General features: G+C 71.6%; 44 protein-coding genes, 1 tRNA gene, 1 pseudogene and 1 riboswitch. Of the genes and pseudogenes, 11 read left to right on the top strand and 35 right to left on the bottom strand.

Annotated features, from left to right (window positions below):
* Window positions 1-73: transfer RNA gene (locus tag IEZ01_RS00400), tRNA-Pro, on the bottom strand.
* 569 nt (window positions 74-642) lie between these two features.
* Between IEZ01_RS00400 and IEZ01_RS00395 the strand changes: the two genes are divergently transcribed.
* Window positions 643-1,839, top strand: coding sequence for an acyl-CoA dehydrogenase family protein (locus IEZ01_RS00395; RefSeq protein ID WP_189199224.1), 1,197 nt, complete (start codon window positions 643-645; stop codon window positions 1,837-1,839).
* 80 nt (window positions 1,840-1,919) lie between these two features.
* Here the strand turns inward: IEZ01_RS00395 and IEZ01_RS00390 are convergent, their stop codons facing one another.
* Genes IEZ01_RS00390 through IEZ01_RS00370 form a run of 5 tightly spaced genes read right to left on the bottom strand, consistent with a single transcriptional unit; the run spans window position 1,920 to window position 5,678 of the window.
* On the bottom strand, window positions 1,920-2,492 hold the full coding sequence (locus IEZ01_RS00390; RefSeq protein ID WP_019890694.1) for a GAF domain-containing protein: 573 nt from the start codon (window positions 2,490-2,492) through the stop codon (window positions 1,920-1,922).
* Window positions 2,489-3,148, bottom strand: a complete 660-nt coding sequence (locus tag IEZ01_RS00385; protein ID WP_019890692.1) for a GTP-binding protein — start codon at window positions 3,146-3,148, stop codon at window positions 2,489-2,491. Before IEZ01_RS00385 ends, IEZ01_RS00390 begins: the two co-directional genes overlap by 4 nt.
* Window positions 3,126-3,497 (bottom strand): DUF742 domain-containing protein, encoded by a 372-nt coding sequence (locus IEZ01_RS00380; RefSeq protein ID WP_019890691.1) that lies wholly within the window; start codon window positions 3,495-3,497, stop codon window positions 3,126-3,128. The genes IEZ01_RS00385 and IEZ01_RS00380 overlap by 23 nt, the downstream gene beginning before the upstream one ends.
* Before the next feature lie 2 nt (window positions 3,498-3,499).
* Complete coding sequence (locus IEZ01_RS00375) at window positions 3,500-3,934, bottom strand: roadblock/LC7 domain-containing protein (protein WP_019890690.1); 435 nt, start codon at window positions 3,932-3,934, stop codon at window positions 3,500-3,502.
* Between the two features lie 7 nt (window positions 3,935-3,941).
* Entirely contained in the window at window positions 3,942-5,678 is a 1,737-nt protein-coding gene (locus IEZ01_RS00370) for a sensor histidine kinase (RefSeq protein WP_189199222.1), read from the bottom strand.
* A gap of 580 nt (window positions 5,679-6,258) precedes the next feature.
* On the opposite strand from IEZ01_RS00370, the gene IEZ01_RS00365 reads away from it, so the two are divergent.
* Window positions 6,259-6,696 carry an NfeD family protein gene (locus IEZ01_RS00365; protein ID WP_019890687.1) on the top strand — a complete coding sequence of 146 codons (438 nt, stop codon included), beginning with the start codon at window positions 6,259-6,261 and terminating at the stop codon, window positions 6,694-6,696.
* A 29-nt stretch (window positions 6,697-6,725) separates the two neighbouring features.
* Window positions 6,726-7,835: an SPFH domain-containing protein gene (locus IEZ01_RS00360; protein ID WP_019890686.1), complete on the top strand. Its 1,110-nt coding sequence runs from the start codon at window positions 6,726-6,728 to the stop codon at window positions 7,833-7,835.
* A gap of 313 nt (window positions 7,836-8,148) precedes the next feature.
* Here the strand turns inward: IEZ01_RS00360 and IEZ01_RS00355 are convergent, their stop codons facing one another.
* The 5 genes from IEZ01_RS00355 to IEZ01_RS34540 form a co-directional block, all read right to left on the bottom strand.
* Window positions 8,149-8,823, bottom strand: coding sequence for a winged helix-turn-helix transcriptional regulator (locus IEZ01_RS00355; RefSeq protein WP_189199220.1), 675 nt, complete (start codon window positions 8,821-8,823; stop codon window positions 8,149-8,151).
* Window positions 8,824-8,827: 4 nt separating this feature from the next.
* Window positions 8,828-9,544, bottom strand: a complete 717-nt coding sequence (locus IEZ01_RS00350; protein ID WP_189199218.1) for an alpha/beta fold hydrolase — start codon at window positions 9,542-9,544, stop codon at window positions 8,828-8,830.
* The gene (locus IEZ01_RS34545) at window positions 9,541-9,771 is read right to left on the bottom strand and encodes a hypothetical protein (protein ID WP_229832549.1); all 231 of its coding nucleotides are present in this window, start codon (window positions 9,769-9,771) and stop codon (window positions 9,541-9,543) included. The genes IEZ01_RS00350 and IEZ01_RS34545 overlap by 4 nt, the downstream gene beginning before the upstream one ends.
* Window positions 9,762-10,508 (bottom strand): LLM class flavin-dependent oxidoreductase, encoded by a 747-nt coding sequence (locus IEZ01_RS00345; RefSeq protein ID WP_229832547.1) that lies wholly within the window; start codon window positions 10,506-10,508, stop codon window positions 9,762-9,764. Before IEZ01_RS00345 ends, IEZ01_RS34545 begins: the two co-directional genes overlap by 10 nt.
* Before the next feature lie 84 nt (window positions 10,509-10,592).
* Complete coding sequence (locus IEZ01_RS34540; RefSeq protein WP_229832545.1) at window positions 10,593-11,228, bottom strand: MFS transporter; 636 nt, start codon at window positions 11,226-11,228, stop codon at window positions 10,593-10,595.
* Window positions 11,229-11,609: 381 nt separating this feature from the next.
* Here IEZ01_RS34540 and IEZ01_RS00335 point away from each other — a divergent pair.
* Window positions 11,610-12,005: pseudogene (locus IEZ01_RS00335) on the top strand (MmyB family transcriptional regulator); the annotation flags it as partial.
* Window positions 12,006-12,144: 139 nt separating this feature from the next.
* Here IEZ01_RS00335 and IEZ01_RS00330 read toward each other — a convergent pair.
* Window positions 12,145-13,374 carry an MBL fold metallo-hydrolase gene (locus IEZ01_RS00330; protein WP_373287544.1) on the bottom strand — a complete coding sequence of 410 codons (1,230 nt, stop codon included), beginning with the start codon at window positions 13,372-13,374 and terminating at the stop codon, window positions 12,145-12,147.
* Window positions 13,375-13,598: 224 nt separating this feature from the next.
* Between IEZ01_RS00330 and IEZ01_RS00325 the strand changes: the two genes are divergently transcribed.
* Window positions 13,599-14,186 carry a carboxymuconolactone decarboxylase family protein gene (locus tag IEZ01_RS00325; protein WP_308427117.1) on the top strand — a complete coding sequence of 196 codons (588 nt, stop codon included), beginning with the start codon at window positions 13,599-13,601 and terminating at the stop codon, window positions 14,184-14,186.
* A 162-nt stretch (window positions 14,187-14,348) separates the two neighbouring features.
* Here the strand turns inward: IEZ01_RS00325 and IEZ01_RS00320 are convergent, their stop codons facing one another.
* Both IEZ01_RS00320 and IEZ01_RS00315 read right to left on the bottom strand, forming a co-directional pair.
* The gene (locus tag IEZ01_RS00320; protein WP_019890675.1) at window positions 14,349-15,116 is read right to left on the bottom strand and encodes an SGNH/GDSL hydrolase family protein; all 768 of its coding nucleotides are present in this window, start codon (window positions 15,114-15,116) and stop codon (window positions 14,349-14,351) included.
* A gap of 221 nt (window positions 15,117-15,337) precedes the next feature.
* Entirely contained in the window at window positions 15,338-16,309 is a 972-nt protein-coding gene (locus IEZ01_RS00315) for a M23 family metallopeptidase (protein WP_189199214.1), read from the bottom strand.
* A 4-nt stretch (window positions 16,310-16,313) separates the two neighbouring features.
* Window positions 16,314-16,501: riboswitch (cyclic di-AMP (ydaO/yuaA leader) on the bottom strand.
* Window positions 16,502-16,897: 396 nt separating this feature from the next.
* Between IEZ01_RS00315 and IEZ01_RS00310 the strand changes: the two genes are divergently transcribed.
* Window positions 16,898-17,704, top strand: coding sequence for a tyrosine-protein phosphatase (locus tag IEZ01_RS00310; RefSeq protein WP_189199212.1), 807 nt, complete (start codon window positions 16,898-16,900; stop codon window positions 17,702-17,704).
* A gap of 22 nt (window positions 17,705-17,726) precedes the next feature.
* On the opposite strand, the gene IEZ01_RS34535 is transcribed toward IEZ01_RS00310, so the two are convergent.
* The 18 genes from IEZ01_RS34535 to IEZ01_RS00225 form a co-directional block, all read right to left on the bottom strand.
* Window positions 17,727-17,885, bottom strand: a complete 159-nt coding sequence (locus IEZ01_RS34535; protein WP_019890670.1) for a DUF6126 family protein — start codon at window positions 17,883-17,885, stop codon at window positions 17,727-17,729.
* Between the two features lie 28 nt (window positions 17,886-17,913).
* Window positions 17,914-18,546, bottom strand: coding sequence for a helix-turn-helix domain-containing protein (locus IEZ01_RS00305; protein WP_189199210.1), 633 nt, complete (start codon window positions 18,544-18,546; stop codon window positions 17,914-17,916).
* Between the two features lie 72 nt (window positions 18,547-18,618).
* Window positions 18,619-20,004 carry an aspartate aminotransferase family protein gene (locus IEZ01_RS00300; RefSeq protein WP_189199208.1) on the bottom strand — a complete coding sequence of 462 codons (1,386 nt, stop codon included), beginning with the start codon at window positions 20,002-20,004 and terminating at the stop codon, window positions 18,619-18,621.
* Window positions 20,001-21,890, bottom strand: coding sequence for a 1-deoxy-D-xylulose-5-phosphate synthase (dxs, locus tag IEZ01_RS00295; RefSeq protein ID WP_189199206.1), 1,890 nt, complete (start codon window positions 21,888-21,890; stop codon window positions 20,001-20,003). The genes IEZ01_RS00300 and dxs overlap by 4 nt, the downstream gene beginning before the upstream one ends.
* Before the next feature lie 17 nt (window positions 21,891-21,907).
* Window positions 21,908-22,930 carry an adenosyl-hopene transferase HpnH gene (gene hpnH, locus IEZ01_RS00290; RefSeq protein WP_019890665.1) on the bottom strand — a complete coding sequence of 341 codons (1,023 nt, stop codon included), beginning with the start codon at window positions 22,928-22,930 and terminating at the stop codon, window positions 21,908-21,910.
* Window positions 22,931-22,935: 5 nt separating this feature from the next.
* Window positions 22,936-23,586 carry a phosphorylase family protein gene (locus tag IEZ01_RS00285; protein ID WP_019890664.1) on the bottom strand — a complete coding sequence of 217 codons (651 nt, stop codon included), beginning with the start codon at window positions 23,584-23,586 and terminating at the stop codon, window positions 22,936-22,938.
* Window positions 23,586-25,604, bottom strand: a complete 2,019-nt coding sequence (gene shc, locus IEZ01_RS00280; protein ID WP_189199204.1) for a squalene--hopene cyclase — start codon at window positions 25,602-25,604, stop codon at window positions 23,586-23,588. The genes IEZ01_RS00285 and shc overlap by 1 nt, the downstream gene beginning before the upstream one ends.
* A 135-nt stretch (window positions 25,605-25,739) precedes the next feature.
* Window positions 25,740-26,840 (bottom strand): polyprenyl synthetase family protein, encoded by a 1,101-nt coding sequence (locus IEZ01_RS00275; protein WP_189199202.1) that lies wholly within the window; start codon window positions 26,838-26,840, stop codon window positions 25,740-25,742.
* A complete protein-coding gene (gene hpnE / locus IEZ01_RS00270) occupies window positions 26,837-28,222 on the bottom strand; it encodes a hydroxysqualene dehydroxylase HpnE (protein ID WP_019890661.1) in 1,386 nt (461 codons plus the stop codon). The genes IEZ01_RS00275 and hpnE overlap by 4 nt, the downstream gene beginning before the upstream one ends.
* Before the next feature lie 85 nt (window positions 28,223-28,307).
* Window positions 28,308-29,258, bottom strand: a complete 951-nt coding sequence (gene hpnD, locus IEZ01_RS00265; protein ID WP_019890660.1) for a presqualene diphosphate synthase HpnD — start codon at window positions 29,256-29,258, stop codon at window positions 28,308-28,310.
* Window positions 29,255-30,169, bottom strand: a complete 915-nt coding sequence (gene hpnC / locus IEZ01_RS00260; protein WP_189199200.1) for a squalene synthase HpnC — start codon at window positions 30,167-30,169, stop codon at window positions 29,255-29,257. The genes hpnD and hpnC overlap by 4 nt, the downstream gene beginning before the upstream one ends.
* 386 nt (window positions 30,170-30,555) lie before the next feature.
* The gene (locus tag IEZ01_RS00255; protein ID WP_019890658.1) at window positions 30,556-31,329 is read right to left on the bottom strand and encodes an ABC transporter ATP-binding protein; all 774 of its coding nucleotides are present in this window, start codon (window positions 31,327-31,329) and stop codon (window positions 30,556-30,558) included.
* Complete coding sequence (locus tag IEZ01_RS00250) at window positions 31,322-32,251, bottom strand: ABC transporter permease (protein WP_028798172.1); 930 nt, start codon at window positions 32,249-32,251, stop codon at window positions 31,322-31,324. The genes IEZ01_RS00255 and IEZ01_RS00250 overlap by 8 nt, the downstream gene beginning before the upstream one ends.
* Before the next feature lie 103 nt (window positions 32,252-32,354).
* Window positions 32,355-33,227: a glycosyltransferase family 2 protein gene (locus IEZ01_RS00245; protein ID WP_019890656.1), complete on the bottom strand. Its 873-nt coding sequence runs from the start codon at window positions 33,225-33,227 to the stop codon at window positions 32,355-32,357.
* Between the two features lie 8 nt (window positions 33,228-33,235).
* Window positions 33,236-34,015 (bottom strand): CDP-alcohol phosphatidyltransferase family protein, encoded by a 780-nt coding sequence (locus IEZ01_RS00240; RefSeq protein ID WP_052185836.1) that lies wholly within the window; start codon window positions 34,013-34,015, stop codon window positions 33,236-33,238.
* A complete protein-coding gene (locus IEZ01_RS00235) occupies window positions 33,993-35,054 on the bottom strand; it encodes an iron-containing alcohol dehydrogenase family protein (RefSeq protein WP_019890653.1) in 1,062 nt (353 codons plus the stop codon). The genes IEZ01_RS00240 and IEZ01_RS00235 overlap by 23 nt, the downstream gene beginning before the upstream one ends.
* Complete coding sequence (locus tag IEZ01_RS00230) at window positions 35,042-35,791, bottom strand: phosphocholine cytidylyltransferase family protein (protein ID WP_019890651.1); 750 nt, start codon at window positions 35,789-35,791, stop codon at window positions 35,042-35,044. Before IEZ01_RS00230 ends, IEZ01_RS00235 begins: the two co-directional genes overlap by 13 nt.
* Window positions 35,788-37,572 carry a DUF5941 domain-containing protein gene (locus IEZ01_RS00225; protein ID WP_028798171.1) on the bottom strand — a complete coding sequence of 595 codons (1,785 nt, stop codon included), beginning with the start codon at window positions 37,570-37,572 and terminating at the stop codon, window positions 35,788-35,790. The genes IEZ01_RS00230 and IEZ01_RS00225 overlap by 4 nt, the downstream gene beginning before the upstream one ends.
* 282 nt (window positions 37,573-37,854) lie before the next feature.
* Between IEZ01_RS00225 and galE the strand changes: the two genes are divergently transcribed.
* From galE to idi, 4 genes are all read left to right on the top strand, one after another.
* Window positions 37,855-38,847: a UDP-glucose 4-epimerase GalE gene (gene galE / locus IEZ01_RS00220; RefSeq protein WP_189199198.1), complete on the top strand. Its 993-nt coding sequence runs from the start codon at window positions 37,855-37,857 to the stop codon at window positions 38,845-38,847.
* Window positions 38,848-39,026: 179 nt separating this feature from the next.
* Entirely contained in the window at window positions 39,027-39,968 is a 942-nt protein-coding gene (locus IEZ01_RS00215; RefSeq protein WP_028798169.1) for a cation diffusion facilitator family transporter, read from the top strand.
* Between the two features lie 225 nt (window positions 39,969-40,193).
* Entirely contained in the window at window positions 40,194-41,483 is a 1,290-nt protein-coding gene (locus IEZ01_RS00210; RefSeq protein WP_189199196.1) for a bifunctional class I SAM-dependent methyltransferase/N-acetyltransferase, read from the top strand.
* A 132-nt stretch (window positions 41,484-41,615) separates the two neighbouring features.
* The gene (gene idi, locus IEZ01_RS00205) at window positions 41,616-42,230 is read left to right on the top strand and encodes an isopentenyl-diphosphate Delta-isomerase (RefSeq protein WP_028798168.1); all 615 of its coding nucleotides are present in this window, start codon (window positions 41,616-41,618) and stop codon (window positions 42,228-42,230) included.
* Here the strand turns inward: idi and IEZ01_RS00200 are convergent.
* Window positions 42,205-42,690, bottom strand: a complete 486-nt coding sequence (locus IEZ01_RS00200; RefSeq protein ID WP_019890643.1) for an ATP-binding protein — start codon at window positions 42,688-42,690, stop codon at window positions 42,205-42,207. The two genes, idi and IEZ01_RS00200, sit on opposite strands and share 26 nt — an antisense overlap.
* 130 nt (window positions 42,691-42,820) lie before the next feature.
* Window positions 42,821-43,438, bottom strand: a complete 618-nt coding sequence (locus tag IEZ01_RS00195; protein ID WP_019890642.1) for an HdeD family acid-resistance protein — start codon at window positions 43,436-43,438, stop codon at window positions 42,821-42,823.
* A gap of 72 nt (window positions 43,439-43,510) precedes the next feature.
* On the opposite strand from IEZ01_RS00195, the gene IEZ01_RS00190 reads away from it, so the two are divergent.
* Window positions 43,511-44,248, top strand: a complete 738-nt coding sequence (locus IEZ01_RS00190) for an enoyl-CoA hydratase/isomerase family protein (RefSeq protein ID WP_189199194.1) — start codon at window positions 43,511-43,513, stop codon at window positions 44,246-44,248.
* Here IEZ01_RS00190 and IEZ01_RS00185 read toward each other — a convergent pair.
* Window positions 44,236-44,886 (bottom strand): DJ-1/PfpI family protein, encoded by a 651-nt coding sequence (locus IEZ01_RS00185; RefSeq protein WP_019890639.1) that lies wholly within the window; start codon window positions 44,884-44,886, stop codon window positions 44,236-44,238. The two genes, IEZ01_RS00190 and IEZ01_RS00185, sit on opposite strands and share 13 nt — an antisense overlap.
* Window positions 44,887-44,943 lie beyond the last annotated feature (57 nt).

Raw genomic sequence — 44,943 nt, 5'->3', positions numbered from 1 at the left:
CGGGACGACAGGATTTGAACCTGCGACCCCTTGACCCCCAGTCAAGTGCGCTACCAAGCTGCGCCACGTCCCGGTGCCCGTCTGACCTGGGGTTTCCCCCGGCCGAACGCGCATGAGAACAATACCGCACTTCCCCCGGTGGTCACGAACCGCTTTCCGGCCGGGTGGGCCGCACGGTCTGCGCATGGACGGCCACCCGGCGTGAAGAACGCGCTTTCTAGGCTGTCGCGCCTCGACACGCACCCGCGCGCCGGGCAACGGACGCCCCAGAGGGGTCCAGTCCGGTCGAGAACAGCGCTGAATCGGTCCTGCCGCGACGCCCCGCGGGGGCACCTGTGAGCGCTGAGGCGGTCCTCGGCCGCTCCGTACCGCCGGGGCGGGCATCACATGCCCATGGCATGTGGCAGAAAGATGCGCACCGGGAATGCCCTACGAACAGGACCCGTCGGGCCGCTACCATGCGGAACATACCATTCACACAGAGTCAACAGTCCCGCTTTCGGACAAAGACGGTTGGGCGCTTGAGAGGCTTCGAAAAGATCAACATCATGAGGTAGTCGGCCTGTTCACGACGGGACCACTGCCGATGCACCACCTGCTCGAACAACGGCGCGAGCAGAGGTTTCGCAGGGGAGGGCTCGGATGGACGGCTACTTCGCCAGTCGGCTGCATCACCAACTCCGCGAGAACGTCAGGCACTTCGCGGAGACGGAGGTGCGACCGCAGATCTCCGCCATGGAGGCGGCCCGGGGCGTGCACCAGGAGCTGTCGCGGCTGATCGCCCGGCAGCGCTGGATCGGTGCGACGATCGGCCGGGACCACGGCGGGCTGGGTGTGGGGCACCTGGGCAAGACGATCATCATCGAGGAGCTGGCCCGGGTCAGCGGCGCCATGGGCGCCATGGTCCAGGCCTCGCAGCTCGGCGCCGCCAAGATCGTGCACTTCGGCAGCGACGAGCAGAAGAAGACCTGGCTGCCGCCGATCGCGGCCGGCGAGTGCCTGCCGACGATCGCGGTGACCGAGCACGAGTCCGGCGGTCATGTCCTCGGCATGAGCGCCTCCGCCGTGCGCGACGGGGACGACTATCTCCTCAACGGCCGCAAGGTCTACGTGGGCAACAGCCATATCGGCGATCTGCATGGCGTCGTGGTGCGCACGGGGCCCGGCTCCCGGGGGCTGACGGCCTTTCTCGTCGAGTCCGGCCGGCCGGGCCTGCGGGTGGGGCCGCAGCAGCCCACGATGGGCCTGCACGGCTTCGGCTTCGGCGAGCTGATCTTCGAGAACTGCCGGGTCCCGGCCTCGAACCGGCTCGGCGAGGAGGGCGACGGGCTGGCGGTGGCGTACTCCTCCAGCGTGCTCTACGGGCGGGCCAATCTCACCGCCGTCTCGCTCGGGATCCACCAGGCGATCGTCGAGGAGACCACCCGGTTCTCCGCCGAGCGGATCCGCTACGGCCAGCCGCTGCACGAACTGCCGTCGGTGAAGCTGAAGCTGGGTCAGCTCCAGTCGAGGCTGATGACCGCCCGGCTGGCCGCGTACCACGCGGTGCATCTGCTCGACCAGGGGCTGCCGTGCGACGCGGAGCTGATGAACGCCAAGCTGGTCAACGTGGAGTCGGCGCTCGACTCGGCCCGTAACGCGATGGAGATCCACGCCGCCGCGGGGCTCTTCACCGACCGCCCCATCGAGCGCTATCTGCGCGACGCCCACCACATCTTCGCGCCGGCCGGCACCTCGGACGTGCAGCTGCTGCGGCTCGCGGAGGTCGCCCTCGGTACGGCGAAGGGGCAGTGGTCGCAGCGGCTCTCCGACGTGGTGCGGATGGAACCCGCGTACTGACACGCCGCCCGCGTGGGCGGGCCCCGGGCAGGCCCTCACGCCCTGCCCGGGGGCCCGCGCCCGCCGCCGTGCTCCGTGCCTCAGATGCCGCCGTCCTCCCGGCGGTGGATCTGCTCGACCAGTTCCGCCGCGAGCGACTTGATCGTCTCCAGACCGGCCCTACCCCACGCCCGCGGTTCGGTGTCGACCACGCAGATCGTGCCGAGCGCGATGCCCGTACGGTCGATGAGCGGGGCGCCGAGATAGGAGCGGATGCCGATCTCGTCGACGACCGGGTTTCCGGCGAAGCGGGGATAGTCGCAGACGTCCTCCAGGACCAGGGCCTTGCGGCGCACCACCACATGCGGGCAGTAGCCGTGGTCACGGTCCATGAAACGGCCGACGTCGCTGCTCGACGCGGCCACCGCACCGAGGTCGGCGCCGGTGTGCGCACCGGAGGGGGTGTGCAGCCCGGCGAAGAACTGCCGTTTCTCGTCGATGAAGTTGACCATCGAGTACGGCGCGCCGGTGACGTCGGCGAGTTTACGGGCGAAGGCGTCGAAGGCCGCTTCGGGCCGCTCCCCCAGTCCCAGCTGCCGCAGGCGCCGTACCCGGACGGGAGCTTCGCGGTCGATGGGCGTCAGCAGCAGATGGCCGGTCGGGTCGTACGTCATGACGGAGCTCCATAGCTCGGCGCCGGGGCCGGGGTGGTGGTGAGCAGATGCTGGACGAGGGTGACCAGGGTCTGGATGCCGGAGCTGGCGGTCCGGGCGTCGCACAGGACGACCGGCACATCCGGTTTGAGATCGATCGCGGCCCGGACCTCGTCCGGTTCGTAGCGGTAGGAGCCGTCGAACTCGTTGACGGCCACGATGAAGCCGATGTCGCGGCGTTCGAAGAAGTCGACGGCGGAGAAGGAGTCCTGGAGCCGGCGCGTGTCGGCGAGGACGACCGCGCCGAGCGCGCCCTCGGAGAGCTCGTCCCACATGAACCAGAACCGCTCCTGGCCCGGGGTGCCGAAGAGATACAGCACATGCCGCTCGTCGAGGGTGATGCGGCCGAAGTCCATGGCGACCGTGGTGGTGGTCTTGGACTCGATCCCCTCCAGGCTGTCGTGGGCGACGCTGACCTGGGTGAGCAGCTCCTCGGTGGAGAGCGGCTCGATCTCGCTGACGGCCCCGACGAAGGTGGTCTTGCCGACCCCGAATCCTCCGGCGATCAGGATCTTCAGCGCGGTGGGGAAGGCGTCGTGCAGGGGGTCGTCGGGCTGCCCGGGGGCCGCGGCGGGGTGGGTGTTCTCTCGGCGCTCAGAGCCGTCGTCGTAGGCCATCGAGCACTGCCTCCAGCAAGGAACGGTCGGTGGGGTTGCCGTGAAGCCGGGGCGCCCGTGCGGTGAGTGCCCCGCAGTCCACGAGATCGGAGAGCAGCACCTTGGTGACGACCGCCGGCAGGCGTAAGTGGGCGGCGATCTCCGCGACCGAGGTCGGCCCCTCGCACAGCCCCAGAGCGAGGGCGTGCTCGGGGCCGAGGGGTGACTGGGGCTGCGAACCGGTCGCCATCACCAGGGAGAGAAGGTCCAACGCGGCCGTCGGCCGGGTCCGGCCGCCGCTCACCGTGTACGGGCGGATCAGCCGGCCGGCCGCGTCGTCGAGCCAAGGCCCGTCCTGGGGGGACGGCACGCTCAGTGCCCCCTCGCGCCGGGGGCCGCCGCGGCCTGTCTGGCCGGGGTGATCAGGTACGGGCGCACGCTCTTGACCAGCATCGCCATCTCGTAGCCGAGGACCGCGGCGTCCGCCTCGCGGCCGGCGAGGACGGCCAGGCAGGTGCCGGAGCCGGCGGTGGAGACGAACAGCAGGGTGGAGTCCAGTTCGACCACGACCTGGCGGACCTCTCCGCCGTCGCCGAAGCGGGCGCCGGCGCTGCGGCCCAGTGAGTACAGGCCGGAGGCCAGGGCCGCCATGTGGTCGGCGCTGTCGGGGTCGAGGCCGTGCACGGATTTCACCAGGCCGTCGGAGGAGAGAAGGACCGCGTTCCGGGTGTGCGGGACCCGCTGGACCAGGCCGCTGAGCAGCCAGTCGAGATCCGAGGAATGGCCGTTCGGCACATCGCTCGCCATGGTGCATCTACTCCTTGGGAGATTCGTCGTGTCGCTGTGGTGCGAAGGGGGTGTCGCTGCGCGGGGGCTGGGACTCGGCGAGTCCGATCCCGCGCTGGAAGGCGGCCATCAGGCCGGGGTCGTGCAGCGGCGGTTCCTCGGCTCGGCGGACGACGGGCTCCTCGCGCAGCTGCGGTACGAGGTGTTCCTGGGCGCGCCGCTTGGGCAGCCGGGGCCGTTCCGGTTCGCCGGGTCCGTGGTGGCCGCCGTGAGCCTGGGCGCCCGGCGGGGCCGCTGCCGGGGTGGGCCGCTCGCTCCGCTCGCCGCGGATGGGCAGCGGCGCGGGGGGTGTGGCGCCGGTGGCCGGTGGGGCGTGGTGCTCCGCCTGGACCGGGATGCCGGGCGCGGACGTGGTGTACGTCAGCGTCCGGGGGGCCGGTTCGGGCGCCGCGCCCGGCACGGCCCGGGGGGCCGGTGCGCCGGCGGGCAAGGACGCTTCGGCGGGCCGGGGGGCGTCGGCCGGGGCGAGGCCTTCCGCCTCGGGGCCGAGGAGTCCGTGCGGCAGGACCAGGACGGCCTGTACGCCGCCGTAGATGTTCGACTGGAGCCGGACGGCGATGCCGTGGCGCCGGGCGAGGGCGGAGACGACGAAGAGTCCGATCCGGCCGTCCTGCAGCAGGTGCGCCACATTGACCTGGTCGGGGTCGGTGAGCAGGGCGTTCATCTTGTTCTGCTCGGTGATCGGCATGCCTAGGCCCCGGTCCTCGACCTCGACGGCGAGCCCGGCGGCCACGTGCTGGGCGCGCAGCAGCACGGTGGTGTTCGGCGCGGAGAACAGCGTGGCGTTCTCGACGAGTTCGGCGAGGAGGTGGATGACGTCGGCGACGGCGTGGCCGCGCAGGGTGCCGTCGATCGGCGGCACGAGCTTGACCCGGGGGTACTGCTCGACCTCGGCGATGGAGGAGCGCAGCACCTCGGTCATGGTGACGGGGTTGGACCACTGACGCCGGGAGATGGCGCCGCCGAGGACGGCGAGGTTCTCGGCGTGCCGGCGGATGCGGGTCGCCAGGTGGTCGACGTGGAACAGGCCCTTGAGCAGCTCGGGGTCCTCGACCTCGTTCTCCAGCTCGTCGAGGAGCTGGATCTCGCGGTGCACGAGGGACTGGAGCCGGCGGGCCAGGTTGACGAAGACCTCCACCTTCTGTTCGTTGCCGACGCTGCTGGAGAGCTGGGAGGCCTGCACGACGGCCGCCACGGCGGCGTCGTGGGACCGGTTCAACTCCTGTTCCAGCAGCTCGAATTCGTCGGACCCGACGGCGGGGGGCGGCGTCTTGGCGCGGGCCGGGGGGCCCTCGCCGCGGCGCAGCAGCTCCACGATGGTGAGCAGGTCGTTCTGGCCGCGGGCCGCGGTGCGGCGCATGGCCTGGCAGCGGTCCTCCACGGACTTGGCGGCGCGGTCCGCCCCCCGTACGGCGGCGGCCACCCCGGCGGCGGCCACCGCGGCGGAGCCGACGAGCGCGGCCAGCAGGCCGGGCGTGGGGGCGGCTCCGGTGGAGCGGAGGGTGAAGAGCACCGCGGCCGCCCCCCCGAGGGCGACCACGACGGCCGGCAGCACGGAGGTGCGCAGCAGTTGGGGGCGTATGCGGGCTTCCGGAACGAGCGGCGCGGTCCTCCCCGTGGCGGAGTGGGAACGGGCGCCTGGCCGGCCGTGCCGCCCGCCCTCACGGCGGTCCGGCCGCGCGGCGGGTGCGCGAAGTTGAGACATCAGCGTCCTTGGTACGTGGGTCCCAGGAATCGGCGTACTGCGAGGTGTGCGAGGTGTTTTCGCTTCGGCGCACGGATGGACACGGCTGAGTGCCATGAGCCCACCGTTGATCACCGGACACACACGGTAGTCGTGTTGCGTTCATGTGCGGTGGGCAGTTGACAACTTTGCCCGCCAAGCGTCCCGCTCTGGTATGAGGCCTCGCACGGCCGCCCGAAAACGCTGCGTTGACCCCCGGTTCAGGCGGTGGGTGCGGCCTCCTGGCTGTCCCGCCCTTCGTCCCGGCCGCTGGCCACGGGCTCCTTCGGGGTGGCCGCCAGGGTGGCGGGGGTCTGCCCGCGGGTGGTCACGTGGCCGGCTTCGGCGGGCCGCGGCGCATGCGCGACATCCCGCCACCATGGCGCGTCCGGTACCTTCGCGGCGGCCGGAAGGTGACCCAGCGGCCACCTCGCCGATGGTGCCACCGATGACCGCGGTCCTCATTCGCCGTCGTGCTTCCGACCGGCGCGGGGTAGGCATGTTCCGTTGTTTGTTCAGTGGGGTATGTGATGAATAGGTCCCCCTGAGGGAGGCTGATTCGATGCCGTGGTTCGTATGGTTGCTCGCCGCCGCGGCACTTGGTGTCGCGGAGTTCTTCACCCTGACGCTGGTTCTCGGGTTGCTGGCGGGTGCCGCCTTGGTCGCCGCTGTGGTCGCCGGTGTGGGCGTCGGCCTTCTCGGCCAGCTCGTGGCGTTCGGAGTGGCAGCGGCAGCGGGTCTTCTCGTCGTGCGTCCTGTCGCGCTGCGGCAGATGAGACAGGCACCCCTCTCACGTGAGGGAAGCGATGCGCTGATCGGCAAGCGGGCGGAGGTCATGCAGGAGGTCACCGCGAGCCGCGGCCTGATCAAGATCTCTGGTGAGGAATGGTCCGCTCGCGCCCTCGACGAAAGCCAGGTGATCCCGGTGGGAGCGCTGGTGGATGTCATGGAGATCGACGGCGCTACGGCGGTTGTCTACCCCCGTGAACTCCTTCCGTGATCGGCTGAACACATCCTGACGGAGGAATTGTGGATCCGGTTGTCATCCCGATTCTCGTGGCGGCGATCGTCGTCGTCTTCCTCATCGCCTCCACGGTGCGGATCGTCCCGCAGGCGCGCCGATACAACATCGAGCGCTTTGGCCGCTACCGGCGGACGCTGCAGCCTGGCCTCAACTTCGTCCTGCCAGTGGCGGATCGGATCAACACCAAACTCGACGTGCGCGAGCAGGTGTATTCGTCCGCCCCCAAGCCGGTGATCACCGAGGACAACCTCGTGGTGAACATCGACACCGTGCTCTACTACCAGATCACCGACCCGCGGGCGGCGGCCTACGAGGTCGCTGACTACCTGCAGGCGATCGATCAGCTCACCGTGACCACGCTGCGGAACGTCATCGGCTCCATGGACCTGGAGCAGACGCTCACCTCTCGCGAGGAGATCAACGCGCGGCTCCGCGCCGTCCTCGACGACGCCACCGGCAAGTGGGGCATCCGGGTCAACCGCGTCGAGATCAAGGCCATCGATCCACCGCACACCATCAAAGAGGCGATGGAGAAGCAGATGCGGGCCGAGCGTGACAAGCGCGCGGCCATCCTGCACGCCGAAGGGGAGCGGCAGGCCAAGATCCTTACCGCGGAGGGTACGAAGCAGAAGGACATCCTGGAAGCTCAGGGCACGCAGCAGGCCATGATCTTGCGGGCGGACGGCGAAGCGAAGGCGGTGGAGCGCGTCTTCCAGGCCGTTCATCGCAACAACGCCGACCCGAAGGTCCTGGCCTACAAGTACCTCGAGACGCTCCCGCACCTGGCGAAGAGCGACAACAACACCTTCTGGGTGATCCCGGGCGAGCTGACCGAGGCAGTTCGCGCCGTCACCCACGCATTCGGCGATCAGTCGGCGATGGGTCTTCCCGCATCCGCGCAGCCGCAGGAAGCAGCGACCACGGGCGCCGAGGGCACGCCGGACGAAGACGCGGCTCCGGAGCTCGAGGCAGGCTCGCCGCTTCCGCTCGACGCTGCCACGGCTGCCGATGAGGTCGCGAGGCAGGCCGCCGCCGTAGTGAGCGACGCGAAGGCCGAAGCCGAAGCCGCGGGGGCGTCCCAGGTGCCGGGCCGGGGAACAAACTCCGGCGACTGAGCACCGAGGTCGTCAATGACGTCGGCCAACTCGCGCGCCGCTCGGCGACCACGGGGGGGGGTTCACCCGTTTCCGTGTGCTGCTCGGACCGCTGTCCGTGCTGCTCTTCCACCGCGCGGCCCGGGAGCCCGAGTTCCGGACGGCGCGGGGGCCCGGGAACCCTCGTGGAGTCACTGACCCTGTGGAGCTGGCTGCAGCGACGCCGCCCGCCTCCGGCTCCTCGATCGGAGCCGTGTCCGGAGGTCGCCGGACGATCTCGCGGGAGGGTGATCCAGCGGACGTCGTGAGTGGGCCGGATACCCTCGTACGAAGGTCAGTCCGCCGTGCGGGAACGCGGGGCCGGAAGTTGGAAAAGGCTCGGCAGTCTGCGCAGGGCCTCGCCGTCGCCGGTCGCCGTCGCGGCGCCGGCCTCGATCGCGTCGGAGAAGGTCAGCCTGCGGGCAGTCACGCCGACGAACGCCTCCTCCGTGATGGTGATTCTCGCGTCCGGGTACTGCGCCGGCCCGTGGACCGTCTCGACGGTGCCGTCGTCGACGCGGGCATGGAGAATCTCGTCGTCGACGTGGAACTCGTACACCGCGCGCAGTCCCGCAGCGGCATCGGGGTCGAAGCAGGCCCGCAGGCCGAGCACGGCCCAGCCGGCATGGAAGGTCTCGTCCTCGCGGCGCTCGCCCATGGCCCACCTCAGGCCCCACCGGGCCAGCGCCAGGACGGCGGGGCCGAGTTCCTGGCCCGCCTCGGTGAGCGCGTACGCGGGGGTGCGGGCCGGCGGCGGCAGGGTGACCTTGCGGGCGAGTCCCTCGCGTTCCAGGTGCTTCAGCCGGGCCGCGAGCAGGCCGGTGCCGAGCCCGCGCAGGCTGGCTTGGAGGTCGCCGTACCGCTTGGGCCCGGTGAGCAGTTCGCGGATGAGCAGCAGGGTCCAGCGCTCGCCGACGAGGTCGAGGGTGCGCGCGGTCGCGCAGTACTGGTTGTACGTTCGCTGCTCCACGCCCTCACTCTAGACTTCCCCCTTCCTGTTCTTGAAGCGCCGCCGGATGTCCGGGTACGTCCAGGAGCAGCCGGGCGAGCGGCACCGGGTCGGTCAGCATCACGTCATGCGGGCCGTCGAGCGCGAGCGTCCGGTAGCCGAGGGCGGCGCCGAAGCGGTCGAACGGGTAGGCCGCGGGCCGGCAGTGGACGGCCGTGCCGGGGATCCGGTCGACGGCGCCGCTCAGCCGCGTGGCCTCGGTGAACGTGCGCAGCGCCTGCGGGACGAGGCGCTCGGCAAGCCAGGCCGCGTCGACGGCGTCGACGACGCCGAAGGCGGCCGGGGACGGGGCCGGGATGTGCCGCCTGTCGCCGGACGTCCCTGCCGCCGCGCGCATGGCGGTGACGAAGGCGTCGGGCGCCAGTCCGAACATGCTCACCCCGTCGGGTCCGGCCCAGCCGTCCACGAGGACGAGGCGGTCGACGGCGCGGGGCCTCAGGTCCGCCGCCTCCCGGACGACGAGACCGGCGTAACTGTGGCCGACGAGGACGAGTTCCTCTCCTTCCGGGGCGGTGTCGAGGGCGGCGGCGACCGTCCCGGCGTCGTGGTGGAGCCCGCGGTCGCCGGACGCGCCGAGGTCCGGGGTGAGCGTGCGGGCCCCGGCGGCGTGCAGCAGGGGGACGACCCGGTCCCAGGCCCAGGGCCCGTGCCAGGCGCCGTGGACGAGTACGTACGTGGTCATCGGTGCTCCTCGCGCAGAAACGGCAGGACGTCGTCGGCGAACTCCTCCAGGTCCGCCTCGTGGTCGTCGGTGGCCAGGCGGATCACCAGGTGCCGGGCACCGGCCGCGACGTAGCCGGCGAGCCGGTCGACGGCCTGGCGGGGGGTGCCGGCGAACAAGGCCTGGACCGACGCGATCTTCTCCAGCGGCGCGTCGTAGTAGCACTCGACGCTCGCCCTCAGCCGCATACCCGCCCTCTCCGCGTCCCGGTCCACACAGAGCGTCGCGTACAGAGCGGGGGTGACGGGGCGGCGGGGCGTGCGCCCTCCTCGATGCTGCGGAGTTCGTCCGCGACCGTACGAAGGTCCTCCGCGTACGTCGCCGTCGTGGGCGGGTACGGCAGCCAGCCGTCGGCGAGGCGGGCCACGCGCCGCAACGCCGGGCCGCCGGTTCCGGCCAGCCAGACAGGCGGGCCGCCGGGGCGGGACGGCGGGGGAGCGATCCGTACGTCCGAGAAGGCGAAGTGCTCTCCTCGGTACGACACCTGCTCTCCCGACCAGAGCAGTCGCATGGCGTCGACGGACTCCTCCAGGCGGCTGATCCGGCGGCCGAACGGGACGCCGACGGCCGTGAACTGGGCCCGGGTGTCCGGGTTCGGGAAGCCGCCGCCCATACCGGCGATCAGCCGTCCGCCGGACAGCCGGTCGAGGGTGGCGAGCTGGTGCGCGAGGAGGATCGGGTGGCGCAACGCGGGCAGCAGTACCGCCGTTCCCAGCGCGACCCGTTCGGTGGCCTCGGCCACGGCCGCCAGGAGCAGCAGCGGATCCGCCCGTGGTCTGGTCACGGGGCTGTCCCCTGCCCAGACGGAGTCGAACCCGAGCCGCTCGGCCCGCCGGGCCTGGGCGACGAGCCGTCCCGGTTCGTGCTCTGCCCGAACCGTCTGGTCGCGCGTCGGCAGTAAGTACCCGATCTTCAGCCCTGACATCGCCCCTCCCCGGGGTCGTGGGTCTCCGGAGCTTCCCGGCCCGTCGACCTTAGCCTGTACTTCCTGATTTTGGAGTGCAGACTTTTAAATCAAGAAGTCGCGAAGGGTGATCTTGAATCCCTCGGCCCTGGGGCGGTCAGCGTCCGGGCGACGAGGCCCGCTCCGGCGCCGCCGCGACCAGGCCGGGCTCGTGGGCCCCGGCCGGCCGCACCGTGTCACGCCCGGCCACCAGCGAGACCTCTGCCCGGCCGCGGCCACGCACATCACCGCCAGCGGCGCCTCCCAGCCGGAACTGACCGTGTGCAGCAGGCCGAAGACCACGGGGCCGACGGCGGCGAGGAGGTAGCCGACCGACTGCGCCATCGCCGACAGCGCGCCTGATCCGGCCGCGTCCTCGGCACGCATGCCGAGGAACGCCAGCGCCAGCACCAGGCAGGTGCCTCCGCCCAGGCCGAGGACGACGCTCCACGGCAGCGCCAGCTCCGGGGCCACCAGGAGCCCGAGGTAGCCGAGCGGCAGGACGGCCGAGCACACCGTCGCCGGCGCCCGCTGGTCGCGGGTCCAGCGCAGCGCGCCCGGCACCGCCAGGCTGGTCAGCACCGCGACCGCCTGGAACAGGAACAGCAGCCATTCGGCCGTGGCCGCGCTGACGCCGTTGTCCTGGAAGACCTGGGGCAGCCACGTCACGACCACGTAGAAGCCGAGCGACTGCAGTCCCATGAACGCGGTGACCGCCCAGGCGGGGCCGGACCCCCAGGGCAGCCGGTGCTGTGCGCGCGCCGTCTGCGGGGCGGGCGGCGCGGCGCATCTGCGGCAGCCACAGCAGAAGGGCCACCAGCGCGATCACGACCCAGCAGCCCAGCGCGGTGTACCAGCCACCGGGTGCGACCTCACTGATCGGTACCGCCACCCCGGACGCCACCGCGGCGACGCCGCCCATGACCGTCGCGTACGCGCTGGTCAACAGACCCACCCTCGTAGGGAAATCACGCTTGATCAGGCTCGGCAGCAGCACGTGCCCACGGCGATGCCCGCTCCGATCAGGGACGGTCCCCGTGAACAGGCCGGCCGCCGACGGCACCCACAGGACCGCGATGCCCAGTGTCAGCACGACCAGCGCCGCGCCGAGCAACCGTTCGTCGCCCCACCGGGCGGCGAGCCTGGGCACCATCGCTTCCGGTCGATCGCCGGCGGCACCGGGCTGCTCGACGACGCCGAACCGAACCTCAACCGCTATCTGTTCACCGACCCCGGGCCCGGACGTTCTTCACCGACTGGGACGACGTCGCGGACCAGCTGGCCTTCGACCTGTGGCAGGCGCCGTCCCTCGAGAACCTCGAATGGCTCACCTCCGAGCTCACCCCCGTGGCCGGGCCCGAGTTCACCGACCGCCTCGCCCGGCACGTCGTACCGCGCCACGCAGTCCTCCGGCTCGACCACCCGGACGGTCACCGGCTGCACCTGCCCCGCGAGACGCTCGAACTGCCCATGGGCGCCCAACAGTTGGCCGTCTTCCTCCCCGAATGCGATCGGACGGCCCAAGCCGTCGACCAGCTCCGGCTCAAGTCCCACGTCCGGCTCCGGTCCAGACCCTCCGGCATCCGCGCAGCCCGGGCAAAGTCGTCCCCGATCGTCATCACCGCTCGCCCGCGAGGTCGAGATCGTCGCTGCGCGGCTCGGCAACGACCTCAGCAGGCCGGGGGCGGCTCCACGGATGCGCATTCGGATGCGACACAGCCCGCCACCACGGCTCCACGGGCAGCTTCCCCGCGGGCTCGAAGGGCTCGCCCGGCCTGGGGAGTGCCACCGTCTGGCCGGCCTCCTCGGCAGCGTCCTTCGTCCACTCACCTGGCTCGGCCCAGGGGTGTGGAGCCAGGTTGAAGGTGCCCCAGTGGATCGGCAGCATGATTCCGGCGGGGGCGCCGCCCTGGAGGTCGAGGTGGGCGCGCATTCCCTCGGCCGGGGTCATGTGGATGTCGGGCCAGTACTCCGAATAGGCGCCGATCTGGATCATCGTCGCGTCGAACGGGCCATGTGCCGCGCCGATCTCCTGGAAGCCGGGGAAGTAGCCGGTGTCGCCGCTGTGGTAGACGCGGTGCTCGGGGCCGGTGGCGACCCAGGAGGCCCAGAGGGTGTGCTGCTGGTTGCGCAGGCCGCGGCCGCAGAAGTGGCGGGCGGGCGTCGCGGTCAGGCGTACGTCCTTGACCTCGGTCGACTCGTTCCAGTCCAGTTCCCGCAGCCGCGAGTGGGCCACACCCCAGCGCTCCAGGTGGGCGCCGACGCCCAGCGGGACGGCGAAGACGGTGTCCGTACCGGCCAGGGCGCGGATGGTGGGGAGGTCGAGGTGGTCGTAGTGGTCGTGGGAGATGACCACGGCGTCGACCGGGCCGAGGGCGGCGAGCGGCAGGGGCACGGGGTGCAGCCGCTTGGGGCCGGCGAAGGAGAACGGCGAGCAGCGTTCGCCCCAGACCGGGTCGAAGAGCACCCGGTGGCCGTCGATCTCGGCGAGGACGCTGGAGTGTCCCATCCAGGTGAGCCGCAGGCCCGAGGCCGGGGGCCGGGCGAGGTCCGTGGCGGTGGTGGGGTGGAGCGGGACCGGCAGGGCGGGGGCCCGGTGCAGCCGGGCGTCCTTGCTGAAGTAGATCTTGGCGAAGTCCAGGGCGGAGCCGGAGGGTCTGTGCCGGGCGGCGACGGGGTTCTGGAAGACCCCGTCGGCGAAGTTCGGCGAGCGGCGGATCCGCTCCATCCGGGCTCCGGTGGGGTCCGCGCCGAAGGCCGCGGGCCGCAGGGAGCGAAGCCGGGCACGCAGCGGATGATCGGAGCCAGCGCCGGTCACAGCACCTCCTGATGTTCGGGCTCGTTCCATTATGGGCAGGCCGCCCGGCGCGGCGAGGAGCCGCGGCTCCTGGCACCGGTGGCCCAGGGGGGCCGGAGGACCCCCTGACCTGGGAACGTTCTCGCAGGTCGCTGGGGTTCCGAAGGGACGTGGGAGAAATCTTCGCCCCCTGATGTCACATCCGGCCGCTCTCCGTCCGTCGCATCGGTGAAGGCCGCCCGGGCAGGGCGGCGCCCGCGACACCGAGGAGGCCCATGATGGCCCGCATCCCGCTCACCCCGCCCCGCTCCCTCTTCCTCCGGGCCGTGGAGTGGTACTCGAAGCGGACCTACGGCAAGATCGTCGACCCGGTCCGCGCGCTCGCCCACCATCCGGGTGTGCTCCGTGCGGATCTGCTCTTCGAGATGGCCGTGGCTCGCTGGAACAAGCTGGACGAGGACCTGAAGGCGCTGGCTGTCATGGCGTCGGCGGCCTCGATCGGCTGCGGCTGGTGCATGGACTTCGGCCACTGGGAGAACACCCGGCGCGGCATGGACGCCAGGAAGATCCAGGACGTGCCGTTCTGGCGGGACAGCGACGCGTACACGCCGCTGGAGCGGGACGTGATGGAGTACGCCGAGGCCATGACCGCGAATCCGCCGACGGTCGGTGACGAGCTCGCCGGGCGGCTGCTCGGTGCGCTGGGCGAGCCGGCGTTCGTGGAGCTGACGGCGATGGTGGCGGTGGAGAACCTGCGCTCGCGGATCAATTCCGCGCTGGGGCTCACCAGCCAGGGGTTCAAGGATCAGTGCGAGGTCCCCGCGCCGACGGCGACCGCCGCGGCGGCGCGTCCGGTGGGCTGAACGCCCTGAAGACCCCGGGCACCCGGGACCTTCAGGCGGCCGCGCCCCCGCCCGTACGGTCAGGGCGGGGGCGCGGGCGTGCCCGGAGGGTTCAAAGGCAGCAGGTTGGGCCGCTTGGGCTCGGACGTGGTCGCCGGAGGACTCGCCGCGACCCGTCAGGCTTCAAAGGGGCAGGAGATCCGGCCGCTTGGGCTCGATGTGGTCGCCGGAGGACTCGCCGCGCAGCCGGCGGCCGATCCAGGGCACGAGGTACTCGCGCGCCCAGTTGATGTCGTCGCGGCGCACCTCCAGCGTGCCGCGCGGCGGCTGCGGCGGCCAGGGCTGGTCGGGGTCGGCGGGCACGTCGATGCCGAGGACCTGGCCGGCGCGGAGCGCCACCCGGGTGTGGCCCTCGGCCGAGAGGTGGAGCCGGTCGTCGTCCCAAGCCCGCCTGTCCTGGATGGACTTGAGCGACCACAGGTCCAGGACCGGGCAGCCGTAGCGGTCGGCGACGGCCCGCACATGGCCGTTGTACGTGGCGATCTTGCCGCGCAGATGGCGCAGCAGGGTGACGCCGCGGGTGTCGAAACCGGTGGTGATCATGACCGTGCCGACGGCCGAGGTGAGGTCGGCGACGGCACGCTCGAAGCGCTCGGCCACCTCGTCAGGGTCGGTGCCGGGACGGATGATGTCGTTGCCGCCGGCGCAGAAGGTCACGAGTTCCGGGGCGAGTTCCTTCGCCCGGGGCACCTGCTCCTCGACGATCTGGTCCAGGAGGCGGCCACGGACCGCGAGGTTGGCGTAGCGGAAGGTGTCGTGTTCGGCCTCCGGCAGCCGGTCGGCGAGCAGGACCGCCAGCCGGTCGGCCCATCCGACGAAGGTGCCGTCGGGGCCTGGGTCACCGACGCCTTCGGTGAAGCTGTCACCGATCGCCGCGTACGAACGGAACATGTCTGCTGCGGATACGTCTGTGTCTTGTGCTCTCGAACCGTCTGCCACGGGAGCACATCTTTCCCTTATCCGTGTGACCTACGCGACCGTAAGGAGGGGTTGACGTGGCGTGACATATACCACCGGTCAAGATTCGCCCAAGCCGGAATAGTGCCGGCAATGGGCGAAGGCCCGGCACTCAAGTGCCGGGCCTCGCGCGGCGCGTGGCGCCGGACGGGGTGTCAGAGGGACACGCCGTGCGAGCGCAGGTACGCGACCGGGTCGATGTCGGAGCCGTAGCTCGGGCCGGTGCGGATCTCGAAGTGCAGGTGCGGACCGGAGGAGTTGCCGGTGGAACCGGACAGGCCGATCTGCTGGCCGCCGCTCACGCTCTGGCCGGAGGAGACCGAGAGGGAGGAGAGGTGGGCGTACTGCGAGTAGGTGCCGTCGGCGTGCTGGATGACGACCTCGTTGCCGTACGCGCCGCCCCAGCCGGCCGAGACGACCGTGCCGGCGCCGACCGCCTTGACGGTGGTGCCGGAGGAGGCGGCGAAGTCGACACCGGTGTGGTAGCCGGAGGACCACATGGCACCGGAGGCGCGGTACTGGGTGGTGACGGAGGCGCCGTCGAGCGGGGCCGTCCAGCTGGAGGAAGTGGAGGTGGCGGGGGCGGCCGGGGCGGCGGCGCGCTCGGTGGAGCGGGAGCTGCGGGCCGTCTCGTCGGCGGACTTCTCAGCCTTGGGCGCGGCCTTGGCGGCGGCCTTCGGGGCGCTCTTCGCAGCGGCCTTGGGGGCGGCCTTCTTCGGGGCGGCCTCGGCCTTCGCGGTGGACTTCGCGCCCAGGGTGAGCTTCATGCCCGGATGGATGAGAGAGGGATTGTCGCCGACGACCTCGCGGTTGTCCGCGTAGAGCTTCTGCCAGCCGCCGCGCACGTCGTGCTCCTCGGCGATCTTCGACAGGTAGTCGCCGGGCACGACCGAGTAGACCTTCGGCGTGGCCTTGGCGGCCTTGGCGGGCGGCTGAGCGGCCGGCTGCTGGGCGGCCTGCGCGACGGCCGTGTTCGGGGCCACGGCGGGGGCGGCCTTGTCGGCGGCGTGGGCTCCGGCCGCGCCGATCAGCGGCAGGGCGAGGGCGGCGCCACCCGTACCGGCGGCGACGAATCCGCGCGTGATCGGGTTGGCCTTGGGACGGCGATGCTTACCCTTCGCGGGCATGGCGAATTCCTCTCCGGCGCCTGCGAGGTGAGCTGTCGGGTTCGGGCTGGAGATGCCCGGTCGCACTTGCGCGACTTCACCCCGAGCCGTTTCCGGAATTCCGGTGACGGCGTTCTACCTGGGTCCCCCGCTCCTGCCACACGTGGATGGGTGCGGATTCCGGACGGTGGCAGGATTCGGCGGTCCATCCGGATTGGTCGTGACCGTAGACGAGCGGGTCGGCGGGAACAAGCCTTCGTTTTCAACGGGCATTCCAGGCCGCGATATCGGCCCCGAATTCCGGTCACCCTCCGTCCACGCCGGAGCGTCAATTGCCGCCGTGAGCAAGGAATTCAAAAAAGGATCTTCGCCACGGAACGTCACGTTTATGACGCTGCTCACGTGACAGAACCCATCTCCCTTGCTACCGGGGCACGTTATCCCTAACAGCCCAATACGGACAGAAGACTCATTAGCACCAGTTCCGCCGGAAGGGGTGCGCATCGTGGGTCCTGGCCGAGATGATTGCCCCAGGAACCGATGTCGTATCGTCGAGCCCGCGCCACGTCGGCGATCAGCGTCGGCGGCAGAACACCTTCAGGAGCTCTCGTGACGCAGCAGCTGCCGCAGGTCCCGTCGACCGAACCCGAGCTGGCAGGAGTCCGGAACTTCCGGGACGTGGGTGGCATGCCGACCGTCGACGGCCGGACCGTGCGCCACGGACGGCTCTTCCGCAGCGGGCACCTCGCCCACGCCACGGCCGACGACGCCGCCTTCCTCGCCGGACTCGGACTGCACACCGTCTTCGACTTCCGCAACGAGGCCGACCGGGCGGTGGAGGGCCTCGACGTCGAGCTGCCGGGTGTACGGAATGTGAACATTCCGCTCAACGACCCTGCCGACGGGAAGGAGTTCTGGAAGATGGTCAGCAGCGGCGACCTCGACCAGCTCCACTCCCTCCTCGGCGACGGCAAGGCCGCGGCCCGGATGACCGAGACGTACCGCCAGATCATCACCGAGCGCACCGCCGAGCACAGCGGCGTCCTGCACGCCATCGCCGAGGACAGCGTCCCGGCGCTGATGCACTGCGCGGCCGGCAAGGACCGGGCGGGGCTCTCGATCGCCGTGACCCTGCTCGCCGTCGGTGTCGAGCGCGACGCGATCGAGGCGGACTACCTCAAGTCCAACGACCCGCACCGCCGCTACAAGGTGCGCCGCAGCAGCGACGCGCCCGACGCCATGTCCCCCGAGGTGATGGGGCTGCTGAGCCCGCTCTTCGACGCCCGCGCCGAATACCTCGACGCGGCATTCGAGACAATCGTGGCGAACTGGGGCAACACCGAGCGGTATCTCACCGAGGGGCTGCGACTGACCCCCGAGACCCGCGAGCGGCTGCGCGAGCGCCTCCTCCACTGACCGCGCGTCGACCGGCCAGGGCCTACTGGTTCTGGCCGCCGAGCACGAACAGCAGGTAGAGGAAGGCCGCGAAGAGGTGCCCGGCGACCAGATACGCGAAGAGCCGGATGATCAGCCCCCTCGGGAACTTCTTCTCCTCACGGCCAGACATGGGTACGGATTTAACCGGCTTGTCGGACATGGTCGGCATCCTTACGGGGCAGGGACGGTCACCGGCGCGGGGCTTCGGCGCCCAGACACAGGTCGGCGGCGGGGCTCTGCAGCAGGGTGTGGACGAAGAGCAGCTCGGCGCCCTGCCGGGTGGCGGCGCCGATGCGGTGCGGGGTGAGCGAGTCGAAGTGCGCGCTGTCCCCCGCGTCGAGCACATGCGCCACGTCACCGAGGACGAGCCGGACCCGGCCGTCGAGGACGTACAGCCACTCCTCCCCCGGGTGGACCCGGACGAGGTCGCCGCTGGTCGCGTACGGCACCTGCACCCGCAGGGCCTGCATGGCGCGGCCCGGGCCGCCGGCCTGGTGGTAGATCCAGCCGTCGGCCTCGGCCGGCTCGGCGCGTCCGGCCCGGACGATCGGGTCACGTTCGGGCGGCGTCTCACCGAGCAGCTCGGAGACGGTCGTACCGTAGATCCGGGCGAGCGCCAGCAGCATCGGCAGCGACGGCTGGCGGCGGCCGGTCTCCAGCCGGGAGAGATGGGCGGGTGAGAGGCCCGCGCGGCGGGCCGCGGCCTCCAGGGTGAGCCCGCGCCGGCGGCGCAGCCCGCGCAGCTGCGGGGCGACGTCGGGCAAGGTCTCGTCAGCTGCTTCGGGCGAGGCGTCGTCCGCCCCGCCGACAGGGGTGCTCATGCGTCCATTGCGCCAGGATTTTTCCTCTGGGGCAATTTGCTTGCCTCAGAGGCAAATATCGATGGCCGCGGGTCAGCGCTGGGCGACCGCCTGCTTCACGAGCGTACGGCCGAACTCCCACATCAGTCCCCCGCCCCCATGGGCGTCGTCCATCACGGCGGTGAAGGCCGTGACAAACCGCTCGACGTCCGCCTCGTCGATCACCAGCGGCGGAATCAGCTTGATCACTTCCAGATGGTCGCCGGAGACCTGGGTGAGGATGTGGTGGCGCTGGAGCAGCGGTACGACGACCATCTGGGCGAAGAGCCCCTTGCGGGCCGTCTGGAGCATGGTCCAGCGGCTGCGCAGCCCCAGCGAGGTGGGGCGCCCGAACTCGATCCCGATCATCAGACCCCGGCCGCGTACCTCGTGGAGCAGCTCGTAGCGGGGTACGAGGGCGGTGAGCCGGCTCTTGAGCAGCTCGCCCGTGCGCCGGACGCGGGCGACGATCTCCTCGTTCTCCAGCACCGACAGGACGGCCAGACCGGCCGCCATGGCCTGCGCGTTCGCGCCGAAGCTGGCCGAGTGGACCAGGACCCGGTCCATGGACGAGTAGACCTTCTTGAAGATCCAGTCCTTGCCGAGGGTGGCCCCGACGGGGACGTAGCCGCCGGAGAGGGCCTTGGCTACGCACACCAGGTCCGGTTCGACGCCGGGCTCGTGCTGGTAGGCGTAGAAGTCCCCGGTCCGGCCGAGCCCGGTCTGCACCTCGTCGGCGATCAGCAGGGCCTTGTGCCGGCGGAGCAGCTCCTGGGCGGCGCGCAGGAAGCCGGGCGGGGCCTCGTGCACGCCCTTGCCCTGGATGGGCTCCACCACGAAGGCGGCGACGTCGCCGCGCTTCAGCTCGCGCTCCAGGGCGTCGAGGTCGCCGAGCGGGATCGCGGTGTCGGGCAGCAGCGGCGCGAACCCGTCGCGGAAGCCGCTCTCGCCGTTCACGGACAGGGAGCCGGTGGTCAGCCCGTGGAAGGCGTGGTCGCAGTAGAGGATCCTGGGGCGTCCGGTGGCGTAGCGGGCGAACTTCAGAGCGGTCTCCACCGCCTCCGTACCGCTGTTGCCGAAGAACACCCGGTCCAGGTGGGGGCTGTGGGTGAGGAGTTTCTCGGCGAGCAGGCCGGGCAGCGGCTGGCAGTCGAAGCGGGTGAGGTCGGCCAGCTGGGCGTCGAGGACGTCGTGCAGGGCCTTGCGGACGACGGGGTGGTGGCGGCCGAGGCCCATCACCCCGAAGCCAGCGAGCATGTCGAGATGGTCGTTGCCGTCGGCGTCCCAGAAGTGGGCGCCCTCGGCCCGTTCGTAGTACCGGTCGAAGCCGATGGTGTGCAGCATCCGCGGCAGCTGGTGGTTGAGGTGCCGGCTGTGCAGCTCGTAGCGCTCGCCGCCGCGCTCGGCGAGCAGGCGGGCGAGGTCGAAGTCCTTGCTCATCCGTCGTTCTCCTTGAGCTCCTCGCGGGTGAGCGCGGCGCTGATCCGGCCCGCGATCTCCACCGGGGTCAGCCCGATGTCGGCGAGCACCTCACCACGCTTGGCGTGGGCGAGGAACTGCTCGGGGATGCCGAAGGTCCGCAGCAGTACGTCCACCTCGGCGTCGCGCAGGGCCTGCCCGACCGCCCAGCCGACACCGCCCGTACGGCTGTTGTCCTCGACGACCGCGACGAGCCGGTGGAGCCCGGCGAGCGGGACGAGCTCCTCGTCGACGGGCTTGACCCAGCGCGGGTCGACGACCGTGCAGCGCACTCCCCGCCCGGCCAGCAGGTCGGCGGCCTGGAGGCAGACCGGCGCCATCACCCCGACGGCGACGAGCAGCACATCGGCGTCCTCCTGCGCCCGCAGCACGTCCATGCCGCCGATCCGGGCGACCGCGGGCAGCGCCTCCCCCACCGACTCCTTGGGGAAGCGGATCACGGTGGGCGCGTCGTCGACGTCGACGGCCTCGCGCAGCTGCGCGCGCAGCTGGTCGGCGTCGCGTGGCGCGGCGATCCGCAGGCCGGGCACGACCTGGAGGATCGACATGTCCCACATGCCGTTGTGGGAAGGCCCGTCGGTGCCGGTGACGCCGGCCCGGTCCAGGACGAAGGTGACACCGCACTTGTGCAGCGCCACATCCATCAGCACCTGGTCGAAGGCGCGGTTGAGGAAGGTCGCGTAGACGGCGACGACCGGGTGGAGTCCGCCGGTGGCCAGGCCGGCGGCGCAGACGGCGGCGTGCTGCTCGGCGATGCCGACGTCCCAGACCCGGTCGGGGAAGAGCTCGGCGAACTTGGTCAGGCCCACGGGGTGGAGCATCGCGGCGGTGAGCGCGACGACGTCCGCGCGCTCGGCCCCGATGGCGGCGATCTCGTCGCCGAAGACCGACGTCCACGACGGCGGGCCGGCCGGCAGCAGCGGCGCGCAGGTGAGCGGGTCCATCATCCCGACGGTGTGGAAGCGGTCGGCGTCGTCCTCGAGGGCGGGCGGATAGCCGCGTCCCTTCTCGGTCAGACAGTGCACCAGTACGGGCCCGTGGAACCGTTTGGCCCGGCGCAGCGCCGCCTCCAAGGCGGCGATGTCGTGCCCGTCGACCGGCCCGAGGTATTTGAGTCCGAGGTCCTCGAACATGCCCTGGGGGGCGAAGGCGTCCTTGAACCCCTTCTTGGCGCCGTGCAGCGAGCCGTACAGCGGCTGTCCGATAAGGGGCGTGTGCTGGAGGAACTCCTTCCCCCAGGCGAGGAACTTCTCGTACCCGTCGGTGGTACGGAGCGTGGCGAGGTGGCCGGCGAGGCCCCCGATCGTCGGGGCGTAGGAGCGTTCGTTGTCGTTGACGACGATGATCAGCGGCCGGTCCCGGGCGTCGGCGATGTTGTTGAGCGCCTCCCAGGCCATGCCGCCGGTGAGCGCGCCGTCCCCGATGACCGCGACCACATGGTCGTCGCCGCCGCGTACCTGCCGGGCCTTGGCGAGGCCGTCGGCCCAGCCGAGGACGGTGGAGGCGTGCGAGTTCTCGATGACGTCGTGCGCGGACTCCTCCCGGGAGGGGTAGCCGGACAGGCCGCCCTTTCCGCGCAGCTTGGAGAAGTCCTGGCGGCCGGTGAGGAGTTTGTGGACGTACGACTGGTGCCCGGTGTCCCAGAGGATGCGGTCGGCGGGCGAGTCGAAGACCCGGTGCAGGGCGATGGTCAGTTCCACCACCCCGAGGTTGGGCCCCAGGTGGCCGCCCGTTCTCGCCACGGCCTCGATGAGGAACTGCCGGATCTCCTCGGCGAGTTCGTCGAGTTCCGCCTCGGTGAGCGCGGTGAGGTCGTGCGGCCCCTGGATGTCCTCCAGCAGTGTCACGCTCCAGCCCCCCTTTTTCACCCGTGGCTTCCCGAGACGGTCTCGCGGGCCGCGCGCAGGGACTCCTTCAGGGAGCTCATGGTGGCGAGGACGGCGGTCGGTTCGTAGCCGCAGTGCGCCATGCAGTTGGCGCAGCGCGGGTCCTTGCCTCGGCCGTACTTGTCCCAGTCGGTCTCCTCGATGAGCTGTCGGTACGTCGGCACGTACCCGTCGCTCATCAGGTAGCAGGGCCGCTGCCAGCCGAAGAGCGAGTAGTTCGGGATCGCCCACGCCGTGCAGGGGAAGTCGGCCTTGCCCTCCAGGAAGTCCAGGAAGAGCGGCGAGTGGTTCAGCCGCCAGCGCCGGCGGTTGCCGCCCGCGAAGGACTTGCGGAACAGCTCGCGGGTCTGCTCGACACCGAGGAAGTGCTCCTGGTCCGGTGCCTTCTCGTAGGCGTACGCGGGCGAGATCATCATCTCGTCGACCTTCAGGTCGTCGTTGAGGTAGTTGAGGACCTCGATGACGGTCTGCGGGGTGTCGGTGTTGAAGAAGGTGGAGTTGGTCGTCACCCGGAAGCCGCGGCGCTTGGCCTCCTTGATGGCCGCCACCGCCTCGTCGAAGACGCCTTCCTTCGCGACGGACTCGTCGTGCCGCTCCCGCAGCCCGTCGATGTGGACGGCGAAGGCGAAGAAGGGCGAGGGGGTGAAGTCCTCGATCTTCTTGCGCAGCAGCAGCGCGTTGGTGCAGAGGAAGACGTACTTCTTCTTCGCGACCAACTGCCGCACGATCTCGTCGATCTGCGGGTGCATCAACGGCTCGCCGCCCGCGATGGAGACCATCGGCGCGCCCGATTCGAGCACCGCGCCGACGGCCTGGGCGACCGGCATACGCTGTTTGAGGACGCCTGCCGGGTGCTGGATCTTCCCGCAGCCCTCGCATTTCAGATTGCAGGCGTAGAGCGGTTCCAACTCGACGATCAGCGGAAACTTCTCGCGTTTGCGGAGCTTCTGTTCAAAGAGATAGGTCCCGACCCGGACGGTCTGGCGGAGCGGCATGGCCATCTGGCTCACCTCCTGGGGAGCAGCAAAGAACGGTGCCATTCATGGAAAGCGGGAAGGACGGCACGAAGAACGCGGAAGGCCGATATTCCACCGCGCACCGTGCTGATCCGGACGAGTTCATGTTCTGGAGCGTCCACGACCACCCGGACGGCCGCAACCGGACGGCTCCCGGCGCTCAGAGCGGCGCGGAGCGTGGCGGCGGACTCCATGTCGACGGCGATCGCGCCGGTGGCACGCAGCTCGGCCCGCTCGGGGCCGCGGACGACGTGGTCGGACCCGGACAGCGGGCCGGTGTGGACCGTGCGCGTGGGCAGGGCCCGGTTCAGCGACCTGACCAGGAGTTCCGTGGCGTCGCAGACGGTGGTGCCGTCGGGGCCGCGGGTCTCGTCGGCGACGACCAGGTCCCCCGGGTGCATGCCGGGGGCGAGGCCCGCGCAGAAGCCCGAGGCGATGACGGCGGCGTCGCGCAGCGCGGGGTCGGCCAGCCGGGCCGTGACGGCGCGCCGGGCGTTGCCCGGCCCCATGCCCGTACGGAGTACGGTCACCGGGCCGGGCGCGCCGCCGCTGCCACGGCGGAGGGCAAGCCGTTCGATGCCGAGCGCGCAGGCGACCAGCAGGGGCGCCGCGCGGCCGGACGGCTCCGGCGCGTCGGCCATCAGTGGGCCCCGCCGCGGGCGCCGGACCGGGCGGTGCCGGCCAGGCCTCCGACCTCGGGATCGCCGTGCAGATAGCGGCCGAGCGCCGTCAGCGGGAACACCTGCCGGTACAGGTGGTAGTTGATGGAGAAGTCCCAGGGGAATCCGGTCCCGGTGAAGTACGGCTCGTCCCAGGAACCGTCCTCGGTCTGGGTGGTGGCCAGCCAGGCGATGCCGCGCTCGACCGCCGTGGACTCCCTCTCCCCCGCCGCGAGGAGGGCGAGCAGCGCCCAGGCGGTCTGGGAGGCGGTGGAGGCGCCGTGGCCGATCCACTTCTCCTCCCGGTAGGAGCGCAGGTCCTCGCCCCAGCCGCCGTCGTCGTTCTGGACGGATTCGAGCCAGCGGACCGCCTTGCGCAGGGCGGGGTGGGAGCCGGGCAGTCCGGCCGCCACGAGCGCGGGCACCACCGAGCCGGTTCCGTACACGTAGTTGACGCCCCAGCGGCCGAACCAGGCGCCGCTCGGCTCCTGTTCGGACAGCAGCCAGGTGACCGCCCTGCGGGTGCTGGGATGTTGGGCCTTGCCCTCGTGGGCGAGCATCTCGACGACATGGGCGGTGACGTCGGCCGACGGCGGGTCGATGACCTCACCGAAGTCGCAGAACGGCAGCCGGTTGGGGAAGGGGCTGGTGTTGTCGGCGTCGAAGGCGCCCCAGGCGCCGTTCGCCGACTGCATGCCGAGGGTCCAGCGGGCGCCGCGGGCGACGGCGGCGTCGAGGCGGTCCGGGTCGTGGTGGCGCACCCGGCGCAGCGCCAGGACGACTTCGGCGGTGTCGTCGATGTCGGGGTAGTTGTCGTTGTGAAACTCGAACGCCCAGCCGCCCGGGGGCAGTCCGGGCCTGCGCACGGCCCAGTCGCCGGGCCGGACGATCTCCTCGCCGAGCATCCAGTCGGCGGCCTTGACGAGCGCCGGGTGGTCCGCGGGGAGACCGGCGTCGGCGAGGGCGATGGTGGCCAGGCAGGTGTCCCAGACGGGTGACTGGCAGGCCTCGATCATGCGGGCGCCGTCCTCGCGCCAGACGGCGAAGCGGTCCAGCGACTCCAGTCCGGCGCGCATCACGGGGTGCTCGAGGTCGTAGCCGAGGAGGTACAGGGCGATGACGGAGTAGACGGCGGGGGGCTGGATGCCGCCCCAGCAGCCGTCGTTCTCCTGGCGTTCGACGATCCAGCGGGCCGCGACGTTCATCGCCGCCCGGCGCAGTCGGCGGGGGGCGACCTTGTGGTAGGCGTGCAGGGCCTTGTCGAGGCGCTGGAAGAGGCCGTCCCAGCTGGCCACCGGGGCCAGGGGCCGGGGCGGGTTCGGGAGCCGGGGGTCGGTGTGCAGCTCGTCGAGCGGGAAGGGGGCGGGGCGGACCGGCCGCTTGGCGGAGACGACGGTCAGCGGCACGATCGTCTGGCGGGCCCAGCAGCCGAAGTCGTAGATGTTGAGCGGGAACCACCGCGGCAGGAAGATCAGTTCGGGGGGCAGTTCGGGGAGGTCGTCCCACTTCCACCAGCCGAAGAGGGCGAGCCAGATCCGGGTGAAGACCCGGGCCGCGGCGATGCCGCCCTGGGCGCGGATCCACGCGGAGGCGCGGGCCATGTGCGGATCGTCGGGCCGGTCGCCGGCCAGCCGCAGTGCGACGTACGCCTCGATGGTGGCGGAGAGTTCGGGCGGCCCGCCGTAGAAGGTGGCCCAGGTGCCGTCGTCGCGCTGTTCGCCGCGGATGTGCAGGGCGGCCGCGTGGAGCGTGGCGTCGTCCTGGATGCCGAGGAACTGGCGCAGCAGGAGGTCCTCGGCGTCCATGGTGACGTTGGTCTCCAGGTCGCCCTTCCACCAGCCTTCGGTGTCCTGTCTGCCCAGGAGGTGGGCGACGGAGCGTTCCGCGGCCCGCTCGGCGGCCGCGCGGATGCCGTCCGCGGCGGGTGCGGTGGTGATGTCGCTGGCCGAGGACGCCCGGGGGCTCACGGCCCCGGCGCTTCCGTCGGTCGTCGCTGTCATGGCTTCCCCTTCGTTGCAGTCTTCGTGCCGATGGCGTGATGCTGCTGTGCGGGTCTGCCGTCGGCCGGTGGACCGCCTCTCGCTCGGGAGGCGGCACCGGCCGGCGACTGCGAACTCATATGAGGGTGATCGTGATCATCTCTTCCGTACGACGACGAAGTCGGCGAGCGCGGACAGCTGCGCCCGTACGCGGTGCGGCATGTCGACCTCTTCGAGGGCGGCGAGGGCGACGGCGTGCTGGCGGCGGGCCTCCTCGGAGGTCCAGGCGCGGCCGCCGGCCTCCTCGATGAGGGCGGCGCGGGTGGCGAACTCCTCCTCGGAGAAGCTGGCGAAGTCCTGGCTCTTGGCGTCGGCGGCGAGCAGTTCCGCGAGGCGCCGGGAGGCCGGTCCGCCGGCGGCGAGCGCGGCGACCACCGGCAGGGACTTCTTGCGCTGGCGCAGGTCGCTCCAGGTCTGCTTGCCGGTGGACTCGGGGTCGCCCCAGATGCCGAGGAGGTCGTCGACGGCCTGGAAAGCGAGGCCGAGGTGGTAGCCGTACTCCTCCAGCTTGTCGGCGGTGCGGTCGTCGGCGCCGCCGAGGACCGCACCGATGGAGACGGCGCAGGCGAGCAGGGCGCCGGTCTTGTTGCCCTCCATCTCCAGGCACTCCTCGACGGTGACCGTCTCGCGGTGCTCGTAGGAGATGTCCTGGGCCTGGCCGTCGATCAGCTTGCGGGTGGCGGTGGTGAGCCTGCGGGTGGCGCGGCCGGCCTCGACGGTGCCGAGCTCCAGCAGGACCTCGTTGGCGAGGGCGAAGAGCGCGTCGCCGACGAGGATGGCCTGGGCGGGGCCGTGCACCTTCCAGACGGTGTCGCGGTGGCGGCGCTGCTCGTCGCCGTCCATGAGGTCGTCGTGCAGGAGCGAGAAGTTGTGCACCAGCTCGACGGCGACGGCGCCCGGGATGCCGACCTCGGGGGCGGCTCCGGCGGCCTCGGCGGAGAGCAGGGCGAGCGCCGGGCGGACGGCCTTGCCGCCGTCGCCGTCGGCGGGGTTGCCCTGGGCGTCGATCCAGCCGAAGTGGTAGGCCGCGACGGTGTCCATGGGCGCCGCGAGCCGGTCGACGGCGGCCCGGAGCACGGGCGTGGCCAGCGCACGGCCGCGCTCCAGCAGCGTGGTGACGTCGGCGGTGTCGACGGCCGGATTCACCGGGGGCACAGTCGGCACGGTCTCTCCTCTAGTTCCAGTGATCAGGCTCATGCCGCCTCCTTGAGCGGATGTTCGTGGGGGCGGCCGAGTGCGGTGAGCGCGGCGGCCGCGGCGGTGAAGCCGCTGCGTACGGCGCCCTCCATGGTCGCGGGCCAGCCGGTGGCGGTCCACGTGCCGGCCAGGTGGAGGCCGGGTGCGCGGGTCCGGGCGCCGGGGCGGAGCCGGCCGACGCCCGGGGTGGGGGCGAACGTCGCTGTCCGCTCCCGGGTGACGAAGAAGTCCCGTACGCCGGCGCCGCGCGCGGCGGGCAACAGCCGTTCCAGCTCGGGGAGATAGCGGGCGCGCAGCTCGGCGACGGGCGTGTCGATCTCGTTCTGCGCGGCGGACTGGGAGACCGCGAGGTACTGGCCGCCGCCCTTCAGGCCGGAGCTGTCGGTGCGGTCGAAGACCCACTGCACCGGGGAGCCGAGGGCGGTGAAGAAGGGCTGCCGCAGCACCGTGCGGTCGTAGACGACATGGAGGTTGAGGATCGGCGCGGTGCCGATGTCGAGGAGGCTGCCGGGGTCGTCGAGGGCGCCGTCGGGCAGCAGGTCGTGCGTCTCGCGCTGCGGTACGGCCAGGACGACCTGGTCGGCGGTGAGCTGCTCGCCGGGTACGTCCACCGTCCAACGGCCGTCGTCGGTACGGGAGATACGGGTGGCTTTGGTGCGCAGGGCGGTGCGGACGCCGGCGGAGTCGAGGGCCTTGCGGGCGCGGGTGTCGTGGAGTTCGCCGAGCGGGACGTGGGCCCAGCCGATGTCGGCGGCGCCGGGCTCGGTGAGGAGCGCGGTCTTGAAGACCATGGCGGCCAGGCCCATGGAGGCGTGCGGGGCGGGGGCGTTGAGGGTGGCGACACCGATGAGGTCCCACAGGGCTTCGACGGCGCGGGCGGACTGGCCGTGGCGGCCGAGCCAGGTGGCGAAGTCGATGCCGTCGAGGGCGGGGTCGGCCGGGTCGAGCTTCCTCAGGGCGAGCGCGGCGCGGGCGACGGCGGCGCGTTCGGTGAGCGACAGGTGCGGGTAGGCGGCGAGGCTGCGGCCCAGGTGCAGGGGTACGGGCAGCGCGGTGCGGCGCAGCCGGCCGAGGCGGGGGCCGCGGGGGTGGGCGACGTCGAGGACGGGTACGTCGAGGCGGTCCTGGAGCGGGGCGAGGGCGGCGCCGTCGACGCGGTCGAGGAACCAGCGGTAGGCGGTGCAGCAGCGCAGGTAGACGTGCTGGCCGTTGTCGACGGTGAGCTCACCGCGCCGGAAGGAGAAGGCGAGCCCGCCGAGCCGGGGCCGGCCTTCGAGGAGGGTGACCCGTACGCCGCAGTCGGCGAGCCGCAGTGCGGCGGTGATGCCGGCGAGCCCGCCGCCGACGACGACGGCGTGCTGCTCCGCCACGGGCGCGCTCATGCGGTCTCCTCTCTGACCGTCGCAGTGAGGGACGCGCCGCCGGGGATCCGGGTTGCCCGGGCCGGGGGGACGGGGATGGGGAGCATCAGCCGCGCCTCCTGATCGTCTGGCGGGACATCGTGCGGGCGTCCAGGCCGGACAGGCCGCGCACCGCCACGTACGCCTTCTCCCGGCCCGGCAGTGAGACGCGGCCGCGCAGGACCGCCTCCGGGTCGCGTTCGATGCGGTCGAGCAGGCGGCGGTAGATCCCGGCCATCGCGGCGACGCAGGCGCCGCTGCGCCGGTCGAGCATGGGCAGCAGGCGGTAGCCCTCGGCGAACAGGGCCCGGGCGCGGCGCACTTCGAAGTGGACGAGGCCGGTGAAGTCGGCGCCGGGGGCGGGGGTGGCGGTGCGGAAGCCGTCGGAGCAGCCGAATTTGGCGAGATCGTCACCCGGCAGGTAGACACGGCCGCTCGCGGCGTCCTCGCGGACGTCCCGCAGGATGTTCGTCAGCTGGAGGGCGAGGCCGAGGGTGTCGGCGTACTCTGCGGCGCGCTCCGCGCCCGGCGCGCCGGGCTGGGTGCCGAACACGCCGAGGGAGAGCCGGCCGATCGCGCCGGCGACACACCGGCAGTACACCTTGAGGTCGTCCCAGGTCTCGTAGGTCTCGCCGTGTACGTCCATGAGGACGCCGTCGATGAGTTCGTCGAGGCCGTCGAGCGGGATGGGGAAGCGGCGGGCGGCGTCCGCGAGGGCGACGGCGACGGGGTCGGTGTCGTCCTCGTCGACGGCGCCCCGCCGGATCCGGTCGAGGAGACCGCGGGTGGATTCGAGCCGGTCGTGCTTGGCGTCCATGGCGAGCGCGCCGTCGCCGATGTCGTCGACCCGGCGCGAGAAGGCGTACAGCGCCGACATGGCCTGCCGCTTCTCGGTGGGCAGCAGCCGGATCCCGTACGCGAAGTTGCGCGCCTGTGCGCCGGTGACGGCCTCGCAGTAGCTGTACGCGGCCTGGACCGGCGCGGTCATGTCCGTCTGTCCCTCCACGGTCCGGCTCACCCCTCTCTCCGCGCTTGTCGCAGGACGGCTCCCGCGCGGCGCATCAGCCTCGGCTTGGTGGGCTTGGGAGGCCTGGGCAGTACGTCGTGTCCGGCGGCGGCGACGGCGTCGAGGGCGGCGTGCCCTCCGGCCACGAACCCCGCGAGCAGCAGACGCAGCCTGCCGTGGACGCTACCCACCAGCGGTGTGCCCTCATTCAACAGGTTCCGGGCGCGTTCGGCCTCGAAGGCGACCAGCGCGCGCACCGACGCGCCCCCGGTGGGCCGGGCCAGGTCGGCCTCGGTGACATGGAAACGCTTCATGTCCTCGGCGGGCAGATAGACACGGTCGCGGCCGAAATCCTCGGCGACGTCCTGGAGGTGTTCGACGATCTGCAGGGCCGTGCAGATGGCGTCGGAGTGGCGCAGCCGCTCCGGGCTCGAAGTGCCGGTGATGCCGAGGACGAGCCGGCCGACGGGGTTGGCCGAGAGCTCGCAGTAGGCGACCAGGTCGTCGTAGGTCTCGTAGCGGCTGACCAGCTGGTCCTGGCGGTTGGCGGCGATCAGGCCGAGGAAGGGCTCGGGGGTCAGCCCGCAGCGGCGCACGGTGGGGACGAGGGCGCGCAGCAGAGGGTGGTGCGGGGTGTCGTCGGCGGCGAAGACACGCCGGAGGTCCGTCTCGAAGGCGTCGAGCAGGGTGAGCGGGTCGGCGTGGCGGGGGTCGACGCCGAGGTGGCGGGCGTCGGCGCCGCCGGGGGCGAGGTCGCCGTCGCCGATGTCGTCGACGAGGCGGGCGTAGCCGTAGACGGCCATGAGGTCGTCGCGCCAGGCGCGCGGGAGGAAGAAGGGGGCCACGGGGAAGTTCTCGTGCGCGGCCTTGTCGAGGGTGGCGCGCACGGCGGCGTCGGGGCGCGGCTGCTGGGTATCCGTCACTGCGCGCTGCCCGCTGCGGGGACGGCTGAACCCTCGCGGAGCTGGAGATTATCCGTCATTGCCGTCACATCTCCCGTTCTACACTGCCGACCCAATACATCCTATTTCGGACACGCCGCCGGTCCCCCCAAGTGGAGCGACCACCGGGCGGACGGAAGACCTAGGGGTTATCGCCCCACTTGCCACGAATCAGCACCGGTACAGCTTACGTTGTACAACGACTCCTGCCGCGTCGGGGTGTTGAGCACACCGGTGAGAACAGGTCATCGGTACCAACCTTCCCGCATCGCCCGGGACTTGACCGGTAGGTGACGCGGCGTGGCGGGGCGGACACGGACGAGGGCCCCCGCCGGAGTGCTCCGGCGGGGGCCTCACGCGCCGCGGGGCTACTTTCCGGTCTCGCGCTCGTAGGCCTTGAGGACCTCGTCGGTCGGGCCGTCCATGAGGAGCTCGCCCTTCTCCAGCCACAGCACGCGGTCGCAGGTGTCCTTGATCGACTTGTTGCTGTGGGTGACCAGGAAGACCGTGCCGGCCTCCTTGCGCAGCTCACGGATGCGCTCCTCGGAGCGGATCTGGAACTTGCGGTCGCCGGTGGCCAGCGCCTCGTCGATCATCAGGACGTCGTGGTTCTTGGCCGCCGCGATGGAGAACCGCAGCCGGGCGCCCATGCCGGAGGAGTACGTCCGCATGGGCAGGGTGATGAAGTCACCCTTCTCGTTGATGCCGGAGAAGTCGACGATGTCCTGATAGCGCTCGCGGATCTCCTCACGGGACATGCCCATGGCGAGGCCGCCGAGGATCACGTTGCGCTCACCGGTGAGGTCGCCCATCAGCGCGGCGTTGACGCCGAGCAGCGAGGGCTGGCCGTCGGTGTAGACCTTGCCGCTCTCGGTGGGCAGCAGTCCGGCGATGGCCCGCAGCAGGGTCGACTTGCCGGAGCCGTTGGTGCCGATGAGGCCGATGGCCTCGCCGCGGTACGCGGTGAAGGAGACACCGCGTACGGCGTGCACCTTGCGCACGCCCCGCGGCTCGCCCTTGCCGCGGCCGACCATGCGGCTGAGGGCGGCGGTCGCGCTGCCCTTGCCGCCGGCGGCGCCGTTGACCCGGTAGACGATGTGGACGTCGTCGGCGATGACGGTGGGGATCCTGGTCTCAGCCACGGCCGTACCTCTCCTCGGCCTTCCAGAAGTAGACGAAGCCGGCGACGCCGATCAGTACGGACCAGCCGAGGCCGGCCAGCCAGACGTGCGCGGGCAGGTTCTCGGAGCCGTAGCCGTCGATCAGCGCGAACCGTACGAGATCCATGTAGACCGCCGCCGGGTTGTACATCAGCACATCCGCGATCCACGCCGGCTTGTCGCGCAGCATGATCGGGATGGAGAACATCACCCCGGACGCGTACATCCACGTACGCATGATGAACGGCATCAGCTGGGCGAGGTCGGGTGTCTTGCTGCCGAGCCGCGCCATGATCAGGGCGAGGCCGGTGTTGAAGACGAACTGCAGGGCGAGCGCCGGGACGACCAGGATCCAGCTCAGCGAGGGGTAGCTGCCGAAGCCGATCGCCACGAGCACCAGCACGATCATCGAGAACAGCAGCTGCTGGAGCTGCTGGAGCGCGAAGGAGACCGGCAGCGAGGCCCGTGGGAAGTGCAGGGCCCGCACCAGGCCGAGGTTGCCGGAGATCGCGCGGACGCCCGCCATCACGGAGCTCTGGGTGAAGGTGAACACGAACACACCCGTCACCAGGAAGGGGATGTACACCTCCTTCGGCATGCCGCGGCTGGCGTTCAGGATCAGCCCGAAGATCAGGTAGTAGACCAGCGCGTTGAGCAGCGGGGTGGCCACCTGCCACAGCTGGCCGAGCTTGGCCTGGCTGTACTGGGCGGTCAGCTTCGCCTGGGAGAACGCCAGGATGAAGTGGCGTCGTCCCCACAGCTGGCGGACGTACTCGACGAGCCCCGGCCGGGCGCCGCTCACCGACAGACCGTACTTGGCGGCCAGGTCCGCCGGGGACAGGCCCTCGTCGGGAGATGGCGGAGCGCTCATCGCGATCGCACCGTCATGGGTTGTGTCACTCACAAGTTGAAACTTTCGTGTTCAAGATGCGTGGCGGTCGGGCGGCGGGGACGGGTGTGGCGGCCGGATCACAGGCCAGGTTCGATGCTCTCAGATCCGGAGCCGGTCAGATGACGGGTGGGCGGCCCAGTCTGGTCAGGCGCCATACCGTACGCCACTTCATGGGGCGCCTGGGACCGCAGGGTGTGGCCCAGCCCTCCTTGAAACCGCCGAACCAGGCCTTGAGCGCGGCGGGCGCGGGGCGCCGGGCCAGCGTCAGCAGCAGCCAGACGCCGACGTAGACCGGCACCAGCGGGGCGGGCAGGTTGCGGCGGGCGAGCCAGACCCGGTTGCGGGCCACCATGCGGTGGTAGACCGCGTGCCGGGAGGGCGCCGTGGTGGGGTGGAACAGCACCATGTCGGAGCGGTAGTCGATCATCCAGCCGGCGTCCAGCGCCCGCCAGGCGAGATCGGTCTCCTCGTGCGCGTAGAAGAACTCGGCCGGCAGCGGGCCGACCTCGGCGAGGACCGCGGTGCGTACGGCGTTGGCGCCGCCGAGGAAGGTGGTCACCCGCGAGGAGCGCATCGGGTCCGAGGCGCGCAGCCGCGGCACGTGCCGGCGCTGGGTCTGCCCGGTCTCCGGGTCGGCGATCCGGAAGCTGATGATGCCCAGTTTCGGGTCGCCGGCGAACGCCTCGCGGACCAGTTCGGCGGTGTCGGTCCGCGGGAGCAGGCCGTCGTCGTCGAGGAAGAGCAGAGCGTCGACGTCGGTGCCGCCGGGGCCGAAGGCCTCGACGCCGACGTTGCGGCCGCCCGGGATGCCGAGGTTCTCCGGCAGCTCGACGGTGCGTACCCAGTCGGGGACGCCGGTCACCGGGACGCCCTGGCCCACGACCACGACCTCGACCGGCTCGCCGTCCTGCTTGGCGACCGAGTCGATCAGGGCCAGCAGGTCGTCGGGGCGGTTGCCCATGGTGATGATGACGGCACCGAGCTTCATGGCGCGGCTCACCTCAGCCTGCTGGAGACGAGGATGGAGACCAGGTGCAGCACGGTCTGGAGCAGGGCGATGCCCGCGAGGACGGCGACACCGAGCCGCGAGAAGAACAGGTCGCCCCGGGCCTGGTCGACGATGGCGAGGACCAGGATCAGCAGGGACGCCTCGATCCCGAGGATCAGCCGGTGGAACTTGAGCGCGGCGGCGGCCCGGCGGGCCAGCGCCATGCCCGAGGAGCGCGGCTCGGAGGCCGCCTCCTTGACCGGCGGGAGTCCGCCCTGGTGCCGGGCGACCCCGACCAGGTCCGTCTCGGCCTTGATCAGGATGGCGCCGAGTGCGGCGAGGGTGCCGAGGAAGGCCCAGAGCCAGTCGATCCGGCCGGGACCCCACAGGTCGGCCGCGCGCAGGCCGAAGCCCACCAGGACCGCCGCGTCGCACAGGTAGGCGCCGACCCGGTCCAGGTACACGCCGCCGAGGGAGAACTGCTTCTTCCAGCGGGCGACCTCGCCGTCGACGCAGTCGAGCAGCAGGTAGAGCTGGACCGCCACGACGCCGAGGACGGCTCCCCAGATTCCCGGCACGAGCAGGGCGGGGGCCGCGAGGACGCCGCAGAGGGTCATCACATAGGTCAGCTGGTTCGGCGTGACCTTGGTGGTGACCAGGAGGCGAGTGATGCGCAGAGAGATCTCGCGCATGTACAGGCGGCCGCCCCAGTGCTCTCCGCTGCGCCGGTCCTTCACACCCGCCGGGTGCACGACCGGGCGGAGTTCAGCTACGGATGGTCTTGGCATAGTCGGCGTACGCGTCCCTGATCTGGTCGGTGGAGAGGTCGAGGTGCTCGAGGATGGTGAAGCGGCCGGGCCTGGTCTGGGGGGCGTACGCGACGGCGCGGACGAACTCCTCGACGGTGAAGCCGATCTCCTCGGGCAGCACCGGCAGGCCGTGCCGGCGCAGCACCTCGGTGAAGAGTCCCGACTGCTCGCTCGCGCCGCGCAGGTGCATGGCGAACGCGGCGCCGATGCCGACCTGTTCGCCGTGGCTGGCCGCCCGCTTCGGGTAGAGCAGGTCGAAGGCGTGGCTGATCTCGTGGCAGGCGCCGGACGAGGGCCGGGAGTCGCCGGAGATCGACATGGCGATGCCGGAGAGGACCAGTCCCTCGGCGAGGACGGTGATGAAGTCGTCGTCGCCGACGCCGCCGGGGTGGCGCAGCACGGATTCGCCGGCGGTGCGGGCCATGGCGGCGGCCAGGCCGTCGACCGGCTCTCCGGTGATCTCGTGCGACAGCTCCCAGTCGGCGATGGCCGAGATGTTGGAGATGGCGTCGCCGATGCCGGAGCGGACGAAGCGGGCCGGGGCGTCCCGGATCACGTCGAGGTCGATGACCATCGCGATCGGGGTGGGCACACCGTAGGAGCCGCGGCCGTTGTCGTTGTCCAGGATGGACACCGGCGAGCACAGGCCGTCGTGGGAGAGGTTGGTGGCGACGGCCGCCATGGGCAGACCGACGCGCGCGGCGGCGTACTTCGCCACGTCGATGATCTTGCCGCCGCCGAGGCCGACCACGGCGTCGTAGCGCTTGCCCTTTATGTCGTCGGCGAGCTTGACGGCGGAGTCGAGGGTGCCGTCGCAGACCTCGTACCAGTCGGCGCCGGGCAGGTCGGGCGCGAGCTTCTCGCGCAGCTTCTGTCCCGAGCCGCCGCTGATGGCGAAGGCGAGCTTGCCGGACGCGGAGATCCGCTGGTCGGCCAGGAGGCCGGCCAGATCGTCCATGGCGCCGCGGCTGATGTCGACGACGACCGGGGACGGAATGAGCCGGGTCAGTACAGGCACGCGATCTCACGGCCCTTCGCGAGGTCGTCGTGGTTGTCGATCTCGACCCACTTGACGTCGCCGATGGGCGCCACGTCGATCTGGAAGCCCCGGTTCACGAGCTCCTGGTAGCCGTCCTCGTAGTAGAGGTCGGGGTCGCGCTCGAAGGTGGTCTTCAGCGCGTCCGCGAGCTCCTCGGCGGCCTCGGGCTCGATGAGGGTGACACCGATGTACTCGCCGGTGGCGGAGGCCGGGTCCATCAGCTTGGTGATGCGGCGCACGCCCTGGCCGTCGGCGGTGATGACCTTCATCTCCTCGTCGGCGAGGTGCTTGACCGTGTCGAGGGCGAGGATGATCTTCCGGCCCTCGCCGCGGGCGGCGAGCAGGCTGCGCTCGACGGAGACCGGGTGGACGGTGTCGCCGTTGGCGAGGATGACGCCCCGCTTCAGGACCTCACGGGCGCACCACAGGGAGTAGGCGTTGTTCCACTCCTCGGCCTTGTCGTTGTCGATGAGGGTGAGCGTGAGGCCGTACTTCGCCTCCAGCTCCTCCTTGCGCGCGTACACGGCCTCCTTGCGGTAGCCGACGACGACGGCGGCCTCGGTGAGGCCGATCTCGGCGAAGTTGCCGAGGGTGAGGTCGAGGACGGTGGTCGAACCGTCTCCGGCGGGATCCACCGGCACGAGGGCCTTCGGGAGCGTGTCGGTGTAGGGGCGCAGACGCCGTCCGGCACCGGCTGCCAGTACGAGGCCGATCATGCGGGTTCTCCTTCGTCGTGTACGGCGGGTGCTCCGGAGGACACCCAGAAGCGGATGGACTCCGCGAGCACCACGAGCGCCACGGCCACGGCGCAGGCGACGAGCCCGAGGGTGAAGTGGTCCTCGCGCGGGGACAGCACGGCGGCGAGGACCGCCACCGCGAGCGTCCGGCCTTCGTGGCCGCCGATCGTCCGCACCAGCCACGCGGGCGGCGCGCCGGTGCCCCCGCGGATGCGGTACACCGTGTCGTAGTGATGGTAGGCGACGGCCGCGACCAGGCCGTAGGCCGCGGGCAGCGCCCCGGGGACGTCCGCCTTGGCGGCGAGCAGCAGCACCGTGCCGTATTCGGCGGCGCGCAGGAAGGGGGGGACGAGCCAGTCCAGGGCGCCCTTGAGCGGCCTGGCGACGGCGAGACCCGACAGGACCGCGTAGCCGGCGGCGGCGCCGACGGTCCAGGCGCTGCCGAAGGGCTGCGTCCAGGCGACGGCCGCCATCAGGGCGGCGGCCGCGGCGGCGACCAGCGGCGCGGGCGGCCGGGGCAGCCGGCGCAGCAGGCGGGCGGTGAGCTCGGCGAGCGGGCCGGAGTCGGCGAGGTCGGCCAGGGCCTGGGCGGCCCGGTCGGTGCGGCGGGCCTTGCGGGTCACCGAACGCAGGACGCGGCCGGCGGTGGTGTAGCAGGCGGCGAAGGCGCAGCCGATCAGCAGCGCGTAGAAGACGACGCGGGGCGTGGTCACGGCGGTGAGGACGGCGATCATCGCCCAGCGCTCACCGATCGGGAGCACGATCATGCGGCGTGCCCAGACCGTCCAGCCCTTGCTGTCGAGCCGGTCGGAGAGGGCGGCGGTGGGGCTGGTGTTGGCGGTGGCGTCGTGGTTGGCCTCGTTGAAGGAGAAGTCCACGACGTGGCGGCAGGTCATCAGGACCATGGCGCCGAGCGCCAGGGCCCAGACGTCGTCGCCGGTGCGTGCGGCGCCGAGGGCGAGGCCCGCGTAGAAGGCGTACTCCTTGGCCCGGTCGAAGGTGGCGTCGAGCCAGGCCCCCATCGTGGAGTACTTCAGCGCGTAGCGGGCGAGCTGCCCGTCGGTGCAGTCCAGGACGAAGGAGACCAGGAGCAGGATGCCGGCGGCGACGTAGCCGCCGCGGGTGCCGGTGGCCGCGGCGCCGGCCGCGACCAGCGCGGTGATCAGCGAGGCGGTGGTGACCTGGTTGGGGGTCAGTCCGCGGCGCGCGCACCAGCGGGCGATGTAGCGCGAGTACGGGCTGATGAAGAAGGTGGTGAAGAAGCCGTCGTGGGCCTTGACGGCGGAGCGCAGCCGGACGGCCTCGTCGTCGACGGCGGCGGTGGCGGCGGTGGCCCGGGCGCGGTCGGCGGCGTCCTCGGGCACGGCGGCGACGAGCGAGCCGAGCTCGGGGCGGTGCACGGCGACGCCGTCGGCGGCGAGCGCCTCGGCGAGGGTGTCCGCGGGGTGGGGCCAGCCGGTGGCTGGGGCGCCGGCGAGCGCGCGGGTGAGCGCGGGGCGCGCCTCGGGCTGCGCGGTCACCGCGCCGCTGGCGCGGGCGGCGGGGAAGCGGGGGTCGGTGAGGGCCAGGCGCAGGGTGTGGCGGTGGCCGACGAAGCGGGGGTCCACGACGGCGACGCGCTGGTCGGCGGGGACGGCGGCGAGGAGGGTGGCGATCTCCCAGGGGCCGTAGGCGACCTTGACGTCGAAGCCCAGCGACCGCAGATCCCCTTCGAGCGGCGATCCGGGTACCGGCGGACCGGTGAGGATGGCGGTCGACAGAGGAACTCACTCCTTGGAGCTGACAGGGCTGGTCCACGGCGGCTCGGCCCACGGTCCGGGCGGCGGCGCGTCGGCTGAGGCTATCGGATGAACGGAAGGTCGAGTTCACCGAGGTTTTCCGGTCCGCGGCCCCACCCGTTCACCGGGACCGCGGACGCGGCGGCGGCCCGGGAACCGGAGGGATCATCATCGTTGATCACCGCCTCGCGCTCCAAACCCGCCCCCAGGGCGGGCCCCCGGAGGCCCGGCGTCCGCGACGGGCCGCCCCGTATGCTGACGGGCATGACTTGGCTGATCACGGGCGGGGCCGGCTACATCGGGGCCCATGTGGCATGGGCCATGGCGGAGGCCGGTGAGCAGGTCGTCGTGCTCGACGATCTGTCGACCGGGGTGTCCGGGCGGCTGCCGGCCGGTGTGCCGCTCGTCCACGGCTCGATCGCCGACCAGGAGCTGGTCGCGCGGACGCTCGCCGCTCACGAGGTGAGCGGTGTGGTGCATCTCGCGGCGAAGAAGCAGGTGGGTGAGTCCGTGGCGCAGCCGCTGCGGTACTACCGGGAGAACGTGCACGGGTTGACCCTGCTGCTCGAAGCGGTGGCGGCGGCCGGGGTCGAGCGGTTCCTCTTCTCCTCCTCGGCGGCGGTCTACGGCGTCCCGGACGTGGAGCTGATCACCGAGGACACCCCGGCGGCGCCGATCAACCCCTACGGGGAGACGAAGCTGGCCGGCGAGTGGCTGGTCCGGGCGACGGGCCAGGCGCATGGCATCGCGACGGCCTGTCTGCGGTACTTCAACGTGGCGGGCGCGGGGCGCCCGGAGCTGGCGGACACCGGGGTGTTCAACATCATCCCGATGTACTTCGACCGGATCACCCGTGGTGAGGCGCCGCGGATCTTCGGCGCGGACTATCCGACGCCGGACGGCACCTGCGTCCGGGACTACATCCATGTCGCCGATCTCGCCGAGGCGCATCTGGCGACGGCGCGGCGGCTGGCCGAGCGGTCCGGGGCGGGCGATCTGACGCTGAACATCGGCCGCGGTGACGGGGTGTCGGTGCGGGAGCTCGGCGATCTGGTGACCGAGGTCACCGGGAGCCGGCACGCGCCGGTGGTGTCCCCGCGGCGCCCGGGTGACGCGGCGCGGGCGGTGGCGTCCGTGGACAAGACCGCCGAGGAGCTCGGCTGGACCGCCTCGCGCGGGGTGCGCGAGATGGTGGAGTCGGCGTGGGAGGGCTGGTGTCTGCACCGGGCCTCCCACGGTCACACCGCCCCCGCCTGATCGTTCCGGGGCTCTGACCTGCGGACACGCCGCAGGACATCGACCGAAGGCACACCGGAGGACATAACCGCAGGTCAGAGCATATGACAACGGTGTTCAACGTCGGCTTGCGCATACCCCCCACCCGTAGTTCACTCGTTGGCCGTAGGAGATTTTTTCCGTCGACCAGGAGGCGCCTCATGGGGGCTGGGCACGACCACGGGCATACACACGGCGGGCCGGTGCCCACCGGCACCGCCGCCAATGCCTACAAGGTGCGGCTGCGGATCGCACTGTCGATCACGCTGTCCGTGATGGTCGTCGAGATCGTCGGCGGCATCGTCGCCGACTCCCTGGCCCTGATCGCCGACGCCGCGCACATGGCGACGGACGCGGTCGGCCTCGCGATGGCCCTGCTGGCGATCCACTTCGCCAACCGGCCCCCGAGCGGGAACCGCACCTTCGGCTTCGCCCGCGCCGAGATCCTCGCCGCGCTCGCCAACTGTCTGCTGCTGCTCGGCGTCGGTGGCTATGTGCTGTTCGAGGCCGTCCAGCGGTTCATCGAACCGGCCGAGACCAAGGGCGGTGTGGCCATCGTGTTCGCGCTCGTGGGCCTGGTCGCCAACATGGTCTCCCTCTCGCTGCTGGTGAAGGGCCAGAAGGAGAGCCTCAATGTGCGCGGCGCCTATCTGGAGGTGCTGGCGGACGCGCTGGGTTCGGTGACGGTCCTGGTCGCGGCCGGGATCATCCTGGCCACCGGCTGGCAGGCGGCGGACCCGATCGCCTCGCTGGTGATCGGCCTGATGATCGTGCCGCGCACGCTCAAGCTGCTGCGCGAGACGCTGGACGTGCTCCTGGAGGCGGCGCCCAAGGGCGTGGACATGGCGGAGGTACGGGCCCACATACTGGCGCTGCCCGGCGTGGAGGACATCCACGACCTGCACGCCTGGACCATCACCTCCGGGATGCCGGTGCTCTCCGCGCACGTGGTCGTGGCCCAGGAGGTGCTGGACTCCGTCGGGCACGAGAAGCTGCTCCACGACCTCCAGGGCTGCCTCGGCGACCACTTCGACGTGGAGCACTGCACCTTCCAGCTGGAGCCGAGCGGTCATGCCGCGCACGAGGCGAAGCTCTGCCACTGACGGCCGCCGCTCACCCGGCATCTGCCGCTGTTAGGCTGACAAAGTCGTACGCCCGTGTGACGTATGACGTGTGACGTGGTGTGAGAGGAGCTGAGGTTGATGACCGTCGCGGTGAAAGCTGCCCAGCGCAGCGCCCGGATCAGCATCGACTTCGGCTTCCGGGTCTCCGGCTGACCTGACTTCGGCACGTCGGCCGGGGCCCGCTTCACCCAAGGGTTTCCCACGTTGTCCGACAACGCTTCCGTACACGCTTTCTTCACCCTGCACCACGGTCTTCCGCGGCAGGGTCCCGGTTCCGACGACACCACCCGCCGTCTGCTCTCGCTCGCGGGCCCCCTGCCGCAGCGGCCGCGCGTCCTCGACCTGGGCTGCGGCCCGGGCCGCAGCGCGCTGCTGCTCGCCGAGGAGGCCGGTGCGCGGGTGACGGCGGTGGATCTGCACGAGCCGTTCCTCGACGAACTGCGGCGGGCCGCCGCCGATCGCGGGCTCGGTGACGCCGTCACCGCCGTCAACGCCGACATGGGCGAACTGCCCTACGAGGACGGGTCCTTCGACCTCGTCTGGGCGGAGAGCTCGGCCTACTCGATCGGTTTCGACACCGCCCTGCGCTCCTGGCGCCGGCTGCTCGCACCCGGCGGGATCCTCGTGGTCACCGAGTGCGAGTGGACCGTCCCCGACCCGGGGCCGGAGGTCCGCGCGTTCTGGGACGCGCACTACTCCCTGCGCACGACCGCCGAGAACACCGCGGCGGCGGTCGCCGCCGGCTACCACGTCCTCGGGGTGGTGGGGCAGCCGGAGTCCGACTGGGAGGAGTACTACGGTCCGCTCGGCGCGCGGGCCGATGCCGCCGACCCGGCGGCGCCCGGCATGGCCGAGGCGCTCGCCGCGACCCGCGCGGAGATCGCCGTGCGCCGTGACCACGGCACCGAGTACGGCTACACCGGTTATGTGCTGCGCCGCGCCGACGAGAGGTGGCGCACCCGTCCGGAGACGGTCGCGGACATCGGCGCCGTACGCCTGGTCAACGCGGCCGCCTTCCCGACGCCGGAGGAGGCCACGCTGGTCGACGCCCTGCGCGCCGACGAGTCGGCCTGGCTGCCCGGGCTTTCGTACGTGGCGGAGGCTCCCCCTACGCCCTGCGGCGTGGGGGGACCCCCAGACGGCACGGTCGCCGCGTACGCCCTGATCACCCGGTGTTGGGTGGACGGGGCTCCGGCGGCGGCGCTGGCGCCGGTCTCGGTGGCCCCGGCCCATCAGCGCACCGGTGCCGGACAGGCGGTGGTCCGGGCCGTCCTGGACGCGGCGCGGCTCGCCGGTGAGCGGCTGGTGCTGGTGCTCGGACATCCGGACTACTACCCGAGGTTCGGCTTCACTCCGGCGTCCCGCTTCGGCATCCTGGCGCCGTTCGAGGTCCCGGACGAGGCCATGATGGCGCTCCCGCTCGACGTGGCGGGGCGTGGTTCCGGGCCACTGCCCACGGGAACGATCACCTATCCGGCGGCCTTCGGGGTCTGACCGGGTTCCCCCGCGCCGCGCTCCGGCGCGGCGCGGGGGGGACATGCCCGGCAGGCCAAGTACGGACAAGCCGGTTTTGTGCGGCAGACTGAGATGGCCCGACAGGGCCGAGGACCGATGCGAAGGATGGGTATGCCGACCACACCAGCCCCCGTGGCACACAGCTCGTCGTCGAACGGAACGCAGCCGTCGAACGGGGCCGATCCGTCGATCATGCTCGAACTGGTCGACGAGGACGGCAACACCATCGGAACGGCGGAGAAGCTCGCCGCCCACCAGGCACCCGGGCAGCTGCACCGGGCGTTCTCCGTGTTCCTCTTCGACGAGTCCGGGCGGCTGCTGCTGCAGCGGCGTGCGCTGGGCAAGTACCACTCCCCCGGCGTCTGGTCGAACACCTGCTGCGGGCACCCCTACCCCGGTGAGGCGCCGTTCGCGGCGGCCGCCCGGCGTACGTACGAGGAGCTCGGGGTCTCGCCGACGCTGCTCGCCGAGGCGGGCACGGTCCGCTACAACCATCCCGACCCGGCGTCGGGGCTGGTGGAGCAGGAGTTCAACCACCTCTTCGTGGGGATGGTGCAGGCTCCGCTGCGGCCGGACCCGGAGGAGGTGGAGGAGACCGCGTTCGTGACGGCCGAGGAGCTGGCCGAGCGGCATGCCTCCGCGCCGTTCTCCGCGTGGTTCATGACCGTCCTGGACGCGGCGCGTCCGGCGGTCAAGGAGCTCACGGGGCAGGCCGGGGGCTGGTGATCCCGTAGGCCGGGGGTGACAGGGGCAGTGCGGCCCAGATGATCTTTCCGCCGCTCGCGGTGTGCTCGACGTCGCACGCCCCGCCCGCCTCCAGGGCGATCTCCCGCACCAGCAGCAGCCCCCGGCCGCCGGTGCGGGCGTCGTCCGCCTCCAGCGCCTTGGGCCGGTAGGGGTGGTTGTCCTCGACGGAGACGCGGATCCACTCGGGGCCGATCGCCACCTCGACCCCGATCTGCGGGGAGAGCAGGGCCGCGTGTTTCACGGCGTTGGTGACCAGCTCGGAGACGATCAGCAGCAGCCCCTGGACGAGGTCGTCGTGGGCGGGGACGCGCTGACGGTTCAGCAGGTCGCGTACGGCGTGCCGGGCCTGGGGCACCGAGACGTCGACCGCGGGGGCGGTGAAGCGCCAGACCCCTTCGTACGAAGGTGGCCGGGCGGGGATGCTCCCGCGGCTCTCCATAGTCCGGCTCCCACCCTCGTGCTCGATTGTCGCCACGGAATCGAGTCTTGGGAATGAGCTGGTCCGGACCGGGCCACTGACCAGAAGTCGACACTTATCGACGCCTTCTGATCGAACACGTATGGCGCAGTCAGTCCTGCGACTGTTCCTGTTCTTCGTCTGATGGCTTCGAGGTCTTGTCGGCGACCAGGCTGACGATACGACGACCCCCGATGCCGGTGGCCAGCAGACCGAGTCCGTCGAAGAGCAGTGCCAGTGAGAAGAAGGTGCCCAGCACATAGACGCTGCTGTGCGGCCAGTCGAAGAGCACGAGCAGCCCGAGCAGCAGACCGAAGGCGCCCTGCAGCAGCGTCCAGCCGAACTGCGGTCCGCGCACCACCACACTGCCGACCAGCCGGAACACCCCGCCGGTGAGGAAGAGCAGCGCCGCGAACATGGTCAGCGCCTCGGCCGTGCCCTCTGGATGGCGCAGCACGACGACACCCGCCGCGAGGTTGAGCGCGGCGACCACCACACCGAGCCAGAAGAAGCTGCTGCCGCGGTTCTGCACCGCGTGCAGGAGGCCGACCAGGCCGCCGACCAGCAGCAGCCAGCCGAAGAGCCACATGGAGGTGAGCGTGGCGACACCGGTGTAGACGAGGCCGACGAGCCCGGCGACGACGAGAACCCCGCCGAGCAGGGCGAGCCAGCCGAAGCTGCGGCTCAGCCGCCTGCCCTCGCGGGCCGGATCCATGGTCGGGTCGGGCATGCGCGCCTCCTCGCGAGCCCCCCTGTGACCCTTCCGATCGTACGGTCGACCTGCCCCGATAGCATCCGGCGCATGCAGTTGGAGCACAGTGTCGCGGACGGCGTCGCCACGGTCGTCATCAACAACCCCGCCAAGCGCAACGCCATGACCGCGGACATGTGGCGGGCGCTGCCGCCGCTCCTCGGCACGCTCGCCGGCGACCGGGCGGTACGGGCTCTGGTCCTGACCGGTGCCGGCCCCACCTTCTGCGCCGGGGCCGACATCTCGACGCTACGGGAGCCCGGCGACGAGCAGCAGGCCCTCGCCGTCCGGGCCGAGGAGGCGCTGGCCGGCTTCCCCAAGCCGACCCTCGCCGCCGTACGCGGCTACTGCGTGGGCGGCGGCAGCCAGCTGGCCGCCGCCTGTGACCTGCGGTTCGCCGAGGAGGGCGCGCTGTTCGGGATCACCCCGGCCAAGCTCGGCATCGTCTACCCGTCCTCTTCTACCCGCCGCCTGGTGGCGCTGGTCGGCCCGTCCGCCGCCAAGTACCTCCTCTTCTCCGGCGAGTTGATCGACACCGGCCGGGCGCTGCGCACCGGTCTGGTGGACGAAGTACTCCCGGCCGGCGAACTGGTCGGCAGGGTCGCGGAGTTCACCCGCGTCCTGGTCGCGCGTTCGCTGCTGACGCAGGCCGCGGCGAAGGAGTTCGCGGACGGCCGCACCGACCGGGACGCGCACTGGGCGGAGCGGGCGCGCGGCAGCGGCGACACCGCGGAGGGGGTCGCCGCCTTCCTGGAGCGCAGGGCGCCGCGCTTCACCTACGACGTCTGAAGCGCCTCCGCCGACTGCTGGGCCAGCTCGCGCCAGTACGCCACCACTTCGGCCGGGGCCTTCTCCGGCGAGCCCGCGTCGTACGGCGGCTGCGGGTCGTACTCGGTCAGCAGCTGCACGATCTGGGCGGTCCGGTCACCGGCGATCCGGCCCAGCAGGTGCAACGCCATGTCGATGCCGGAGGAGACACCGGCGGCCGTGACGTACTTGCCGTCGAAGACCACCCGCTCACCGGTCGCCTCGGTGCCCTTGGCGGCGAGCTCCTCCAGCGAGAGCCAGTGGCAGGTGGCCCGGCGGCCCTTGAGCAGCCCCGCGGCGGCGAGGACGAGCGAGCCGGTGCACACCGACGTCGTCCAGGTGCTGGTGGCGTCGGCCTCGCGGAGCCAGGCGAGGATCTCCTCGTCCGCCATGGCCGGCCAGGTGCCCGGGCCGCCGGGCACCAGCACGATGTCGGGGTGCGGCACCTCGGCCAGGGTCTTGTCGGCGACCAGGGCAAGACTGCGCTGGTCACCCCGGACGGGCCCGGTCTCCTTGGCGACGAACACGGTCTCGGCGCCGGGCAGCCGCCCGAGCAGCTCGTAGGCGCCGACGGCGTCGAGGACGGTGAAGTCGTCGTAGAGGAGGACGGCGATCTGCATGCCAGGGTCCCTTTCGTTGGGGCGGGTGTGGGGGTGGGCTGAGCCCGGGCGGTCGGT

The sequence above is a fragment of the Streptomyces purpureus genome (assembly GCF_014648195.1).
Lineage (GTDB): Bacteria > Actinomycetota > Actinomycetes > Streptomycetales > Streptomycetaceae > Streptomyces > Streptomyces purpureus.
This window is presented reverse-complemented; position numbering and strand designations above follow the sequence as displayed.

Coding starts and splice junctions, on each gene's coding strand:
- IEZ01_RS00395 (WP_189199224.1), top strand. CDS start 643: ATGGACGGCTACTTCGCCAGTCGGCTGCATCACCAACTCCGCGAGAAC.
- IEZ01_RS00390 (WP_019890694.1), bottom strand. CDS start 2,492: ATGACGTACGACCCGACCGGCCATCTGCTGCTGACGCCCATCGACCGC.
- IEZ01_RS00385 (WP_019890692.1), bottom strand. CDS start 3,148: ATGGCCTACGACGACGGCTCTGAGCGCCGAGAGAACACCCACCCCGCC.
- IEZ01_RS00375 (WP_019890690.1), bottom strand. CDS start 3,934: ATGGCGAGCGATGTGCCGAACGGCCATTCCTCGGATCTCGACTGGCTG.
- IEZ01_RS00370 (WP_189199222.1), bottom strand. CDS start 5,678: ATGTCTCAACTTCGCGCACCCGCCGCGCGGCCGGACCGCCGTGAGGGC.
- IEZ01_RS00365 (WP_019890687.1), top strand. CDS start 6,259: ATGCCGTGGTTCGTATGGTTGCTCGCCGCCGCGGCACTTGGTGTCGCG.
- IEZ01_RS00350 (WP_189199218.1), bottom strand. CDS start 9,544: ATGACCACGTACGTACTCGTCCACGGCGCCTGGCACGGGCCCTGGGCC.
- IEZ01_RS34545 (WP_229832549.1), bottom strand. CDS start 9,771: ATGCGGCTGAGGGCGAGCGTCGAGTGCTACTACGACGCGCCGCTGGAG.
- IEZ01_RS00345 (WP_229832547.1), bottom strand. CDS start 10,508: ATGTCAGGGCTGAAGATCGGGTACTTACTGCCGACGCGCGACCAGACG.
- IEZ01_RS34540 (WP_229832545.1), bottom strand. CDS start 11,228: ATGGGACTGCAGTCGCTCGGCTTCTACGTGGTCGTGACGTGGCTGCCC.
- IEZ01_RS00330 (WP_373287544.1), bottom strand. CDS start 13,374: ATGGAACGAGCCCGAACATCAGGAGGTGCTGTGACCGGCGCTGGCTCC.
- IEZ01_RS00325 (WP_308427117.1), top strand. CDS start 13,599: ATGATGGCCCGCATCCCGCTCACCCCGCCCCGCTCCCTCTTCCTCCGG.
- IEZ01_RS00320 (WP_019890675.1), bottom strand. CDS start 15,116: ATGTTCCGTTCGTACGCGGCGATCGGTGACAGCTTCACCGAAGGCGTC.
- IEZ01_RS00315 (WP_189199214.1), bottom strand. CDS start 16,309: ATGCCCGCGAAGGGTAAGCATCGCCGTCCCAAGGCCAACCCGATCACG.
- IEZ01_RS34535 (WP_019890670.1), bottom strand. CDS start 17,885: ATGTCCGACAAGCCGGTTAAATCCGTACCCATGTCTGGCCGTGAGGAG.
- IEZ01_RS00305 (WP_189199210.1), bottom strand. CDS start 18,546: ATGAGCACCCCTGTCGGCGGGGCGGACGACGCCTCGCCCGAAGCAGCT.
- IEZ01_RS00300 (WP_189199208.1), bottom strand. CDS start 20,004: ATGAGCAAGGACTTCGACCTCGCCCGCCTGCTCGCCGAGCGCGGCGGC.
- hpnH (WP_019890665.1), bottom strand. CDS start 22,930: ATGGCCATGCCGCTCCGCCAGACCGTCCGGGTCGGGACCTATCTCTTT.
- IEZ01_RS00285 (WP_019890664.1), bottom strand. CDS start 23,586: ATGGCCGACGCGCCGGAGCCGTCCGGCCGCGCGGCGCCCCTGCTGGTC.
- shc (WP_189199204.1), bottom strand. CDS start 25,604: ATGACAGCGACGACCGACGGAAGCGCCGGGGCCGTGAGCCCCCGGGCG.
- IEZ01_RS00275 (WP_189199202.1), bottom strand. CDS start 26,840: ATGAGCCTGATCACTGGAACTAGAGGAGAGACCGTGCCGACTGTGCCC.
- hpnE (WP_019890661.1), bottom strand. CDS start 28,222: ATGAGCGCGCCCGTGGCGGAGCAGCACGCCGTCGTCGTCGGCGGCGGG.
- IEZ01_RS00245 (WP_019890656.1), bottom strand. CDS start 33,227: ATGAAGCTCGGTGCCGTCATCATCACCATGGGCAACCGCCCCGACGAC.
- IEZ01_RS00240 (WP_052185836.1), bottom strand. CDS start 34,015: ATGCCAAGACCATCCGTAGCTGAACTCCGCCCGGTCGTGCACCCGGCG.
- IEZ01_RS00230 (WP_019890651.1), bottom strand. CDS start 35,791: ATGATCGGCCTCGTACTGGCAGCCGGTGCCGGACGGCGTCTGCGCCCC.
- galE (WP_189199198.1), top strand. CDS start 37,855: ATGACTTGGCTGATCACGGGCGGGGCCGGCTACATCGGGGCCCATGTG.
- IEZ01_RS00215 (WP_028798169.1), top strand. CDS start 39,027: ATGGGGGCTGGGCACGACCACGGGCATACACACGGCGGGCCGGTGCCC.
- idi (WP_028798168.1), top strand. CDS start 41,616: ATGCCGACCACACCAGCCCCCGTGGCACACAGCTCGTCGTCGAACGGA.
- IEZ01_RS00200 (WP_019890643.1), bottom strand. CDS start 42,690: ATGGAGAGCCGCGGGAGCATCCCCGCCCGGCCACCTTCGTACGAAGGG.
- IEZ01_RS00195 (WP_019890642.1), bottom strand. CDS start 43,438: ATGCCCGACCCGACCATGGATCCGGCCCGCGAGGGCAGGCGGCTGAGC.
- IEZ01_RS00190 (WP_189199194.1), top strand. CDS start 43,511: ATGCAGTTGGAGCACAGTGTCGCGGACGGCGTCGCCACGGTCGTCATC.
- IEZ01_RS00185 (WP_019890639.1), bottom strand. CDS start 44,886: ATGCAGATCGCCGTCCTCCTCTACGACGACTTCACCGTCCTCGACGCC.